Source organism: Micromonospora aurantiaca ATCC 27029 (assembly GCF_000145235.1).
GTDB classification, from domain to species: domain Bacteria; phylum Actinomycetota; class Actinomycetes; order Mycobacteriales; family Micromonosporaceae; genus Micromonospora; species Micromonospora aurantiaca.
In genome coordinates, this window is the sequence record NC_014391.1 from 6,160,018 (window position 1) to 6,214,504 (window position 54,487).

Annotated in this window: 66 protein-coding genes, 4 tRNA genes and 1 pseudogene (2 of these 71 running past the window's edge); 5 read left to right on the forward strand and 66 right to left on the reverse strand. The window is 70.2% G+C overall.

Annotation, left to right across the window (positions count from 1 at the left end):
• The 4 genes in view from MICAU_RS27375 to MICAU_RS27390 are tightly spaced (at most 41 nt apart) and all read right to left on the reverse strand, a layout consistent with a single transcriptional unit that may run on beyond the window.
• Positions 1-641, reverse strand: partial view of an aldo/keto reductase gene (locus MICAU_RS27375; protein ID WP_174361744.1) — the 5' portion only. It extends 322 nt beyond the left edge of the window; the window shows 641 of its 963 coding nt (coding positions 1-641); its start codon is at positions 639-641; its stop codon lies beyond the left edge, outside the window.
• 21 nt (positions 642-662) lie between these two features.
• Positions 663-1,469: a nucleotidyltransferase family protein gene (locus MICAU_RS27380; protein WP_013288606.1), complete on the reverse strand. Its 807-nt coding sequence runs from the start codon at positions 1,467-1,469 to the stop codon at positions 663-665.
• Positions 1,466-3,145: an ABC-F family ATP-binding cassette domain-containing protein gene (locus tag MICAU_RS27385; RefSeq protein WP_013288607.1), complete on the reverse strand. Its 1,680-nt coding sequence runs from the start codon at positions 3,143-3,145 to the stop codon at positions 1,466-1,468. The genes MICAU_RS27380 and MICAU_RS27385 overlap by 4 nt, the downstream gene beginning before the upstream one ends.
• 41 nt (positions 3,146-3,186) lie before the next feature.
• Positions 3,187-3,792 carry a class I SAM-dependent methyltransferase gene (locus MICAU_RS27390; protein WP_041799122.1) on the reverse strand — a complete coding sequence of 202 codons (606 nt, stop codon included), beginning with the start codon at positions 3,790-3,792 and terminating at the stop codon, positions 3,187-3,189.
• Between the two features lie 125 nt (positions 3,793-3,917).
• Here MICAU_RS27390 and MICAU_RS27400 point away from each other — a divergent pair, with 125 nt between their 5' ends.
• Positions 3,918-5,123, forward strand: a complete 1,206-nt coding sequence (locus tag MICAU_RS27400) for a hypothetical protein (RefSeq protein WP_280512921.1) — start codon at positions 3,918-3,920, stop codon at positions 5,121-5,123.
• 7 nt (positions 5,124-5,130) lie between these two features.
• Here the strand turns inward: MICAU_RS27400 and truA are convergent, their stop codons facing one another.
• From truA to MICAU_RS27695, 60 genes are all read right to left on the reverse strand, one after another.
• Complete coding sequence (gene truA / locus MICAU_RS27405) at positions 5,131-5,964, reverse strand: tRNA pseudouridine(38-40) synthase TruA (protein ID WP_013288610.1); 834 nt, start codon at positions 5,962-5,964, stop codon at positions 5,131-5,133.
• A gap of 70 nt (positions 5,965-6,034) precedes the next feature.
• Positions 6,035-6,595, reverse strand: coding sequence for a 50S ribosomal protein L17 (gene rplQ / locus MICAU_RS27410; protein ID WP_013288611.1), 561 nt, complete (start codon positions 6,593-6,595; stop codon positions 6,035-6,037).
• 34 nt (positions 6,596-6,629) lie between these two features.
• Positions 6,630-7,652 carry a DNA-directed RNA polymerase subunit alpha gene (locus MICAU_RS27415; protein WP_007073009.1) on the reverse strand — a complete coding sequence of 341 codons (1,023 nt, stop codon included), beginning with the start codon at positions 7,650-7,652 and terminating at the stop codon, positions 6,630-6,632.
• 95 nt (positions 7,653-7,747) lie between these two features.
• Positions 7,748-8,374, reverse strand: coding sequence for a 30S ribosomal protein S4 (gene rpsD, locus MICAU_RS27420; RefSeq protein ID WP_013288612.1), 627 nt, complete (start codon positions 8,372-8,374; stop codon positions 7,748-7,750).
• Positions 8,375-8,388: 14 nt separating this feature from the next.
• Positions 8,389-8,796 (reverse strand): 30S ribosomal protein S11, encoded by a 408-nt coding sequence (gene rpsK / locus MICAU_RS27425; protein ID WP_013288613.1) that lies wholly within the window; start codon positions 8,794-8,796, stop codon positions 8,389-8,391.
• Between the two features lie 18 nt (positions 8,797-8,814).
• A complete protein-coding gene (gene rpsM, locus MICAU_RS27430) occupies positions 8,815-9,195 on the reverse strand; it encodes a 30S ribosomal protein S13 (protein WP_013288614.1) in 381 nt (126 codons plus the stop codon).
• Between the two features lie 211 nt (positions 9,196-9,406).
• On the reverse strand, positions 9,407-9,520 hold the full coding sequence (rpmJ, locus tag MICAU_RS27435) for a 50S ribosomal protein L36 (RefSeq protein ID WP_012184307.1): 114 nt from the start codon (positions 9,518-9,520) through the stop codon (positions 9,407-9,409).
• Between the two features lie 92 nt (positions 9,521-9,612).
• Positions 9,613-9,834 carry a translation initiation factor IF-1 gene (gene infA, locus MICAU_RS27440; RefSeq protein ID WP_007073013.1) on the reverse strand — a complete coding sequence of 74 codons (222 nt, stop codon included), beginning with the start codon at positions 9,832-9,834 and terminating at the stop codon, positions 9,613-9,615.
• 232 nt (positions 9,835-10,066) lie between these two features.
• Positions 10,067-10,612, reverse strand: a complete 546-nt coding sequence (locus MICAU_RS27445) for a DUF1707 SHOCT-like domain-containing protein (RefSeq protein WP_244879681.1) — start codon at positions 10,610-10,612, stop codon at positions 10,067-10,069.
• A 72-nt stretch (positions 10,613-10,684) separates the two neighbouring features.
• Positions 10,685-11,536, reverse strand: coding sequence for a type I methionyl aminopeptidase (gene map / locus MICAU_RS27450; RefSeq protein WP_013288617.1), 852 nt, complete (start codon positions 11,534-11,536; stop codon positions 10,685-10,687).
• A 97-nt stretch (positions 11,537-11,633) separates the two neighbouring features.
• Entirely contained in the window at positions 11,634-12,287 is a 654-nt protein-coding gene (locus tag MICAU_RS27455; protein ID WP_013288618.1) for an adenylate kinase, read from the reverse strand.
• Positions 12,288-13,616 (reverse strand): preprotein translocase subunit SecY, encoded by a 1,329-nt coding sequence (secY, locus tag MICAU_RS27460; RefSeq protein ID WP_013288619.1) that lies wholly within the window; start codon positions 13,614-13,616, stop codon positions 12,288-12,290.
• Between the two features lie 238 nt (positions 13,617-13,854).
• Entirely contained in the window at positions 13,855-14,298 is a 444-nt protein-coding gene (gene rplO / locus MICAU_RS27465) for a 50S ribosomal protein L15 (RefSeq protein ID WP_013288620.1), read from the reverse strand.
• Positions 14,298-14,480, reverse strand: a complete 183-nt coding sequence (gene rpmD / locus MICAU_RS27470) for a 50S ribosomal protein L30 (protein WP_012184313.1) — start codon at positions 14,478-14,480, stop codon at positions 14,298-14,300. The genes rplO and rpmD overlap by 1 nt, the downstream gene beginning before the upstream one ends.
• Positions 14,480-15,094, reverse strand: coding sequence for a 30S ribosomal protein S5 (gene rpsE / locus MICAU_RS27475; RefSeq protein ID WP_013288621.1), 615 nt, complete (start codon positions 15,092-15,094; stop codon positions 14,480-14,482). Before rpsE ends, rpmD begins: the two co-directional genes overlap by 1 nt.
• 33 nt (positions 15,095-15,127) lie before the next feature.
• Positions 15,128-15,517: a 50S ribosomal protein L18 gene (rplR, locus tag MICAU_RS27480; protein WP_013288622.1), complete on the reverse strand. Its 390-nt coding sequence runs from the start codon at positions 15,515-15,517 to the stop codon at positions 15,128-15,130.
• The gene (gene rplF / locus MICAU_RS27485; protein WP_013288623.1) at positions 15,514-16,056 is read right to left on the reverse strand and encodes a 50S ribosomal protein L6; all 543 of its coding nucleotides are present in this window, start codon (positions 16,054-16,056) and stop codon (positions 15,514-15,516) included. Before rplF ends, rplR begins: the two co-directional genes overlap by 4 nt.
• Positions 16,057-16,072: 16 nt before the next feature.
• On the reverse strand, positions 16,073-16,480 hold the full coding sequence (rpsH, locus tag MICAU_RS27490) for a 30S ribosomal protein S8 (RefSeq protein WP_013288624.1): 408 nt from the start codon (positions 16,478-16,480) through the stop codon (positions 16,073-16,075).
• A 98-nt stretch (positions 16,481-16,578) separates the two neighbouring features.
• Positions 16,579-16,764: a type Z 30S ribosomal protein S14 gene (locus MICAU_RS27495; protein WP_007073023.1), complete on the reverse strand. Its 186-nt coding sequence runs from the start codon at positions 16,762-16,764 to the stop codon at positions 16,579-16,581.
• Position 16,765: 1 nt separating this feature from the next.
• Positions 16,766-17,335: a 50S ribosomal protein L5 gene (rplE, locus tag MICAU_RS27500; RefSeq protein ID WP_013288625.1), complete on the reverse strand. Its 570-nt coding sequence runs from the start codon at positions 17,333-17,335 to the stop codon at positions 16,766-16,768.
• On the reverse strand, positions 17,335-17,655 hold the full coding sequence (gene rplX, locus MICAU_RS27505; protein WP_013288626.1) for a 50S ribosomal protein L24: 321 nt from the start codon (positions 17,653-17,655) through the stop codon (positions 17,335-17,337). The genes rplE and rplX overlap by 1 nt, the downstream gene beginning before the upstream one ends.
• The gene (gene rplN, locus MICAU_RS27510) at positions 17,652-18,020 is read right to left on the reverse strand and encodes a 50S ribosomal protein L14 (protein WP_007465279.1); all 369 of its coding nucleotides are present in this window, start codon (positions 18,018-18,020) and stop codon (positions 17,652-17,654) included. Before rplN ends, rplX begins: the two co-directional genes overlap by 4 nt.
• 98 nt (positions 18,021-18,118) lie before the next feature.
• The gene (rpsQ, locus tag MICAU_RS27515; RefSeq protein ID WP_013288627.1) at positions 18,119-18,394 is read right to left on the reverse strand and encodes a 30S ribosomal protein S17; all 276 of its coding nucleotides are present in this window, start codon (positions 18,392-18,394) and stop codon (positions 18,119-18,121) included.
• Positions 18,391-18,627, reverse strand: a complete 237-nt coding sequence (gene rpmC, locus MICAU_RS27520) for a 50S ribosomal protein L29 (RefSeq protein ID WP_013288628.1) — start codon at positions 18,625-18,627, stop codon at positions 18,391-18,393. Before rpmC ends, rpsQ begins: the two co-directional genes overlap by 4 nt.
• Positions 18,627-19,052, reverse strand: a complete 426-nt coding sequence (gene rplP, locus MICAU_RS27525; RefSeq protein ID WP_007465292.1) for a 50S ribosomal protein L16 — start codon at positions 19,050-19,052, stop codon at positions 18,627-18,629. Before rplP ends, rpmC begins: the two co-directional genes overlap by 1 nt.
• A 3-nt stretch (positions 19,053-19,055) precedes the next feature.
• On the reverse strand, positions 19,056-19,943 hold the full coding sequence (gene rpsC, locus MICAU_RS27530) for a 30S ribosomal protein S3 (RefSeq protein ID WP_013288629.1): 888 nt from the start codon (positions 19,941-19,943) through the stop codon (positions 19,056-19,058).
• Positions 19,943-20,392, reverse strand: coding sequence for a 50S ribosomal protein L22 (rplV, locus tag MICAU_RS27535; protein WP_013288630.1), 450 nt, complete (start codon positions 20,390-20,392; stop codon positions 19,943-19,945). Before rplV ends, rpsC begins: the two co-directional genes overlap by 1 nt.
• Positions 20,393-20,432: 40 nt before the next feature.
• Positions 20,433-20,714, reverse strand: coding sequence for a 30S ribosomal protein S19 (gene rpsS / locus MICAU_RS27540; RefSeq protein ID WP_007073032.1), 282 nt, complete (start codon positions 20,712-20,714; stop codon positions 20,433-20,435).
• A gap of 12 nt (positions 20,715-20,726) precedes the next feature.
• Positions 20,727-21,566, reverse strand: a complete 840-nt coding sequence (gene rplB / locus MICAU_RS27545; protein WP_013288631.1) for a 50S ribosomal protein L2 — start codon at positions 21,564-21,566, stop codon at positions 20,727-20,729.
• Positions 21,567-21,578: 12 nt separating this feature from the next.
• Entirely contained in the window at positions 21,579-21,881 is a 303-nt protein-coding gene (gene rplW, locus MICAU_RS27550; RefSeq protein WP_013288632.1) for a 50S ribosomal protein L23, read from the reverse strand.
• A complete protein-coding gene (rplD, locus tag MICAU_RS27555; RefSeq protein WP_013288633.1) occupies positions 21,878-22,543 on the reverse strand; it encodes a 50S ribosomal protein L4 in 666 nt (221 codons plus the stop codon). The genes rplW and rplD overlap by 4 nt, the downstream gene beginning before the upstream one ends.
• Positions 22,540-23,205, reverse strand: coding sequence for a 50S ribosomal protein L3 (gene rplC / locus MICAU_RS27560; RefSeq protein ID WP_013288634.1), 666 nt, complete (start codon positions 23,203-23,205; stop codon positions 22,540-22,542). Before rplC ends, rplD begins: the two co-directional genes overlap by 4 nt.
• An 11-nt stretch (positions 23,206-23,216) precedes the next feature.
• Entirely contained in the window at positions 23,217-23,525 is a 309-nt protein-coding gene (rpsJ, locus tag MICAU_RS27565; protein ID WP_007073037.1) for a 30S ribosomal protein S10, read from the reverse strand.
• A 355-nt stretch (positions 23,526-23,880) separates the two neighbouring features.
• The gene (gene tuf, locus MICAU_RS27570; protein ID WP_013288635.1) at positions 23,881-25,074 is read right to left on the reverse strand and encodes an elongation factor Tu; all 1,194 of its coding nucleotides are present in this window, start codon (positions 25,072-25,074) and stop codon (positions 23,881-23,883) included.
• A gap of 223 nt (positions 25,075-25,297) precedes the next feature.
• Positions 25,298-27,394, reverse strand: a complete 2,097-nt coding sequence (gene fusA / locus MICAU_RS27575) for an elongation factor G (RefSeq protein ID WP_013288636.1) — start codon at positions 27,392-27,394, stop codon at positions 25,298-25,300.
• 75 nt (positions 27,395-27,469) lie between these two features.
• Positions 27,470-27,940: a 30S ribosomal protein S7 gene (rpsG, locus tag MICAU_RS27580; protein WP_013288637.1), complete on the reverse strand. Its 471-nt coding sequence runs from the start codon at positions 27,938-27,940 to the stop codon at positions 27,470-27,472.
• A gap of 1 nt (position 27,941) precedes the next feature.
• On the reverse strand, positions 27,942-28,316 hold the full coding sequence (gene rpsL, locus MICAU_RS27585; protein WP_007465318.1) for a 30S ribosomal protein S12: 375 nt from the start codon (positions 28,314-28,316) through the stop codon (positions 27,942-27,944).
• 500 nt (positions 28,317-28,816) lie between these two features.
• Positions 28,817-29,188 (reverse strand): hypothetical protein, encoded by a 372-nt coding sequence (locus MICAU_RS32880; protein WP_174361820.1) that lies wholly within the window; start codon positions 29,186-29,188, stop codon positions 28,817-28,819.
• Positions 29,189-29,538: 350 nt separating this feature from the next.
• The gene (locus tag MICAU_RS27595) at positions 29,539-29,907 is read right to left on the reverse strand and encodes a hypothetical protein (protein WP_041784065.1); all 369 of its coding nucleotides are present in this window, start codon (positions 29,905-29,907) and stop codon (positions 29,539-29,541) included.
• Positions 29,908-30,021: 114 nt separating this feature from the next.
• Positions 30,022-33,909, reverse strand: coding sequence for a DNA-directed RNA polymerase subunit beta' (locus tag MICAU_RS27600; RefSeq protein ID WP_013288640.1), 3,888 nt, complete (start codon positions 33,907-33,909; stop codon positions 30,022-30,024).
• A gap of 80 nt (positions 33,910-33,989) precedes the next feature.
• Positions 33,990-37,421 (reverse strand): DNA-directed RNA polymerase subunit beta, encoded by a 3,432-nt coding sequence (gene rpoB / locus MICAU_RS27605; RefSeq protein ID WP_013288641.1) that lies wholly within the window; start codon positions 37,419-37,421, stop codon positions 33,990-33,992.
• Positions 37,422-37,995: 574 nt separating this feature from the next.
• A complete protein-coding gene (gene rplL / locus MICAU_RS27610) occupies positions 37,996-38,382 on the reverse strand; it encodes a 50S ribosomal protein L7/L12 (RefSeq protein WP_013288642.1) in 387 nt (128 codons plus the stop codon).
• A 54-nt stretch (positions 38,383-38,436) separates the two neighbouring features.
• Positions 38,437-38,985, reverse strand: a complete 549-nt coding sequence (rplJ, locus tag MICAU_RS27615; RefSeq protein WP_013288643.1) for a 50S ribosomal protein L10 — start codon at positions 38,983-38,985, stop codon at positions 38,437-38,439.
• A 316-nt stretch (positions 38,986-39,301) separates the two neighbouring features.
• Positions 39,302-39,991 (reverse strand): hypothetical protein, encoded by a 690-nt coding sequence (locus MICAU_RS27620; RefSeq protein ID WP_013288644.1) that lies wholly within the window; start codon positions 39,989-39,991, stop codon positions 39,302-39,304.
• Positions 39,988-40,875, reverse strand: a complete 888-nt coding sequence (locus tag MICAU_RS27625; RefSeq protein WP_013288645.1) for an ATP-binding cassette domain-containing protein — start codon at positions 40,873-40,875, stop codon at positions 39,988-39,990. Before MICAU_RS27625 ends, MICAU_RS27620 begins: the two co-directional genes overlap by 4 nt.
• An 82-nt stretch (positions 40,876-40,957) precedes the next feature.
• Complete coding sequence (rplA, locus tag MICAU_RS27630) at positions 40,958-41,674, reverse strand: 50S ribosomal protein L1 (RefSeq protein WP_013288646.1); 717 nt, start codon at positions 41,672-41,674, stop codon at positions 40,958-40,960.
• Between the two features lie 88 nt (positions 41,675-41,762).
• Positions 41,763-42,194 (reverse strand): 50S ribosomal protein L11, encoded by a 432-nt coding sequence (gene rplK, locus MICAU_RS27635; RefSeq protein WP_013288647.1) that lies wholly within the window; start codon positions 42,192-42,194, stop codon positions 41,763-41,765.
• 188 nt (positions 42,195-42,382) lie between these two features.
• Positions 42,383-43,105 carry a transcription termination/antitermination protein NusG gene (gene nusG, locus MICAU_RS27640; RefSeq protein ID WP_013288648.1) on the reverse strand — a complete coding sequence of 241 codons (723 nt, stop codon included), beginning with the start codon at positions 43,103-43,105 and terminating at the stop codon, positions 42,383-42,385.
• Between the two features lie 35 nt (positions 43,106-43,140).
• Entirely contained in the window at positions 43,141-43,533 is a 393-nt protein-coding gene (gene secE / locus MICAU_RS27645; RefSeq protein WP_013288649.1) for a preprotein translocase subunit SecE, read from the reverse strand.
• Positions 43,534-43,746: 213 nt separating this feature from the next.
• A tRNA-Trp gene (locus tag MICAU_RS27650) sits at positions 43,747-43,819 on the reverse strand.
• Positions 43,820-43,946: 127 nt separating this feature from the next.
• A complete protein-coding gene (locus tag MICAU_RS27655; RefSeq protein ID WP_013288650.1) occupies positions 43,947-44,339 on the reverse strand; it encodes a MaoC family dehydratase in 393 nt (130 codons plus the stop codon).
• 4 nt (positions 44,340-44,343) lie between these two features.
• A complete protein-coding gene (locus MICAU_RS27660; protein ID WP_013288651.1) occupies positions 44,344-44,790 on the reverse strand; it encodes a MaoC family dehydratase N-terminal domain-containing protein in 447 nt (148 codons plus the stop codon).
• Positions 44,791-44,910: 120 nt separating this feature from the next.
• Positions 44,911-45,078 (reverse strand): 50S ribosomal protein L33, encoded by a 168-nt coding sequence (gene rpmG / locus MICAU_RS27665; protein WP_013288652.1) that lies wholly within the window; start codon positions 45,076-45,078, stop codon positions 44,911-44,913.
• A 132-nt stretch (positions 45,079-45,210) separates the two neighbouring features.
• Positions 45,211-45,283 (reverse strand) — tRNA-Met (locus MICAU_RS27670).
• A 25-nt stretch (positions 45,284-45,308) separates the two neighbouring features.
• Positions 45,309-45,381 (reverse strand) — tRNA-Thr (locus MICAU_RS27675).
• A 96-nt stretch (positions 45,382-45,477) separates the two neighbouring features.
• Positions 45,478-48,000, reverse strand: coding sequence for a putative bifunctional diguanylate cyclase/phosphodiesterase (locus MICAU_RS27680; RefSeq protein WP_013288653.1), 2,523 nt, complete (start codon positions 47,998-48,000; stop codon positions 45,478-45,480).
• 50 nt (positions 48,001-48,050) lie between these two features.
• Complete coding sequence (locus MICAU_RS32790; RefSeq protein ID WP_013288654.1) at positions 48,051-48,188, reverse strand: hypothetical protein; 138 nt, start codon at positions 48,186-48,188, stop codon at positions 48,051-48,053.
• A gap of 422 nt (positions 48,189-48,610) precedes the next feature.
• On the reverse strand, positions 48,611-48,847 hold the full coding sequence (locus MICAU_RS27685) for a hypothetical protein (protein ID WP_013288655.1): 237 nt from the start codon (positions 48,845-48,847) through the stop codon (positions 48,611-48,613).
• An 84-nt stretch (positions 48,848-48,931) separates the two neighbouring features.
• On the reverse strand, positions 48,932-49,291 hold the full coding sequence (locus tag MICAU_RS27690; protein ID WP_013288656.1) for a hypothetical protein: 360 nt from the start codon (positions 49,289-49,291) through the stop codon (positions 48,932-48,934).
• A 104-nt stretch (positions 49,292-49,395) separates the two neighbouring features.
• Positions 49,396-49,479: transfer RNA gene (locus MICAU_RS27695), tRNA-Tyr, on the reverse strand.
• Between the two features lie 147 nt (positions 49,480-49,626).
• Between MICAU_RS27695 and MICAU_RS27700 the strand changes: the two genes are divergently transcribed.
• From MICAU_RS27700 to MICAU_RS27715, 4 genes and pseudogenes are all read left to right on the forward strand, one after another.
• Positions 49,627-50,121: a YajQ family cyclic di-GMP-binding protein gene (locus tag MICAU_RS27700; protein ID WP_013288657.1), complete on the forward strand. Its 495-nt coding sequence runs from the start codon at positions 49,627-49,629 to the stop codon at positions 50,119-50,121.
• A gap of 178 nt (positions 50,122-50,299) precedes the next feature.
• A complete protein-coding gene (locus MICAU_RS27705) occupies positions 50,300-51,754 on the forward strand; it encodes an MFS transporter (RefSeq protein WP_013288658.1) in 1,455 nt (484 codons plus the stop codon).
• Positions 51,755-51,819: 65 nt separating this feature from the next.
• Positions 51,820-52,325: pseudogene (locus MICAU_RS27710) on the forward strand (SigE family RNA polymerase sigma factor).
• Positions 52,306-52,821 (forward strand): hypothetical protein, encoded by a 516-nt coding sequence (locus tag MICAU_RS27715; protein ID WP_013288660.1) that lies wholly within the window; start codon positions 52,306-52,308, stop codon positions 52,819-52,821. The pseudogene MICAU_RS27710 and the gene MICAU_RS27715 overlap by 20 nt, the downstream one beginning before the upstream one ends.
• 4 nt (positions 52,822-52,825) lie before the next feature.
• On the opposite strand, the gene MICAU_RS27720 is transcribed toward MICAU_RS27715, so the two are convergent.
• Both MICAU_RS27720 and htpX read right to left on the reverse strand, forming a co-directional pair.
• Complete coding sequence (locus MICAU_RS27720; protein ID WP_013288661.1) at positions 52,826-54,085, reverse strand: MFS transporter; 1,260 nt, start codon at positions 54,083-54,085, stop codon at positions 52,826-52,828.
• Positions 54,086-54,222: 137 nt separating this feature from the next.
• Positions 54,223-54,487: the 3' end of a zinc metalloprotease HtpX gene (htpX, locus tag MICAU_RS27725; protein ID WP_013288662.1), read on the reverse strand. It continues 614 nt past the right edge of the window; 265 of the gene's 879 nt are visible here — the last part of the coding sequence; its start codon lies beyond the right edge, outside the window; it ends in the stop codon at positions 54,223-54,225.

The window sequence follows — 54,487 nt, forward strand, 5'->3', positions numbered from 1 at the left end:
AACGGCAGCATGCCGAGGCCGAACCGCTCGCAGGCGGGGATCACCTCGTCCTCCACCCCGCGCTCCACCAGCGAGTAGTGGTTCTGCGCGGAGATGAACCGGGTACGCCCCTGCGACGACGCGGTCCAGTCGGCGTCGGCGATCTGCCACCCGGCGAAGTTGGAGTTGCCGAGGTAGCGCACCTTGCCGGCGGTCACCAGGTCGTCCAGCGCGGCGAGCGTCTCGTCGATCGGGGTGCCCGGGTCGGGCTCGTGCATCTGGTACAGGTCGATGTGGTCGGTGCCGAGCCGGCACAGCGACGCCTCGACCGCGCGGGCGATGTAGCGGCGGGCGCCCCGGGCGCCGTGGTCCGGCCCGTTCGCGCCGTTCATGTCCATGCCGAACTTGGTGGCCACCACCACGTCGTCGCGGCGGCCCTTGAGCGCCTGGCCGAGCAGTTCCTCGGAGGCACCCTGCGGCTCGCCGTAGATGTCGGCGGTGTCGAAGAAGTTGATCCCGGCATCGAGCGCGGCGTCCACCACCGCCCGGGTGCCGTCGAGGTCGAGTTTGCGGCCGAAGTTGTTGCAGCCGATACCGACAACTGACACCACGAGCCCGGAGTCGCCCAGCCGGCGATAGGTCATCTCACTCACGAGATCCACCCTATGCCCGCTGCCCGGGTGTCATCCGGGCAGCGGCAGCACCTGGTCGGCCAGCGTCCGGGCGGCACCGATCGTCGCCGCCAGTTCCTCAGGGGTACGCCCCACCGCGCCCAGCAGCGCCTGCGCCCGCTCGGCGAAGTCCGGCGGCGCACCGGGCAGGCGCCCGGCGGAGACGATCATGCCCTTCTCGTTGACCAGCCACCGCCCGGCCCGGCCGTGCAGCGCGTGGACCAGCACGCCGACCACCCGGAACAGGCAGCCCGCCACGTAGCCGGCGTCACCCCCTGCGGCGCCCTTCGCGGCGCCGTCGAGCAGCAGCCCGGTCTCCCAGCCACCGGCGACCAGCGCGGCGCCGAGCGCGGGCGGGTAGTCGACGGTCTCGGCCCGCAGCGCGGTCAGCTCACCGGTCGGGTCGCCGAGCACCCGCCCGAGCGCCACCTCCCCGGCGTACGCGTGCGAGTAGAAACCGAGCGGATGCCCGGCCTGCGCCTCGACCGTGTAGCGGCCGGCCCGGCAGTCCGCCCAGACCCGGTGCACCCGGTCCAGGTCGCGGTAGATCCAGTCCACCGCCGCCCCGCCGACGCGCAGCCAGCCGCCCCCGTCGACCCACGGTCCCCAGCCACCCGGGGCGGTGAGGTCCACCGGCCCGTCGGCGATCGAGGCGGCCACCGCGCGCAGCCCGGCCAGGTCCGGCGCGCCCCGGTAGTAGAGGCCCACGTCCCAGTCGGAGTCGGGCCGGTGGTCGCCGCGGGCCCGGCTGCCGCCGAGCGCCACCGCGACCACGCCGTCCACCGCGCACAGCCGGTCGGCCAGGTCCCTGTCGATCACCCCACGTCCCAGACCGGCTCCGGCGTCTCCACCACGTCGCCGTCGCCCCGGAACAGCACGAACCGGTCGAAGGTACGGGTGAACCACCTGTCGTGCGTCACCGCGACCACAGTCCCCTCGAACGCGGTCAGCCCGGCCTCCAGCGCCTCGGCCGAGGCCAGGTCGAGGTTGTCGGTGGGCTCGTCGAGCAGCAGCAGCGTCGCCCCGGACAGCTCCAGCAGCAGCACCAGGAACCGCGCCTGCTGCCCGCCGGAGAGCGTGCCGAACCGCTGGTCGCCCTGGCCGGCCAGCTCGTACCGGGACAGCGCCGCCATCGCGGCGTGCCGGTCCATGCCGGCCCGGTGGTCGTCGCCGCGCCACAGCACCTCGACGAGCGTCTTGCCCATCAGCTCCGGCCGGTCGTGGGTCTGCGAGAAGTGCCCGGGCCGGACCCGTGCGCCGAGGCGGACCACGCCGCCGTGGGCGACAGGTGCGAGCGCGGCGGCGCCGTCCACAGGCGTGTTGCCCGGCTCCGGGTCGGTGCCGCCCCGGGCCAGCAGCCGCAGGAAGTGAGACTTGCCGGTGCCGTTCGCGCCCAGCACCGCGACCCGGTCGCCGTACCAGAGTTCCAGGTCGAACGGGTACGTCAGGCCGTCCAGCTCCAACTGCTCGGCGATCACCGCGCGCTTGCCGGTCCGCCCGCCGGTCAGGCGCATCCGGATGTCCTGGTCCTTCGGGGGTACGGGCGGCGGCCCGGCCTCCTCGAACTTGCGCAACCGGGTCTGCGCGGCCTGGTAGCGGGAGGCCATCCCGTCGTTGTACGCGGCCTTCTGCTTGTACATCAGCATCAGCTCGCGCAGCTTCTGGTGCTCCTCGTCCCAGCGCTTGCGCAGCTCGTCGAGGCGGGCGTGCCGGGCCACCCGTGCCTCGTGCCAGCTCGCGAAGCCGCCCGGGTGCACCCAGGCGCTGCCGCCCTCCACCGCGACGACCCGGTCGGCGGTCTGCGCCAGCAGTTCCCGGTCGTGCGAGACGTAGAGCACGGACTTGCCCGACTCGCGCAGGCGCGCCTCCAGCCAGCGTTTGCCGGGTACGTCGAGGAAGTTGTCCGGCTCGTCGAGCAGCAGCACCTCGTCGGGGCCGCGCAGCAGCAGTTCCAGCGCGAAGCGCTTCTGCTGGCCGCCGGACAGCGTGCGGACCGGCCGTTCCCGGGCGCTGTCCCAGGGCAGGTCGAGCACGATGGTGGCGACGGTGTCGAAGAGGACCTCGGCGTCGTACCCGCCGGTCTCGCCCCAGGCGGCGAGCGCCTCAGCGTACGCGAGCTGGGTCTTGGCGGCGGCGGAGCTGTACTTGCCGCGGACCTCGGCCGCCCGCATGGCCGCCTCGGTCTCGGCGAGCCGCCGCCCGGCGTCGCGCAGCGCCGGCGGCGCCAGCGACAGGGCGAGGTCGGCGAGCGTGGACTCGTCGCCGATCATGCCGATGAACTGCCGCATCACGCCCAGCCCACCGGAGCGGGCGACAGCGCCGGTCTTCACCGGCAGGTCACCGGCGACCATCCGCAGCAGCGTGGTCTTGCCGGCGCCGTTCGGGCCGACCAGCGCCACCTTGGCACCCTCACCGACCCGGAACGACACGTCGCTGAACAGCTCACGCCCGTCCGGGAGGATGTGCCCTACTCCTGCCACGTCCACGTATCCCACGCGGGCATCCTGCCCGAGCCGGGTCGGTGGACGACACCGGATTACCGGGTGACCCGCAGCACCCGGTAGCCCTTCTGGCTGGCGTGCCGCTCGACCGACCAGCCCTGCTCGACCAGCCAGCGGTGCAGCGAGTCGCCGCCGAGGTGCCGGGCGACGACCAGCCAGGCCACGCCGTCCGGGGCGAGGCGGGGCAGCCAGCGCAGCAGCAGGCCGTGCAGTTCCGGCTTGCCGATGTGGATCGGCGGGTTGGACCAGATCTGGCTGAAGGTGACGTCGTCCGGCAGTTCGTCCGGCGCGACGGCGCGTACCCGGTCGGCGGCACCGACCCTTGCCGCGTTGGCGGTGGTGAGGGCGCGGGCGCGCTCGTTGACGTCCACGGCCCAGACGGTGGCCTTCGGCGCGACAGTGGCGAGGACGCAGGTGATCGGGCCGAAGCCACAGCCGATGTCGAGCAGCGCACCGGTGACGTCGGCGGATGGCAGGTCGGCCTTGCGCAGCAGCACGGCGGTGCCCGGGTCGAGCCGGTCGGCGGAGAAGACGCCGCCGGCCGAGGCGAGCGTGTAGTCGCGCCCGGCGACTGTGAACTCGACCTCGCGGGGGCGGGCCGGGGTCGAGGGCTCAGCTGTGAAGTAGTGGTCGCCGGTCACGCCCGCATTCTCGCACCGGGCCGCAGGGGTTCCGGCGACGGTGTCACGGGCGGGGTCGCACGCCACTCCGCCAGAATTTCCCGATATTACCCCTGAAAGGGACAATCAGCCCTACTCTATGCCACATGGTGTACCGGTACGAGTCCGATGAGGACGCCTTCCTGGAGTACCCGAAGCCCGGGTCGGCCCCGAACGGGCCCGCAGCCACGCCTCCGCCCGCGGGTCCGTCACGCTCCCGCTTCCCCACGCCGTCGCTGCCCCCGCCGCCGCGCCCGCAAGCGGCGCTGCCGCCGACCGGCGCGGCCGAGCAGGCCGACCCCGGCGGGCAGGCGGTGGCGGACGACGCCCGCGCACCCGTTCCCGCGCCACCGGCCCCGGCGCCGACACCGGGACGGCCTGCCCCACCACGGGAGCCCTCCCCGGTGCCGCAGCCCGCGCCGCCCATGCCGGCACCCGTACCGGCGGCGGCGAACCGGCCGACGGTGCCGATCCCGGCCAGCCCCACGGCCCGCGCCGCCGACGTCTCCGAACTGCCCCGGACCCGGCGCGCCGAACGCCGCGGCGGCGGCCGGTTCTGGCAGACGCTCGTCGGCGGCGCCGCCGTACTGCTCCTGCTCTCGCTCACCGGGCTCGCCGTCGCGGCCCTGCTCGACGAACGCACCACCACGCCGCCGGCGGGCCAGCCGACCCCGCAGCCGACCGAGTCGAGCACACCGTCCGGCGGCACCGACCTGGACTCCCGGGACACCGACCAGGCGTCGCTCACCGCCAAGGAGGTCTTCCCGACCAAGGACCTGGTGGTCACCGACGGGAAACCGGCCTACCGGGTGCTGAAGACCCAGGCCAGCACGAAGTGCCAGGTCGCGGCCACCGGCGAGATCGCCGACCTGCTGGTCCGGCTCGGCTGCAACCAGGTGGTGCGGGGCACGCTCCGCTCCCCCGACGGCGACCACCTGATCACCGCCGGTCTGTTCAACCTCACCGACGTGGCCACCGCCCAGCGGGTACGCGACCGCATCCGGCCGCTGCTCGACGCGCGCCAGGGACGGTTCCGTGGCATGGCGGCGGGCGACGACACCGACGCGGTGGAGAAGGCCGCGGCCCGGGTCGCCTGGCAGGTACGCGGACACTACGTCGCCTTCTGCCTGGTCACCCGCGCCGACGGGGAACGCATCCCGAGCGACGACGCGACCGCCCGCGAGATCATGTACGACCTGGTCGAACTGCACCTCAACCGGGGTGTGCTGGAGCGTCGCGCGGCGGCCGGCACGGCCGGGCAGCCCGACGCCGACTCGGCCGAGGACAGCGCCGGTCAGCGGGGCACGGACTGAGCCTGGCTCAGCCCTCGGCCACCGGCACCCGCAACCGGCGGGTCTCCTCGGCGCGGCGGGCGTACTCGGCCGGGTCGCCCGGGTAGCCCACAGCGACCAGGGCGAGGCCGTGCGCGGGCGCCACAGTCACCTCGCTGGAGCGCTCGCGGCGCGTCAGCAGGCCGGCCGGCCACTGGACCGGCCGCCGCCCGTCGCCCGCCACCAGCATCGCCCCGACCAGGCTGCGCACCATGTTCTGGCAGAACGCGTCGGCCTGCACTGTGGCGACCAGGATCCCGTCCGGGTCGCGCCGCCAGTCCAGCCGGGTCACCTCGCGCAGCGTGGTGGCGTTCTCCTTGCGCCGGCAGTACGCGGCGAAGTCGTGCTCGCCCACCAGCCCGGCGGCGGCGGCGTTCAGGGCCGCCAGGTCCAGCGGCTTCGGCCAGGCCAGGGTGTCCCCGCGGCGCAGCGGCTCGGCGCCCCACGGGGCGTCGGTGACCCGGTACTCGTAGCGCCGGAACGTGGCCGAGAACCGGGCGTCGAAGTCGGCGGGCACCTCGGTCATCGCGCGTACCCGGACGTCCGGGGGCAGGAGCCGGGCCAGCCGGCGCAGCAACCGGCCCTCGTGCTCCCGCCACACGGGAGTCGGCAGGTCGAGGTGGCAGACCTGCCCGGTGGCGTGCACCCCGGCGTCGGTACGCCCGGCCACTGTCAGGCCGGTCGCCGTGCCCGCGCCGAGCACCAGGTCCAGCGTCTGCATGAGCACGCCGGCCACTGTGCGCCGGGCCGGCTGGGGCGCCCAGCCGGAGAAGTCGGTGCCGTCGTACGAGACGTCCAGCCGCAGCCGGGTCCGCTCGTCCACCTCGTACCTCCTGTCGACGGCGACGGGCCCGGCACCCCCGAGGGGATGCCGGGCCCGGTCGAGCCTGATGTCAGGCCTTGTCGTTCTCGGTGGCCTCGTCGCTGTCCTCACGGGCGGCGGCGGTGTCACCCGACGCGGAGACCGGCGCCTCGGCGTCCTGGTCACCGGCGCTGGAGCGCGGGGTCTCCTCGGCCGGGGCCAGGGCCTCGACCTTGTCCTGCTGGGCGGCCTTGCGGGCGGCGGTCTTCTTGTTCGCCTTCGGCTCGGCGACCTGAAGCTCCTCCACCAGCTCGATGATCGCCATCGGAGCGGCGTCACCCTTGCGCGGACCGGTCTTCACGATCCGGGTGTAGCCACCGTTGCGGTTGGCGTACCGGGGCGCGATCTGGTCGAACAGGGCGTAGACCACGTCCTTGTCCTTGACGACGCCCAGCACGCGGCGGCGCGAGGCGAGGTCGCCACGCTTGGCCTTGGTGATGAGCTGCTCGGCCAGCGGACGCAGCCGCCGGGCCTTCGTCTCGGTGGTCTGGATCTTGCCGTGCTGGAACAGCGCGGTGGCCAGGTTGGCCAGCATCAGCCGCTCGTGCGCGGGGCTGCCGCCGAGGCGGGGGCCCTTGGTGGGCGTGGGCATGCTTGGTGCTCCTCAGGTGTGGCGGCAGCGCGGACTAGAGCTGCTCGGTCTCGCGGTAGTCGTCGGTGTCGTAGTCCGCCTCGCCGAAGGCGTCCACGACGTGCGCCGGGTCGAAGTTCGGAGCCGAGTCCTTCAGCCCCAGGCCCATCCCGGCGAGCTTCATCTTGACCTCGTCGATCGACTTCTGACCGAAGTTGCGGATGTCGAGGAGGTCGGCCTCGGTACGCCCGATGAGCTCACCAACGGAGTTGATGCCCTCGCGCTTGAGGCAGTTGTAGGAGCGGACGGTGAGGTCCAGCTCCTCGATCGGCAGGGCCAGGTCCGCCGCCAGCTGGGCGTCCTGCGGGGACGGCCCGATGTCGATGCCCTCGGCGGTCTCGTCCAGCTCCCGGGCCAGCCCGAACAGCTCCACCAGCGTCGAACCGGCCGAGGCCAGCGCGGTACGCGGGCCCATCGACGGCTTGGTCTCGACGTCGATGATGAGCCGGTCGAAGTCGGTCCGCTGCTCGACACGGGTCGCCTCGACCCGGTACGTCACCTTGAGCACCGGCGAGTAGATCGAGTCGACCGGGATCCGGCCGATCTCGGCGCCCGCCTGCTTGTTCTGCGCCGCGGTGACGTAGCCGCGACCCCGCTCGACGGTCAGCTCCATGTCGAGCCGGCCCTTGCCGTTGAGGGTGGCGAGCTTCAGGTCCGGGTTGTGCACCGAGACACCGGCCGGGGGCTGGATGTCACCGGCGGTCACGTCGCCCGGGCCCTGCTTGCGCAGGTACATGCTGACCGGCTCGTCGTGCTCGGAGCTGACGCACAGCTCCTTGATGTTCATGACGAGCTCGACCACGTCCTCCTTGACGCCGGGGATCGTGGTGAACTCGTGCAGCACACCGTCGATCTTGATCGAGGTGACCGCCGCACCCGGGATCGAGGACAGCAGCGTACGCCGCAGCGAGTTGCCCAGCGTGTAGCCGAAGCCGGGCTCCAGCGGCTCGATGGTGAACCGGGAGCGGGTCTCGTTGATCGACTCTTCGGAGAGAGACGGTCGCTGGCTGATGAGCATCTTTTCTCTTCTCTTCCGGGGCGCCCGCTATTTGACGCCCACGACACAACTGTTCCGGTGGCCCGCCCCGGAGGACGGGCCACCGCAACGAGCCCTTACTTGGAGTAGAGCTCGACGATCAGCTGCTCCTGGACCTGGGTGTCGATCACCTGGCGGGCCGGGAGCGAGTGCACGAGGATCTTCATCTGGCTCGGGATCGCCTCCAGCCACGCCGGAACGGTCCGCGAGCCGGCCTCACCCTGCGCCACGAGGAACGGGGTGAGCTCCTTGCTCTTGGCACGCACCTCGATGATGTCGTGCTCCTTGACGCGGTACGACGGGATGTCGACCTTCTTGCCGTTCACCGTGAAGTGGCCGTGCTTGACCAGCTGACGGGCCATGTCCCGGGACTTGGCGTAGCCGGCCCGGTAGACCACGTTGTCCAGCCGCGACTCGAGGATCTGCAGCAGGACCTCGCCGGTCTTGGCCTCCTTGCTCACGGCCTCTTCGTAGTAGCCGCGGAACTGCTTCTCCAGCACGCCGTAGACACGACGGGCCTTCTGCTTCTCACGGAGCTGGAGCAGGTACTCCGTCTCCTTCGTGCGGCCGCGGCCGTGCTGCCCGGGCGGGAACGGCCGGGACTCGAACGGGCACTTCGGACCATCGCACTTGCTGCCCTTGAGGAACAGCTTCATCTTCTCCCGCCGGCAACGGCGGCAGTCAGCACCGGTGTAACGAGCCATCTCTCTCTAACCTCTCAGACCCGGCGACGCTTCGGCGGACGGCACCCGTTGTGCGGCTGCGGCGTGACGTCGGAGATCTGCCCGACCTCGAGACCGACTGCCTGCAGCGAACGGATGGCGGTCTCCCGGCCGGAGCCGGGGCCCTTGACGAACACGTCGACCTTGCGCATGCCGTGCTCCATCGCGCGGCGCGCGGCGGCCTCGGCGGCGAGCTGCGCGGCGAACGGAGTCGACTTGCGGGAGCCCTTGAAGCCCACCTGGCCGGAGGAGGCCCAGGAGATGACCGCACCGGTCGGGTCCGTGATGGACACGATGGTGTTGTTGAAGGTGCTCTTGATGTGCGCCTGCCCGTGGGCGACGTTCTTGCGTTCCTTGCGCCGGACCTTCTTGACGGCGGCTCCGGCACGAGCCTTCGGTGGCATAAGTCTGTGCGCTCCTAGTTACTTCTTGCCGGGCTTCTTCTTGCCGGCCACGGTCCGCTTCGGGCCCTTCCGGGTCCGCGCGTTGGTCTTGGTGCGCTGGCCACGCACGGGCAGACCGCGGCGGTGCCGGATACCGGCGTAGCAGCCGATCTCGACCTTGCGGCGGATGTCAGCGGCGACCTCGCGGCGCAGGTCGCCTTCAACCTTGTAGTTGCCCTCGATGTGGTTCCGGAGCTCGACGAGCTCCTCGTCCGTGAGGTCCCGAACGCGCTTGTCCGGCGAGATGCCGGTCGCGGCGAGCGTCTCCAGGGCGCGGGTGCGACCGACCCCGAAGATGTAGGTGAGCGCGATCTCCATCCGCTTCTCGCGGGGGAGATCCACGCCGACTAGACGTGCCATGTGCGGGCGTACTCCTCGTGATGTTGTGGCGGAGGTGTGGACCCGTCCCACCCCGCTACCGGCCGTCCCTGTCCTTCCGGCGTCAAGAACGCCGGCGACCGGGATCGGTCGCTGCCCGAGCGGGCCCCGGCCTCCGACCGGGGGTCAACCACGAGGGGGTACGCGCTGCGCATCCGACCGCGGCTGGGACGAGCTGATGATGTGTGGGGCGTCAGCCCTGGCGCTGCTTGTGGCGCGGGTCGGTGCAGATGACCATGACCCGGCCGTGCCGGCGGATCACCCGGCACTTGTTGCAGATCCTCTTGACGCTCGGCTTGACCTTCACGGTTGCCTTACTTCCCATCTGGCCCGGACCCGCGACACAGCGCGACCCGGACGTCGAAGACGGACACGGAAACGTCCCGGCCGCCGTCAGGCTTACTTGTAGCGGTAGACGATGCGCCCGCGGGTCAGGTCGTACGGCGAGAGTTCGACGACGACCCGGTCCTCCGGCAGGATGCGGATGTAGTGCTGCCGCATCTTGCCGCTGATGTGAGCCAGCACCTTGTGACCGTTCGCGAGCTCCACCCGGAACATGGCGTTCGGCAGGGGCTCGATGACCCGACCCTCGATCTCGATGGCTCCGTCTTTTTTCGGCATGTCCTCCGCTGTCCTGACGTCGGTTACTCCGGACGGCCCACAACGTCTTACACGGGTGATCTGACCAAGATCAGGAAACCCGCGCCAGCCGCGGCTCCGACTCCCACCGAAGCGCAGGGTGGGCATGGCGGAGTGGACGCTGTGCGCCGATCAGAAAGTGTACGCCGACCCGTACGTACTCGCCAAACCGACCGGCGCGACAGTCACCCGGACGGCTCGGATATGACGCAGGTCACGTCTCCGGAAGCTCGCGCTTCGCCCGCCGGCGGGCTTCCCGCTCGACCTGCTTGCGCCGCCGGCGTTCGGCGTCCTTCTCCGGCACTCCGGTGGCCAGCCCCTGCGCGGTCTGGTAGAGCAACACGGCGCCCCACGGGCCGAGCACCCAGAGCGGCCAGTAGTCGTCGAACTCGAACTCGCCCTCAGCCAGCTGGGAGACGAACCAGATCGCGGTGAGGATCAGGGCCACCTTGAGCCACGGCCCCCAGAGCCCCAGCAGCCAGGCGCTGCGCGCCCCGCTCACGGCCTCCGTGCCCGGGACCGCGACCCCGCCCTCCCCGGCCGCGCGAGGCGCCGGCAGGGGGCGCCCGGCCGGGCCGGCGCCGGGCAGGTCGGTCAGCAGCTCGTCCAGCTCGCCGTAGGTCTTCGACCCGTACGCCCGGCGCAGCCGGTCGTCGTACTCGTGCAGGTCGAGCCGGCCCTCGTTCAACGCCGCCCGGAGTCGCTCCGCGGTGGCCTCACGGTCCGCGTCGGCCGCCCGCATGCGGTTGCGCTCCTCCATGGGAGCAAGCATGTCACCCGATCGCCAGCCCGGCACGGCGTGGCCGGTCATCCGGCGCGGCCGGGGCCCCGATCAGGCCGGGGAGTCCACCGACGTCTGCCGCTTGGTCACCAGGTCGCCCAGGCGGGCCCGTCCGCCGTCCTCGGCGGTCAGCACCCACACGCCGTCGTCCAGCAGCGCCATCGAGTGCTCGACGTGCACCGCCATCGACCCGTCCCGGGTCACCACGGTCCAGCCGTCGGACAGCTCGACGGTACGCGGCGAGCCCATCGTGATCATCGGCTCGATCGCGAGCGCCAGGCCCGGCACCAGGCGCGGCCCCTTACCGGGACGCCCGTGGTTGAGCACGTGCGGGTCCTGGTGCATCTCGGTGCCGATGCCGTGGCCGCCGTAGCCGTCGACGATGCCGTACCGGCCGCCCTTGCGGACCGCCGTCTCGACCGCGTGGGAGATGTCGGTGAGCCGGCCCTTGCCGGAGGCCGCACCGCGCGCCGCGGCGGCGATCCCGGCCCACATGGCGTCCTCGGCCACCGCCGTCATCCGCAGCAGCGCCGGGTCGACCTCGCCGACCGGCACCGTGACCGCCGCGTCGCCGTGCCAGCCGTCCAGCACCGCGCCACAGTCGATCGAGATCAGGTCGCCCTCGCGCAGCACCTGCTCGGCCGACGGGATGGCGTGCACCACCTGCCGGTTGACCGAGGAGCAGATCGACGCCGGGAAGCCGTGGTAGCCCTTGAACGACGGCACGGCGCCCGCCTCGCGGATGGTCGACTCGGCGATCGCGTCCAGGTCGGCCGTCGACACGCCCGGCGCCACCGCCTCCCGCATCCGGCGCAGGGCACGGGCGACGACCAGACCGGCGGCCCGCATCAGCTCGATCTGCTCGGGGGTCTTCAGCTGGATGTCCAGCTGGGGACGGCGCATGGTGGTGGTTACCTTTCGTCACGCGTACGCGGAGCAGCGGGGCACGTCGCACGTACCCCGCTGTTCGCACTCTATCCGCCGGGTGGCGGGTGGGACCTCAGCCGCCGTACGAGCGCAGCGCGTCGATGGCGCGGACGGTGACGTCCTCCACCGGGCCGGTCGCGTCGATGCCGACCAGCTTGCCCTGGGCGCCGTAGTAGTCCACGAGCGGCGCGGTCTTCTCGGCGTACTCCCGCAGCCGGGCGGCGATGGTCTCCGGCTTGTCGTCGTCGCGCTGGAACAGCTCGGCGCCGCAGCGGTCGCAGACGCCCTCCCGGCTCGGCGAGTCGAACTCGACGTGCCAGATCTTGCCGCAGCCGCGGCAGGTGCGCCGGCCGGACAGCCGCCGGATCACCTCGTCGTCGTCGACGACCAGCTCCAGCACCAGGTCCAGCGCGGTGCCGAGGTCGGCGAGGAGCTTGTCCAGCGCGGCGGCCTGCGGCGTGGTCCGCGGGAAGCCGTCGAGCAGGAAGCCCTCGCTCGCGTCCGGCTCGGCGAGCCGGTCCCGCACCATGTTGATGGTGACCTCGTCCGGAACCAGCTTGCCGGCGTCCATGTACCGCTTGGCCTCGACGCCCAGCGGCGTGCCCTGGGAGACGTTCGCCCGGAAGATGTCACCGGTCGAGATCTTCGGCACCGAGAGGTGCGCGGCGACGAACTCCGCCTGTGTGCCCTTGCCCGCGCCCGGCGGGCCAACCAGAACGAGTCTCATCTACCGCAGGAACCCTTCGTAGTTCCGCTGCATGAGTTGGCTCTCGATCTGCTTCACGGTCTCCAGACCGACGCCGACCATGATGAGCACAGCGGTGCCGCCGAACGGGAAGTTCTGGAACTGCTGGTTGTCGAGCCAGATGAAGAAGAAGTTCGGCAGGATCGCGACGATGCCCAGGTAGAGCGCGCCCGGCAGGGTGATCCGGCTGAGGATGAAGTCGAGGTACTCGGCGGTCGGCTTGCCGGGGCGGATGCCCGGCACGAAGCCGCCGTACTTCTTCATGTTGTCCGCGACCTCGGTCGGGTTGAACGTGATCGACACGTAGAAGTACGTGAAGAAGATGATCAGCAGGAAGTAGATCGCGATGTGCTCCGGCGCGCTCGCCTTCACGATGTGGTTCTGGATCCACGCCTGGACCTTGCCCGGGTCGTTCTGATCGAAGAACTGGAGCGCGAGCTGCGGCAGGTAGAGCAGCGACGAGGCGAAGATGACCGGGATGACGCCCGCCTGGTTCACCTTCAGCGGGATGTAGGTCGACGTGCCGCCGTACATCCGCCGGCCGATCATGCGCTTGGCGTACTGCACCGGGATGCGGCGCTGCGCCTGCTCGATGAACGTGACAGCGGTGATGACCACCAGCACCAGGGCGATGACGAGGAGGAACATCCCCCAGCCCTTGGTGGTCTTGATCTTCCAGCCCTCGCTGGGGAGGCGGGCCGCGATCGAGGTGAAGATCAGCACGGACATGCCGTTGCCGACGCCCCGGTCGGTGATCAGCTCACCGAGCCACATCACCACGCCGGTGCCGGCGGTCATGGTCATGACCAGGATGCTCAGGGTCAGCCAGTTCGGGATGCCAGTGCCCTCGGGCACGATCGGGAACTGGTCGCACTGGTTGTTGAACAGCTGCCCGGAGCGGGCCAGCGCCACGAACGCCGAGGCCTGGAGGACACCCAGGCCCAGCGTCAGGTAGCGGGTGTACTGCGTGATCTTGGCCTGCCCGGCCTGGCCCTCCTTGCGGAGCTGCTCCAGGCGCGGGATCACCACCGTCAGCAGCTGAAGGATGATCGACGCGGTGATGTAGGGCATGATGCCCAGCGCGAAGACCGAGAGCTGGAGCAGCGCGCCACCGGAGAAGAGATCCAGCAGGTTCAGCACACCCGTGCTGCCACCCTGGATCGTGTCGAGGCACTTCTGCACGTTGCCGTACGAGACGCCCGGGCTGGGCAGCGTGGCGCCCAGCCGGTAGACCGCGATGATGCCTACTGTGAACAGCAGCTTCTTGCGCAGGTCAGGCGTACGGAACGCACTGAGAAAGGCGGACAGCAACTTCTTCCTCCTGCGCGACGCGGGCCGCCGGTGACGAGTCCCTGGCGGGGCGGGGTGTGGTGCCGGACGGAGTGTCCGGAATCCATGGCTGGGAACGGACTCTAACAGCCCGGTCCCGGTCCGGGCAGATGCGCCCGGCTACATAAACCGAATCCGATGTTACCCGGCGCACACGTGGCCGGTAGACCATGGCGCCCGCCCAGTCGCGAACAACTGAGCGGGCGCCATGAACATCGTCTTACAGCTCGGTGACCGAGCCACCGGCGGCGGTGATCTTCTCCTTGGCCGACGCGCTGAACGCGTGCGCCGACACCTGGAGGGACACGCCGCCGAGGTCGCCGGTGCCGAGCACCTTGACCGGGTGACCCTTGCGGACCGCGCCGGCCTCGACCAGCTCGACCGGGCCGACCTGGCCGCCGTTCGGGAACAGCTCGGCCAGCCGGTCCAGGTTGACCACCTGGAACACGACCTTGAACTTGTTCTTGAAGCCCTTCATCTTCGGCAGGCGCATGTGGATGGGCATCTGCCCACCCTCGAACGCCGCCGAGATGTTCTTGCGGGCCTTGGAACCCTTGGTACCGCGACCGGCCGTCTTGCCCTTCGAGCCCTCACCGCGACCCACACGGGTCTTGTCGGTCTTGGCGCCGGGAGCCGGACGCAGGTGGTGCACCTTGATCGTCATTACTCGACCTCCTCGACCTTCACGAGGTGGTTGACCGTGAAGATCATGCCGCGGATCTCCGGCCGGTCCTCCTTGACCACCACGTCGTTGATCCGCTTGAGACCGAGGGAACGCAGCGAGTCACGCTGGTTCCTCTTGGTCCCGATCTCGGACCGGACCTGGGTGACCTTCAGGCGTGCCATCAGGACGCCACCCCCGCCCGCGACGCCAGCATGGCGGCCGGCGCGACGTCCTCGACCGGCAGACCACGACGGGCCGCGACCTGCTCCGGGGACTCGAGCCCCTTCAGGGCCGCCACCGTGGCGTGCACGATGTTGATCGGGTTGGACGAGCCGAGGCTCTTGGAGAGCACGTCGTGGATGCCCGCGCACTCCAGCACGGCACGCACCGGGCCACCGGCGATGACGCCCGTACCGGCGGAGGCCGGCTTGAGCAGCACCACACCGGCGGCGTCCTCGCCCGTGACCGGGTGCGGGATCGACTGACCGATCCGCGGCACCTTGAAGAAGTGCTTCTTGGCCTCCTCGACACCCTTGGCGATCGCCGCGGGCACCTCCTTGGCCTTTCCGTAGCCCACACCGACGGTGCCGTCGCCGTCGCCCACGATCACCAGGGCGGTGAAGCTGAAGCGACGACCACCCTTCACGACCTTGGCGACGCGGTTGATCGCGACGACCCGCTCGAGGTGCGGGGTCTTCTCGACGGGCGCGTTTCCGCGGCCGCCCTCACGGCGGTTGTCGCGGCGACCACCCTCGTTGCCACCGGACCCGCCGCCACGGCGCTGTTGACCTGGCATCAGCAGCCTTCCTTCTCTCTCGTGACGGGGTTTCTAGAACTCGAGCCCGGCTTCGCGGGCGGCGTCGGCAAGCGCGGCGACACGCCCCGCGTACCGGTTGCCACCGCGGTCGAAGACGACCTTCGAGACGCCGGCGGCCTTGGCGCGCTCGGCGAGCAGGGCGCCGACCTTGCCGGCCAGGGCGCTCTTGTCGCCCTCGGCGCCGCGCAGCGAGGCGTCCATGGTCGAGGCCGACGCCAGGGTGTGACCCTTGGTGTCGTCCACGACCTGGGCCACCACGTGGCGCAGGGAGCGGGTGACGACCAGGCGGGGACGCTCGGCGGTGCCGCTGACGTTCTTGCGGACCCGGAAGTGCCGACGCGCACGCCCGACGGCACGCTTGGCGGCGACGCCGCGGCGGCGCTTGAGCAGCGTGGCGCTCACTTCTTACCTGCCTTTCCAGCCTTGCGGCGGATGACCTCGCCCTGGTACTTCACGCCCTTGCCCTTGTAGGGCTCCGGCGGACGGATCTTCCGGATGTTGGCGGCGACCTCGCCGACCTGCTGCTTGTCGATGCCGGCCACGTGGAACAGCGTCGGCTTCTCGACCGTGAAGGTGATGCCCTCCGGCGCCGGAACCAGGACCGGGTGCGAGAACCCGAGCGCGAACTCCAGGTCCTTGCCCTTGGCGGTCACGCGGTAACCGGTACCGGCGATCTCCAGGCTCTTGCGGTAGCCCTCGGTGACACCGACGATCATGTTGGCCACCAGCGTACGGCTCAGGCCGTGCAGCTCCTTGGCCTTGCGCTCGTCGTTGGGCCGGTTGACGTGCAGCTCGCCGTCCTCGCCCCGCTCCGCCGTGATCGGCTCGGCCAGCACGTGGCTCAGCTCGCCCTTGGGGCCCTTGACCTTGACGGTCCGGCCGTCGATCGTGATGTCGACGCCGGCAGGCACCGGGATCGACTTACGTCCAATACGCGACATTTCTACCTGTCTCCCGTTACCAGACGAAGGCGAGGACTTCCCCGCCAACGCTCCGCTTGCGGGCCTGCCGGTCGGTGAGCAGCCCCTGGGACGTCGAAATGATCGCCACGCCCAGCCCGCCGAGCACCCGCGGGAGCCCGTCCGACTTGGCGTACACCCGGAGACCGGGCTTGGACACGCGCTTGATGCCGGCCAGGCTCCGCTCGCGGTTCTGGCCGTACTTCAGCTCGACGACCAGTCGCTTGCCGACGGCGCCCTCCTCGGGCTCCTCGACCGACCATGTGGCGATGTAACCCTCGGCCTTGAGGACCTCGGCGATGTTCGCCTTGATCTTCGAGTAGGGCATCGTCACCCGGTCGTGGTACGCCTGGTTGGCGTTACGCAGACGCGTGAGCATGTCTGCGATCGGGTCGGTCATCGTCATGAAAACTCGTCAACCTTTCTCGCCGGGGTTCCCCGGGCCAGGCCCGGGGCCTACGGCGAAGAGACAGTTCAGCTGACGCGCCGGAGCGCGCCGGGCTATTACCAGGAAGCCTTGGACACGCCGGGCAGCTCACCGCGGTGGGCCATCTCCCGGATGCACACCCGGCAGAGACCGAACTTGCGGTAGACCGCCTTCGGACGCCCGCACCGCTGGCAGCGGGTGTACGCGCGAACCGAGAACTTCGGCTTCGCGGCCGCCTTGAGGATCAGCGCCTTCTTGGCCATCTCAGTTCTCCTTGAACGGGAAGCCCAGGAGCTTGAGCAGCGCCCGGCCCTCGTCGTCGGTCGTGGCGGTCGTGACCACCGTGATGTCCATGCCCCGCTGGCGATCGATCTTGTCCTGGTCGATCTCGTGGAACACCGACTGCTCGGTCAGGCCGAACGTGTAGTTGCCGTGCCCGTCGAGCTTGCGCCCGTCCAGGCCGCGGAAGTCACGGATACGCGGCAGCGCGATGGAGAGCAGCCGGTCCAGGAACTCCCACATCCGGTCGCCGCGCAGGGTGACCTTCGCGCCGATCGGCATGCCCTCGCGGAGCTTGAACTGCGCGATGGACTTGGTGGCCCGCCGGACCTGCGGCTTCTGGCCGGTGATGGTGGCCAGGTCGCGGACGGCCCCGTCGATCAGCTTGGCGTCGCGAGCGGCCTCGCCGACACCCATGTTGACGACGATCTTGACCAGCCGCGGAACCTGCATCGGGTTGGCGAACTCGAACTGCTTCTGCAGCTCGCCCACGATCTCGTTGCGGTACCGCTCCTTGAGGCGCGGCAGGGTCTTGGTTTCGGTAGCCGTGGTCATCAGAGGTCCTTACCGGTGCTACGCGCGATGCGGACCTTCTGGCCGTTGTCGTCGATCCGGTAGCCGACGCGGGTCGGCTTGCCGTCGGAGTCCAGGACCATCACGTTCGAGACGTGGATCGGGGCCTCCTGGGTGACGATGCCACCGGTCTTGGCGCCACGCTGGGTGGTGCTGATGCGGGTGTGCTTCTTGACCCGGTTCACGCCCTCGACCAGGACCTTGTCCTGCCGCGGGTAGGCCGCGATGACCTTGCCCTTGGCACCCTTGTCCTTGCCGGCGATGACGACGACCGTGTCGCCCTTCTTGACCTTCACGGTCACAACACCTCCGGCGCGAGAGAGATGATCTTCATGAACCGCTTGTCCCGCAGCTCCCGGCCCACCGGGCCGAAGATGCGGGTACCGCGCGGATCCCCACCGTCCTTGATGATGACGGCGGCGTTCTCGTCGAAGCGGATGTACGACCCGTCCGGCCGCCGCCTCTCCTTGGCGGTCCGAACGACGACGGCCTTGACGACGTCGCCCTTCTTCACACCGGCACCGGGGATCGCGTCCTTGACGGTCGCCACGATGACGTCGCCGATGCTCGCGTAGCGCCGACCGGAGCCGCCGAGCACCCGGATGCACAGGATCTCCCGGGCACCCGTGTTGTCGGCGACGCGCAGTCGCGACTCCTGCTGAATCACGTCTATCTCCTATGTCTGCCGGTTCTCCGGCCGCTCGGGGCGGCCGGAGCCTGGCGGAACCTGCGCCCGACCGAGACCCGGCCGAGCTCGAGCCTTCGCTACTTGGCCTTCTCGAGGATCTCCACGAGCCGCCAGCGCTTGGTGGCGGACAGCGGCCGGGTCTCCATGATCAGGACCCGGTCGCCGATGCCGGCCGAGTTCTGCTCGTCGTGCACCTTCAGCTTGCTCGTACGGCGCATGATCTTGCCGTACAGCGCGTGCTTGACGCGGTCCTCGACCTCGACCACGACGGTCTTGTCCATCTTGTCGCTGACCACGAGGCCCTCGCGGACCTTGCGGCGGGACCGCGCGGGGGCGGTGGTGTTCTCACTCATGATGCAGTCACCTCAGTCGGCGCGGCCGAGAGACCCAGCTCACGCTCACGCATGATCGTGTAGATCCGGGCGATCTCCCGACGGATGACCTGCAGCCGCCGGTTGTTGTCCAGCTGCCCGGTTGCGGCCTGCACGCGGAGGTTGAACAGCTCCGCCTTCGCCTCGCGCAACTTCGTGACCAGCTCCTCCTCGGAGAGCTCACGCAGCTCGGAGGGCTTGACGCCCGCTGCCATCAGGATTCACCCACTTCGCGCGTAACAATGCGGCACTTCATCGGGAGCTTGTGGATCGCGCGACGCATCGCCTCTCGCGCGATCTGCTCGTTGGGGAAGGACATCTCGAAGAGAACCCGCCCCGGCTTCACGTTGGCGACCCACCACTCGGGCGAACCCTTACCGGAACCCATCCGGGTCTCGGCCGGCTTCTTGGTGAGGGCCTGGTCCGGGAAGATCGTGATCCAGACCTTGCCGCCACGCTTGATGTGGCGGGTCATCGCGATACGCGCCGACTCGATCTGGCGGTTGGTCACGTACGCCGGCTCGAGAGCCTGGATCCCGAACTCGCCGAACACCACCCGGTTACCACCCTTGGACGCGCCACTGCGGTCCGGGTGGTGCGGCTTGCGGAAGCCCTTCGGGGGCTTGCGCGGCATCAGCATCTGTCAGCCCTCCTGCTGCTGTTCTGCCGGCTGGTTACCGACCGGAGCCGAGGCGGCTGCGGCGACAGCGCTGCTGTCGACCGGCTCACCGGCCGGCGTCTCCGCCTGCTGCGCGATGGTGGTCGCGGCAGCCCGGCCGGCCTCGGTTCCACCGGCGGTCGTACCGGACGAGCCCGAGCGGCCACGGCGCGGCCGGTCCGGCCGGTCGCCACGGTCACGGCGCGGGCCGCGCGACGGGGCGGCCTCGGCCGGGGCCTCACGGCCCGGGACGGCGTCGCCCTTGTAGATCCAGACCTTCACGCCGATCCGGCCGAAGGTGGTACGGGCCTCGAAGAAGCCGTACTCGATGTTGGCCCGCAGCGTGTGCAGCGGAACCCGGCCCTCGCGGTAGAACTCGGTCCGGCTCATCTCGGCGCCGCCGAGACGGCCCGAGACCTGAACCCGGATGCCCTTGCAGGCGGGGTTCTTCATCGCGGACTGCATCGCCTTGCGCATGGCCCGACGGAAGCTGACCCGGCTGGAGAGCTGCTCGGCGACGCCCTGGGCGACCAGCTGCGCGTCCGACTCAGGGTTCTTGACCTCGATGATGTTCAGCTGGACCTGCTTGCCGGTGAGCTTCTCCAGCTCGCCGCGGATCCGGTCGGCCTCCGCACCCTTACGGCCGATGACGATGCCCGGCCGGGCGGTGTGGATGTCGACGCGGACCCGGTCACGGGTGCGCTCGATGTCGACCTTGGAGATGCCGGCGCGCTCGAGGCCCTTGGACATCATCCGGCGGATCTTGACGTCCTCGCCGATGTAGTCCTTGTAGAGCTTGTCCGCGAACCAGCGGGACTTCCAGTCGGTCGAGATGCCGAGCCGGAACCCGGTCGGGTGAACCTTCTGACCCATTACTCGGCACCCTCCGTCGTGCTCTGCTCCTCAGCGGCCGGCTTGGCCGGAGCGGCCTTCTTCGCCGACTTCTTCGGCGTGGCCGCCGCAACCGCCTCGACCGCCACGGTGATGTGGCAGGTGCGCTTGCGGATCCGGTACGCCCGGCCCTGCGCACGCGGCCGGAACCGCTTCATGGTCGGGCCCTCGTCGACGAACGCCTCGCTGACGAGCAGCGCGTCGGGGTCCAGCCGCTCGTTGTTCTCCGCGTTGGCGATCGCGCTCGCGAGCACCTTGTACACCTGCTCGCTCGCAGCCTGCGGCGCGAACTGCAGCACCGTGAGCGCCTCCTTCGCGGGCAGGCCGCGGACGAGGTTGACCACCCGGCGCGCCTTCATCGGCGAGATGCGCACGTGCCGCGCAACCGCCCGCGCGCCCGGAAGCACCGGAGCGTCGCCCTTTCCTGGCATCGCTGTAACCCCTTGTTCCTCTATCCGTATGCCCGCGGCGTCAGCGCCGGCGGCTCTTCCGGTCGTCCTTCTCGTGACCCTTGAACGTGCGGGTCAGCGCGAACTCGCCGAGCTTGTGCCCGACCATGGCCTCGGTCACGAAGACCGGGACGTGCTTGCGTCCGTCGTGCACGGCGATCGTGTGACCCAGCATCTCCGGGATGATCGTCGAGCGCCGCGACCAGGTCTTGATCACGTTCTTCGAGCCCTTGTCGTTCTGCGTCTCCACCTTCTTGAGCAGGTGGTCGTCGACGAACGGGCCCTTCTTCAGGCTGCGAGGCATGTCTTATCTCCCTCAGCCGCGCTTACGCGTGGCGTAGCGGCGGCGGACGATCAGCCGGTCGCTCGGCTGGCCCTTACGACGGGTGCGGCCCTCGGGCTTACCCTGCGGGTTGACCGGGTGGCGACCACCGGAGGTCTTACCCTCACCACCACCGTGCGGGTGGTCGACCGGGTTCATCGCGACACCACGGACGGTCGGGCGCTTGCCCTTCCACCGCATACGGCCGGCCTTACCCCAGTTGATGTTCGACTGGTCGGCGTTGCCGATCTCGCCGATGCTGGCGCGGCAGCGCACGTCCACGCGCCGGATCTCACCGGACGGCATACGCAGGGTCGCGTACGCGCCCTCACGGCCGAGCAGCTGGATGCCGACGCCGGCCGAGCGGGCCAGCTTGGCGCCGCCACCCGGACGCAGCTCCACGTTGTGGATGGTGGTACCGACCGGGATGTTGCGCAGCGGCAGGTTGTTGCCCGGCTTGATGTCGGCGCCCGGACCGGACTCGACACGGTCGCCCTGCTTGAGGTCCTTCGGCGCGATGATGTAACGCTTCTCGCCGTCGGCGTAGTGCAGCAGCGCGATGCGCGCGGTGCGGTTCGGGTCGTACTCGATGTGGGCGACCTTCGCCGGCACGCCGTCCTTGTCGACCCGCTTGAAGTCGATCAGACGGTACTGGCGCTTGTGGCCGCCACCGTGGTGCCGCGTGGTGATCCGGCCGTGGGCGTTGCGTCCGCCCTTCTTCGGCAGCGGAGCCAGCAGCGACTTCTCGGGCGTCGACCGGGTGATCTCGGCGAAGTCGGCAACGCTCGAGCCACGCCGGCCCGGCGTCGTCGGCTTGTACTTACGGATAGCCATTGTCTACACCCCTCAGCTGACCGGGCCGCCGAAGGCCTCGATACGGTCACCGTCAGCCAGCTTCACCATCGCGCGCTTGGTGTCCTTGCGCTTGCCGAACCCGGTACGGGTCCGCTTGCGCTTGCCCTCGCGGTTGAGCGTGTTGACCGTCAGGACGCGGACGTTGAAGATCTGCTGGATAGCGATCTTGATCTCGGTCTTGTTGGCGTCCGGGTGCACCAGGAAGGTGTACCAGTTGCGGTTCAGCTCGCTGTAGCTCTTCTCCGAGACGACCGGCGCGACGATGACGTCACGCGGATCGGCGATCGTGCTCACTTGCCATCCTCCTCGGTGGTCTCGGCGGGAACGCCCAGGAACTCGTCCAGGGCCTCCTTGGTGAAGACCACGTCGTCGGCCACCAGCACGTCGTAGGTGTTGAGCTGGCCGGCCTCGATCAGGTGCACCCGGCTGTCCCGCGCGTTGCGCAGGTTCCGCAGCGACACCCAGTTCAGCTCGTCGGTGCTGCTCAGCACGACCAGGACCCGACGGGCCTGGGTCAGCTTGGTCAGCGTGGCCAGGGCCGCCTTGGTGGACGGCTTCTCGCCGGAGACGAACGCCTCGACGACGTGCACCTGGCCGGCGCGGGCCCGGTCGGAGAGGGCGCCACGCAGGGCGGCGGCCTTCATCTTCTTCGGGGTGCGCTGGCTGTAGTCGCGCGGCACCGGGCCGTGGACCACGCCACCGCCGGCGAACTGCGGCGCGCGGGTCGAGCCCTGGCGGGCACGACCGGTGCCCTTCTGCTTGTACGGCTTCTTGCCTCCACCGGAGACCTCGCCGCGGGTCTTCGTCTTGTGCGTACCCTGGCGGGCCGCCGCAAGCTGGGCCACCACGACCTGGTGCATCAGGGCGATGTTGGCCTGCGCGTCGAAGATGTCGGCCGGCAGCTCGACGGAGCCGCTCTTGGCGCCTTCGACGTTGATGACGTCAACGGTGGTCACTTGGCCGCACCGCCCTTCTTCACCTTCGCCTTGGCCGCGGTGCGGACCAGGACCAGCGCGCCCTTCGGGCCGGGGATGGCACCGCGGACGAGCAGGAGGTTGTTCTCGGTGTCGACCGCCTGGACGGTCAGGTTCTGGACGGTGTAGCGCACGCCACCCATCCGGCCCGCCATCCGGGTGCCCTTGAAGACGCGACCCGGGGTCGCGCAGGCGCCGATCGAGCCGGGCGAGCGGTGCTTGCGCTCGACACCGTGGCTGGCACGCAGACCGTGGAAGCCGTGCCGCTTCATCGGGCCGGCGTAGCCCTTGCCCTTGGTCTTGCCGGTCACGTCGATCACGACGCCGGCCGGGAACTCCTCGACCGTGACCTCCTGGCCCGGCGCGTAGTCCGCGGCGTCGGAGGTGCGCAGCTCGACGATGTGCCGACGCGGCGCGACGTCCGCCTTGGCGTAGTGCCCGGCGATCGGCTTCTTGACCTTGCGCGGGTCGATGACCCCGTACGCCAGCTGGACCGCGGAGTAGCCGTCCTTGTCGGCGCTACGAACCTGGCTCACGACGCACGGGCCGGCCTGAACCACGGTCACGGGCACAACCTTGTTGTTGTCCCAGACCTGGGTCATGCCGAGCTTGGCGCCCAGGATCCCCTTGACTTGCCTGTCCATTTGTCCGGTCCCTACAGCTTGATCTCGATGTCGACGCCAGCCGGCAGGTCGAGGCGCATGAGCGAGTCGACCGTCTTCGGGGTCGGGTCGATGATGTCGATCAGACGCTTGTGCGTACGCATCTCGAAGTGCTCGCGCGAGTCCTTGTACTTGTGCGGCGAGCGGATGACGCAGAAACGGTTGATCTCCGTGGGCAGCGGCACCGGGCCAGCGACCTGCGCCCCGGTACGCGTCACCGTCTCGACGATCTTCCGAGCCGAGGAGTCGACGACCTCGTGGTCATAGGCCTTGAGCCGGATGCGGATCTTCTGTCCCGCCATGGTGGCTTCTGTTCCTTCTCTCGATGCCGCTGTGTTGCGGGCGCCTGTACCGGCTGGCACAGGCCCACTTCCGCCGACCCCCGCGGTCGGGCGTGTCGCGCCCGTGGGCCAGGCTCCGCCCCGGGACTCCGGAGCGATTCTCTGACCACGCGGTGGGTCATGGCGCCGATCGCGGTGACCGCGACCTGGACGCCGCGCGAGGGTGGTTGACCGCCGATGGCGGCCAACCACCCTACGCGAGACAGTCTGACTCCCGGAGGTCCAGCGTCAACCGGACGCAGGTGACCAACTGTCGTTACGCAACCTGACTAGTATGCCGCACGACCGGCGGCAACGCTAATCGGGGTTACCCAGCTCACTTGATGATCTTGGTGACGCGACCCGCGCCGACCGTACGACCACCCTCGCGGATCGCGAACTTCAGGTTCTCCTCCATGGCGATGGGCTGGATCAGCTTCACCGTCATCGAGGTGTTGTCGCCCGGCATGACCATCTCGGTGCCCTCGGGCAGCGTGACGACGCCGGTGACGTCCGTGGTCCGGAAGTAGAACTGCGGGCGGTAGTTCTGGAAGAACGGGGTGTGCCGGCCGCCCTCCTCCTTGGAGAGGATGTAGACCGTCGCCTCGAACTCCGTGTGCGGGGTCGTGGTGCCCGGCTTGATGACGACCATGCCGCGCTCGACGTCCTCGCGCTTGATGCCGCGCAGCAGCAGACCGACGTTCTCACCCGCACGGGCCTCGTCGAGCAGCTTGCGGAACATCTCGATGCCGGTGCAGGTGGTCTTCATCGACTTCTCACGGATGCCGACGATCTCCACCTCCTCGTTCGGCTTGAGGATGCCGCGCTCGGCGCGACCGGTGACCACGGTGCCGCGACCGGTGATGGTGAAGACGTCCTCGATGGGCATGAGGAACGGCTTCTCGGTCTCGCGCTCCGGCTGCGGGATCGCGGTGTCCACGGCGTTCATCAGGTCCAGGAGCTTCCCGGTCCACTCCGGGTCACCCTCCAGGGCCTTCAGCGCCGAGACCCGGACGACCGGCAGGTCGTCACCCGGGTACTCCTGCGAGGAGAGCAGCTCACGGACCTCGAGCTCGACGAGCTCCAGGAGCTCCTCGTCGTCGACCATGTCGCTCTTGTTGAGCGCCACGACGATGTACGGCACACCGACCTGACGGGCCAGCAGCACGTGCTCGCGGGTCTGCGGCATCGGGCCGTCGGTCGCCGCCACCACCAGGATCGCGCCGTCCATCTGCGCGGCACCGGTGATCATGTTCTTGATGTAGTCGGCGTGACCGGGGCAGTCGACGTGCGCGTAGTGACGCGCCTCGGTCTGGTACTCGACGTGCGCGATGGAGATCGTGATGCCGCGGGCCTTCTCCTCCGGCGCCTTGTCGATCTCGTCGAACGGCGTGTACGGGTTCAGGTCCGGGTACTGGTCGTGCAGGACCTTGGTGATGGCCGCCGTCAGCGTCGTCTTACCGTGGTCGATGTGACCAATGGTGCCGATGTTGACGTGCGGCTTAGTCCGCTCGAACTTCGCCTTCGCCACTGGTGTCCTCCTGTGGACTTTCTTGGTTCGTTCGCCCCGGCGCGCCGTTCGGCGCTTAGGACTCTGTCGACAGCCTTTCCGGCCGGAAGGCCGGAGAGCTTTTGTGGGTTCTGCGGCGATGAAGCCTACAGGCCCGGTCTCACGCAATCCGATCGAGGTGGCCGCGGGCGGGAGAACCCTCCCGCGACCGCCCTCGTGTCATCGGGTCAGCCGAGGGTGAGCGTCACTCACCCGTCGCCTTGGCGATGATCTCCTTGGCCACCGAGTTCGGAACCTCGGCGTAGGAGTCGAACTGCATGCTGTAGCTAGCCCGGCCCTGGGTCTTCGACCGCAGGTCGCCGACGTAGCCGAACATCTCCGACAGCGGCACCAGAGCCCGGACGACGCGAGCGCCGCTGCGCTCCTCCATCGCCTGGATGATGCCACGCCGGGAGTTGAGGTCGCCGATGACGTCACCCATGTTCTCCTCAGGAGTGGTGACCTCAACGGCCATCATCGGCTCGAGGAGAGCGGGGTCGGCCTTGCGGGCCGCCTCCTTCATCGCCATCGAGCCGGCGATCTTGAACGCCATCTCCGACGAGTCGACCTCGTGGTACTGGCCGTCCACCAGGGTGAGCTTGACGCCCACCAGGGGGAAGCCGGCGAGGATGCCGTACTGCATGGCGTCCTGCGCGCCCGCGTCCACCGAGGGGATGAACTCCCGGGGGATGCGGCCACCGGTCACCGCGTTGGCGAACTCGTACGTCGGGGCGTCGTTGCCCAGCGGCAGCGGCTCCACGCTGATGATCACGCGGGCGTACTGGCCGGAACCACCGGTCTGCTTCTTGTGGGTGTACTCGACCTTCTCCACCTTGCGGCGGATGGTCTCGCGGTACGCCACCTGCGGCTTACCGATGTTCGCCTCGACGTTGAACTCGCGGCGCATCCGGTCGACCAGGATGTCCAGGTGCAGCTCGCCCATGCCGGAGATGACCGTCTGACCGGTCTGGTCGTCCAGCTTGACGCGGAAGGTCGGGTCCTCCTCGGCCAGCCGCTGGATGGCGGTGCTGAGCTTCTCCTGGTCGGCCTTGGTCTTCGGCTCGATGGCCACCTCGATGACCGGCTCCGGGAAGGTCATCGACTCCAGGATGACCGGGTTCGCCGGGTCGCACAGGGTGTCACCGGTGGTGGTCTGCTTCAGACCCTGCACCGCGATGATGTCGCCGGCCTGGGCGGAGCTGCGCTCCTCCCGCTTGTTGGCGTGCATCTGGTAGATCTTGCCGATCCGCTCCTTGCGGTCCTTGGTGGAGTTGATCACCTGAGAACCGGACTCGAGCGTGCCGGAGTAGATCCGGACGTACGTCAGCTTGCCGAGGTGCTTGTCGGTCTGGATCTTGAAGGCCAGCCCGGAGAACGGCTCGGAGACCGAGGGCTTCCGCTGCAGCGGGGTCTCGCCGTCGGTGGCCGTACCCTCGATCGCCGGGATGTCCAGCGGCGAGGGCAGGTACGCGACGACCGCGTCCAGCATCGGCTGGATGCCCTTGTTCTTGAAGGCGGTACCGGTGAGGACCGGGTTGGCCTTGCCGGCGATGGTGGACCGGCGGATGGCGGCCTTGATCTCGTCGACCGAGATCTCCTCGCCCTCGAGGTACTTCTCCATCACCGAGTCATCGACGTCGGCGAGGGTCTCCATCAGCTTCTCGCGCCACTCGGCAGCCGAGTCGGCGAGGTCGGCCGGGATCTCCTCGACCGCGTAGTCCTCACCCTTCTGGGTCTCGCCGCGCCAGGTCAGCGCACGCATCTCGACCAGGTCGACCACGCCGATGAAGTCGGACTCGGCGCCGATCGGGATCTGGAGGACCAGCGGGGTGGCGTTGAGCCGGTCGATCATCATCTGCACGCAGCGGAAGAAGTCGGCACCGGTCCGGTCGAGCTTGTTGACGAAGCACATCCGGGGGACGTTGTACTTGTCCGCCTGCCGCCAGACGTTCTCCGTCTGGGGCTCCACGCCGGCCACGCCGTCGTAGACCGCGACCGCACCGTCCAGAACACGCAGCGACCGCTCGACCTCGACCGTGAAGTCGACGTGGCCGGGCGTGTCGATGATCTGGATCGTGTGGCCCTTCCACTCGCACTTGGTGGCGGCGGAAGTGATGGTGATACCGCGCTCCTGCTCCTGCTCCATCCAGTCCATGACGGCGGCGCCCTCGTGGACCTCACCGATCTTGTACGTGATGCCGGTGTAGAACAGGATTCGCTCGGTGGTAGTGGTCTTACCGGCATCGATGTGGGCCATGATGCCGATGTTGCGTACGTTGGCGAGCGCGTCTGCGGCGGCCACTTCAATCCCTACTTATCGTCGTCTCGACACAACTGGTGGCGGTTCCGGCGCCGGTGGGCGCCGGAACCTCAGGTGTTACCAGCGGTAGTGCGCGAAGGCCTTGTTCGACTCGGCCATCTTGTGCGTGTCCTCACGCCGCTTGACGGCGGCGCCGAGGCCGTTGCTCGCGTCCAGCAGCTCGTTCATCAGCCGCTCGACCATGGTCTTCTCGCGCCGCGCCCGGGAGTAGGTCACCAGCCAGCGCAGACCGAGCGTGGTCGCGCGGGACGGCCGGACCTCGACCGGAACCTGGTAGGTGGCGCCACCGACACGGCGGCTGCGCACCTCGAGGGTCGGCTTGACGTTGTCCATCGCGCGCTTGAGCGTGACGACGGGGTCGGTGCCGGACTTCTCGCGGCAGCCCTCCAGGGCGGCGTACACGATGCGCTCGGCGAGCTGACGCTTGCCGCGCAGCAGGATCTTGTTCACCAGCTGGGTGACCAGGGGCGAGTTGTACACCGGGTCAGCGACCAGCGGCTTCCGCGGAGCGGGTCCCTTACGCGGCATGTCAGCTCTTCTCCTTCTTCGCGCCGTAGCGGCTGCGAGCCTGCTTGCGGTTGCGGACACCCTGGGTGTCCAGCGAACCGCGCACGATCTTGTACCGCACGCCCGGGAGGTCCTTCACACGACCGCCGCGCACGAGCACGATCGAGTGCTCCTGGAGGTTGTGGCCGACGCCCGGGATGTAGGCGGTCACCTCGATCTGGCTGCTGAGCTTGACACGAGCGACCTTGCGCAGCGCCGAGTTCGGCTTCTTCGGGGTGGTGGTGTACACACGGGTGCACACGCCGCGCCGCTGGGGAGACCCCTTGAGCGCCGGGGTCTTGGTCTTGGTCGTCTTGGCCTGACGGCCCTTTCGGACCAACTGCTGAATGGTGGGCACCGGGTTTCTCCGCTCCCTTCGGCCGCTGCGAGGCGACCGCGCCGTCTGCTCCAGCCGTCCGGATGGGCGGCTCTCCTACATTTCAACCAGGGCCGCCTGACGGCTCCCCAGCACCCGCGGTCGGGCGTGTCGCCCGAGTCACGGTTCCGGTGCCGGCCGCTCACGCGTCGTACCGGATCTTCTGGTCTTGGTGGTGCGACCGCGCGATCACCGGCTGACCGGTTCCAGCGCACGCACGCATTGCCCGGGCGGGCCCGGGCACAAGGGGAAAGAGTACCTACCACAGCCGCGCCGGTCAAAACGGATGGGTCGGGAAGGACCGCTGTGCGGTCCGCCGCCCGGTCTCCGGGTCGCCGATGCGCCGGTGATGGGCACCTACAGTGACAAGTGTACCGGCTCGTCCGCCGCGCGACCCGGCGGCCCCGACACCGCCCGGCCTTCGGACACCCGGACATACCGCTCAACCCAGGTCACCGGCCGCAGGCGTCGCAGACGCGGCGTCACGTGATCTGCACCACCAGAGCCAGCGCGAGCCCGACCAGGCCGAACAGCACCCCCGCCGCCCCGCAGGAGATCCCCGCCACGGCCAGGCCGGCGCCGGTGAAACGGACCGACGGCGGCGGCGCCGGCCGCCGGATCTGCCGCCGGGCGAGCAGCCCGGCCACCACCGCGCCGACGCCGATCAGCCCGCCGAGCACTGTGAACGCGCCGGCCGCCCAGGCGCCGCCGACGTCGCGGCCGGCCAGACCGAAGCACAACACCAGCAGCGACACCCCGATCGCGGCGATGCCTGCGACGAGCGACCCGATCGCCAGGCCGGAGGTGACAGGCGGCACGTCGAGGTGGACCACGCCGAACGGCGTACCCGGCACCGCGTCGACCCGCTTCGGCGGCCGCGGCGTCTCGGCCGGCGGCGGCGGAAGCGCCGGCCCGCCGTGCGGACCCCAGCCGCCGTGGCCGGGCACGCTCGCCGGCGCCGGCCACCCGCCGCCGTGCGCCGGCGGACTCCCCGGGTACGCCCCGTACGGCCCCGGCTGGTGCGCCGGCGCGGACGCGGAACCCGGCGGGTACGGCCCGGGGCGCGGCTGGTCGCCTCCCGGCGGAGCCGGTTCCGTCACGGGGTCCTCCTGTCCACACGCGCCCGCCGCGCGGCGGACACCGGCCAGGCTACCGCCGCCGATCATTGCGGGGTGGGCGGGCGCGGGCCCGCTCCCCCACCGGGTCAGTCGAAGTTCGGCGCGAAGTCGTGGCCGAACGAGGCGTCCGCGGCCCGGACCACGCCGATCACCACCGCCGCGACCACCGCGGCGGCGGTCAGCACCAGACCGGTCCGCGCCATCTGCTCGCCGCGCCGCAGCCAGTCCGCGCCGGTGAGATAGCCACCCGAGGCGTACGCCTCCCGGCGCGCCTGCCGGGCGAGCACGAGCGCGATCGTGGCCGGCACCGCGCCGCCGAGGAACAGACCGGTGAGCACGCCGATCAGCCCGAGCGCGAAGACGGCGCGGGCCTTGGTGGAGCGGACCGGCTCCGGGTCGTACGGATGGCGGTACGCCTGCGGCACGACGGGCGCCTGCCCGGGCACGGTCGTCATGCCTCCATCATGCCCCGACCCGGCCGTCCGTCCCGGCGGAAGGCAGCCGGTCCCGGCACTCCGGACGCGACGAGGCCCCCGGCGGACGCCGGGGGCCTCGTCGTTTCCTACTGCTTAGCGGTACGACCCGAAGTCGAAGTCGTCCAGCGGAACCGCCTGGCCGCTGGCCGGCCCGAAGCCGTAGTCGGTCTCCGGGTAGCCGGTCATCGAGTAGACCTTGGCCTTCGCCTCCTCGGTCGGCTCGACCCGGACGTTGCGGTACTTGCTGATGCCCGTACCGGCCGGGATGAGCTTACCGATGATCACGTTCTCCTTGAGGCCGATCAGCGAGTCGCTGCGGGCGTGGATCGCCGCGTCCGTCAGCACCCGGGTGGTCTCCTGGAAGGAGGCCGCCGACAGCCAGGAGTCGGTGGCCAGCGAGGCCTTGGTGATACCCATCAGCACCGGGCGACCGGCGGCGGGCTCGCCACCCTCGCCGACGAGCCGGCGGTTCTCCGACTCGAACAGCGCCCGGTCGACCAGCACGCCCGGCAGGAACTCGGTCGAGCCGGAGTCGATCACAGTCACTCGCTTGAGCATCTGGCGGATGATGATCTCGATGTGCTTGTCGTGGATGAGCACACCCTGCGAGCGGTAGACCTCCTGGACCTCCTGGGTCAGGTGGACCTGGACCGCGCGCGGGCCGAGGATGCGCAGCAGCTCGTGCGGGTCGATGGTGCCCTCGGTGAGCTTCTCGCCGACCTCGACGTGGTCGCCGTCGTGCGCCCGGAGCCGGACCCGCTTCGAGATCTTGTCGTACACGATCTCGTCGCTGCCGTCGTCCGGGATGACCACGATCTTGCGGGACCGCTCGCCGTCCTCGATCCGGATGCGACCCGGGGTGTCGGCGATGGGCGCCTTACCCTTCGGCACCCGGGCCTCGAAGATCTCCTGGACACGGGGCAGACCCTGGGTGATGTCCTCACCCGCGACACCACCGGTGTGGAAGGTACGCATCGTCAGCTGCGTGCCCGGCTCACCGATCGACTGGGCGGCGATGATGCCGACCGCCTCGCCGACGTCCACGGTCTTGCCGGTCGGCAGCGAGCGGCCGTAGCACGCACCGCAGACGCCCAGCTTCGACTCGCAGGTGAGCACGCTGCGCACCCGCACCGTCTCGGTCCCGGCGGCGACGATCGCGTCCACCAGGATCGAGTTGATGTCCTGGCCGCGGTGGGCCACCACGGTGCCGTCCGGCCCCTTGATGTCGTCGGCGAGCGTCCGGGCGTGCACGCTGGTCTCGGCGTGCTCGTGCACGACCAGCTTGCCGTCGATGCGCTCACCGACCTGCATCGGGATGGCGCGGTCGGTGCCGCAGTCCTCCTCGCGGATGATGACGTCCTGCGAGACGTCCACCAGACGCCGGGTCAGGTAACCCGAGTCGGCGGTACGCAGGGCGGTGTCCGCGAGACCCTTGCGGGCACCGTGCGTGGAGATGAAGTACTCCAGCACGGACAGACCCTCCCGGTAGCTGGCCTTGATCGGCCGCGGGATGATCTCGCCCTTCGGGTTGGCCACCAGACCACGGATCGCCGCGATCTGCCGGAGCTGGAGCAGGTTACCGCGGGCACCCGAGTTGATCATCTTCCACAGCGGGTTCTCCTGCGGCAGCGCGGTGTCCATCTCCTTGGCGACCTCGTTGGTCGCCTTGGTCCAGATCTCGATGAGCTCGCCGCGGCGCTCCTCGGCGGTCATCAGACCACGCTGGTACTGCTTGTCGATCCGGTCGGCTTCCTTCTCGTACCGCTCCAGGATCTCCCGCTTGCGCGGCGGAGCGATGACGTCCTCCATGCCGATGGTGACGCCGGACCAGGTGGCCCAGTGGAAACCGGCCTCCTTGAGCCCGTCCAGGGTGGCCGCCAGGGCCACCTTCGGGAAGCGCTCGGCGAGGTCGTTGACGATCGCGGAGAGCTGGCCCTTGCGGATCTCGTAGTTCACGAAGCGGTAGCCCGGGGGCAGCGTCTCGTTGAACAGGACCCGGCCCAGCGTGGTCTCCACGGTCACCGGCTCGCCCTCGGTCCAGCCCTCGGGGGCGGTCCACGGCTCGGCGCCGGCGCCGTTGTCCACACCGACCACGTCGCGCAGCCGGATCCGGACCGGCGTCTGCAGGTGCAGCTCGCCGTTGTCGTACGCCATCCGCGCCTCGGCGTCCGAGCTGAACGCCCGGCCCTCGCCCTTGCCACCCGGGGTGAGGTGGGTGAGGTGGTACAGACCGATGACCATGTCCTGGGTCGGCATGGTGACCGGCTTGCCGTCGGCCGGCTTGAGGATGTTGTTCGACGACAGCATCAGGATCCGCGCCTCGGCCTGGGCCTCGGCGGACAGCGGCACGTGGACCGCCATCTGGTCACCGTCGAAGTCGGCGTTGAACGCGGTGCAGACCAGCGGGTGGATCTGGATGGCCTTGCCCTCGACCAGCTGCGGCTCGAAGGCCTGGATGCCCAGACGGTGCAGGGTCGGCGCGCGGTTCAGCAGAACCGGGTGCTCGCCGATGACCTCTTCCAGCACGTCCCACACGACCGGCCGCTGCCGCTCGACCATCCGCTTGGCGGACTTGATGTTCTGCGCGTGGTTGAGGTCGACCAGCCGCTTCATCACGAACGGCTTGAACAGCTCCAGCGCCATCTGCTTGGGCAGGCCGCACTGGTGCAGCTTGAGCTTCGGGCCGACCACGATGACCGAACGGCCGGAGTAGTCGACGCGCTTGCCCAGCAGGTTCTGGCGGAACCGGCCCTGCTTGCCCTTGAGCATGTCGGACAGCGACTTCAGCGGCCGGTTACCCGGGCCGGTGACCGGACGGCCACGGCGGCCGTTGTCGAACAGCGCGTCGACGGCCTCCTGAAGCATCCGCTTCTCGTTGTTGACGATGATCTCGGGCGCGCCGAGGTCGATCAGCCGCTTGAGGCGGTTGTTCCGGTTGATCACACGCCGGTACAGGTCGTTCAGGTCGGAGGTCGCGAAGCGGCCACCGTCGAGCTGCACCATCGGGCGCAGGTCCGGCGGGATGACCGGGACGCAGTCCAGCACCATGCCGAGCGGCGAGTTGCGGGTGTTCTGGAACGCCGCGACGACCTTGAGCCGCTTGAGCGCACGGATCTTCCGCTGGCCCTTGCCGGAGCGGATGGTCTCGCGCAGGTTCTCCGCCTCGGCCTCCAGGTCCATGTTCTGGACCAGGGCCTTGATCGCCTCGGCGCCCATGCTGCCGGTGAAGTACTCACCGAAGCGGTCGCGCAGCTCGCGGTAGAGCAGCTCGTCGGTGACCAGCTGCTTCGGCTCCAGCTTGCGGAAGGTGTCGAGGACCTCGTCGAGGCGGTCGATCTCGCGCTGGGCCCGGTCGCGGATCTGGCGCATCTCGCGCTCTCCGCCCTCCTTGACCTTGCGCCGGACGTCCGCCTTCGCGCCCTCGGCCTCCAGCTCGGCCAGGTCGGCCTCCAGCTTGGCGGCCCGCTTCTCGATCTCCGAGTCGCGGCTGTTCTCGGCCTGCCGCTTCTCGGCCAGGATCTCGTTCTCGATGGTCGAGAGGTCGCGGTGACGCGCTTCGGCGTCCACGCTCGTCACGACGTACGAGGCGAAGTAGATGATCTTCTCGAGATCCTTCGGGGCGAGGTCCAGCAGGTAGCCCAGCCGGCTCGGCACGCCCTTGAAGTACCAGATGTGGGTCACCGGAGCGGCCAGCTCGATGTGACCCATCCGCTCCCGGCGAACCTTGGAGCGGGTCACCTCGACGCCGCAGCGCTCGCAGATGATGCCCTTGAAGCGGACCCGCTTGTACTTACCGCAGTAGCACTCCCAGTCCCGCTGCGGACCGAAGATCTTCTCGCAGAAGAGCCCGTCCTTCTCCGGCTTGAGGGTGCGGTAGTTGATGGTCTCGGGCTTCTTGACCTCGCCGTGGGACCACTGACGGATGTCGTCAGCGGTGGCGAGGCCGATGCGCAGCTCGTCGAAGAAGTTGACGTCGAGCACTATGTCCCCTATGTCGTCGTCTGTACTGCTAGCTAACGAGTGGGATCCGGGGCAGGGTGACCCTGCCCCGGATCACCACCTCAGACCTCTTCGACCGAGCTCGGCTCGCGCCGGGACAGGTCGATGCCCAGCTCCTCCGCCGCCCGGAACACCTCGTCGTCGGTCTCGCGCATCTCCAGGGCCACACCGTCGCTGGAGAGCACCTCGACGTTGAGGCACAGCGACTGCAGCTCCTTGAGCAGCACCTTGAACGACTCCGGGATGCCCGGCTCGGGGATGTTCTCGCCCTTGACGATCGCCTCGTAGACCTTGACCCGGCCCAGGACGTCGTCGGACTTGATGGTCAGCAGCTCCTGCAGGGCGTAGGCGGCGCCGTACGCCTGCATGGCCCAGCACTCCATCTCACCGAAGCGCTGGCCACCGAACTGCGCCTTACCACCCAGCGGCTGCTGCGTGATCATCGAGTACGGGCCGGTCGACCGGGCGTGGATCTTGTCGTCGACCAGGTGGTTGAGCTTCAGGATGTAGACGTAGCCGACCGCGATCGGGTCGGGCAGCGGCTCGCCGGAACGACCGTCGAACAGCTGCGCCTTGCCGCTGCCCCCGATGAGCTGGTTGCCGTCCCGGTTGGGCAGGGTCGACGCCAGCAGACCGGAGATCTCCTCCTCGCGGGCACCGTCGAAGACCGGCGTGGCCACGTTGGTGTCCGGCTCGGACTCGTGCGCGTTGATCGAGCGGAGCTGGCGCTTCCACTCGGCGTCGTCGCCGTCCACGCTCCAGCCGGTCTTGGCAACCCACCCGAGGTGGGTCTCCAGGACCTGGCCGATGTTCATCCGGGACGGCACACCGAGCGGGTTCAGCACGATGTCGACCGGGGTGCCGTCCTCCAGGAACGGCATGTCCTCGATCGGCAGGATCTTGGAGATGACGCCCTTGTTGCCGTGGCGGCCCGCGAGCTTGTCACCGTCCTGGATCTTGCGCTTCTGGGCCACGTAGACCCGGACCAGCTCGTTCACGCCCGGGGGCAGCTCGTCGCCGTCCTCGCGGGAGAAGGTACGCACACCGATGACCGTGCCGGTCTCGCCGTGCGGCACCTTCAGCGAGGTGTCCCGGACCTCGCGCGCCTTCTCGCCGAAGATCGCGCGGAGCAGCCGCTCCTCGGGGGTCAGCTCGGTCTCACCCTTCGGGGTGACCTTGCCGACCAGGATGTCGCCGGGGACGACCTCGGCGCCGATCCGGATGATGCCGCGCTCGTCGAGGTCGGCGAGCATCTCCTCGCTGACGTTCGGGATGTCGCGGGTGATCTCCTCCGGGCCGAGCTTGGTGTCCCGGGCGTCGACCTCGTGCTCCTCGATGTGGATCGAGGTGAGCACGTCCTGCTGCACGAGGCGCTGCGACAGGATGATCGCGTCCTCGTAGTTGTGGCCCTCCCAGCACATGAACGCCACCAGCAGGTTGCGTCCGAGCGCCATCTCGCCCTCGTCGGTGCACGGACCGTCGGCGATGACCTGACCGGCCTCGACGCGGTCGCCCTCGAAGACGACCGGCTTCTGGTTGACGCAGGAGCCGGCGTTGGAGCGGCGGAACTTGTGCAGCAGGTACGTACGGCGGTGGCCGTCGTCCTGGTGGACGGTGATGTAGTCCGCGCACAGGTCCTCGACCACACCGCCGACCTCGGCGACGACGACGTCACCGGCGTCGACCGCGGCGCGGTACTCCATGCCCGTACCGACCAGCGGAGCCTCGGCCTTGACCAGCGGCACCGCCTGACGCTGCATGTTCGCACCCATGAGCGCGCGGTTGGCGTCGTCGTGCTCCAGGAACGGGATCATCGCGGTGGCGACCGAGGTCATCTGCCGCGGCGACACGTCCATGTAGTCCACGGCGCCCGGCGCGACGTCCTCGGTCTCGCCGCCCTTACGGCGGACCAGGACGCGGTCCTCGGCGAAGGTGCCGTCCGACTTCAGCGGGGCGTTTGCCTGCGCCTTGACGAACCGGTCCTCCTCGTCCGCGGTCAGGTAGTCGATCTGGTCGGTGACCCGGCCGTCGATGACCTTCCGGTACGGCGTCTCGATGAAGCCGAACGGGTTGACCCGGGCGAACGTGGACAGGGCGCCGATCAGGCCGATGTTCGGGCCTTCCGGCGTCTCGATCGGGCACATCCGGCCGTAGTGGGACGGGTGCACGTCCCGGACCTCGAAGCCGGCCCGCTCGCGGGACAGACCACCCGGGCCGAGCGCGCTCAGCCGGCGCCGGTGGGTCAGGCCCGCCAGCGGGTTGGTCTGGTCCATGAACTGGGACAGCTGCGACGTACCGAAGAACTCCTTGATCGCCGCCACCACCGGGCGGATGTTGATCAGGGTCTGCGGCGTGATCGCCTCGACGTCCTGGGTGGTCATCCGCTCGCGGACGACCCGCTCCATCCGGGAGAGACCCACCCGGACCTGGTTCTGGATCAGCTCGCCCACGGTACGCAGGCGACGGTTGCCGAAGTGGTCGATGTCGTCGGCCTCGTAGCCCTCCTCACCGGCGTGCAGCCGGCAGAGGTATTCCACGGTGGCGACGATGTCGTCCTCGGTGAGCGTGCCGGTGGTGATCGGCACGTCCAGCTCGAGCTTCTTGTTGAACTTGTAGCGCCCGACCTTGGCGACGTCGTACCGCTTCGGGTTGAAGAAGAGGTTGTCGAGCAGGGTCTGGGCGTTCTCACGGGTCGGCGGCTCGCCAGGGCGGAGCTTCCGGTAGATGTCGAGCAGGGCCTCGTCCTGGCCGGCGATGTGGTCCTTCTCGAGCGTGGTCATCATGAGCTCGGACCAGCCGAACTTCTCACGGATGCGCTCGGCGGACCACCCGATGGCCTTGAGCAGGACGGTGACGGCCTGGCGGCGCTTGCGGTCGATGCGAACGCCGACCGTGTCGCGCTTGTCGATGTCGAACTCCAGCCAGGCACCCCGGCTCGGGATGACCTTGACGCTGGAGAGGTCGCGGTCGGAGGTCTTGTCCGGCTGCTTGTCGAAGTACACGCCCGGCGAGCGGACGAGCTGGCTGACCACGACGCGCTCGGTGCCGTTGATGATGAAGGTGCCCTTCGGCGTCATCATCGGGAAGTCACCCATGAACACCGTCTGGCTCTTGATCTCGCCAGTGGTGTTGTTGGTGAACTCCGCGGTCACGAACAGCGGCGCGCAGTAGGTCAGGTCCTTCTCCTTGCACTCCTCGATCGAGGCCTTGACCTCGTCGAAGCGCGGAGCCGAGAAGGAGAGCGACATGGTGCCGGAGAAGTCCTCAATGGGACTGATCTCGTCGAGGATCTCCGCGAGACCCGAGCGTGCGTGCGGGTCGTCCGCCGACCGGCCCTGCCAAGCCTCGTTGCCGACGAGCCAGTCGAAGGACTCGTTCTGGATGGCGAGGAGGTTGGGGACCTCGAGGTGTTCGGTGATCCGACCGAAAGAAACTCGGCGGGGCGCGAATGCGCTCGACGTACGACTGGTCTTCGCAGGGCGGGAAGCTGCCAAGATGCGTCCTTCCGAGGACCGGTGCTGCAGAACGGCTGGTACGCGTGCACTCCAATGACCCCACCAGAAATATCCACAATCGGACATTTCCGAGCAGGGGTCAAGTCGGAAGGCAGCGCAAACTAGCAGTGTAGCCGAGAGGCTAACCGCTGTCCAGCCCACCCCGCAGGTCGTCGCGGAACAAGCCCTGGGACCTCGGAAAACCGGGTCGACCGGGCCGCTCGGAACGCGACGCTCCTGCCGGTCCGCTCGGGAGCCGCGGCGGCGGTGCTGCCGTTGCCTTACCCGAGAGGCGGCCGTTGCAAGCGCGGAAGGTCTTGCTGATGTTCAGCGTGCCTGGCAGGCCCGTGCCGCGTCAAGGGCCGGTTACTGCTCGGGGTGTCTTTCCCACCGACGGGCTACCGACAGACGTCGCTGACCGGCCGATGAGAGGACGCTGTACGCCCTGCTCACGCCGTTCGCCGGCGGGCGGCACCAACACGGCGGGCGGTGACCCGGTCTCCCGGATCACCGCCCGCCGCGACGCGATGTGCCCCGGCTCACGTGAGCCGGACGCGCGTCAGGTGGAGCAAGGTCACTTGAGGGTGACCTTGGCGCCCTCGCCCTCGAGCTTGGCCTTGGCCTTCTCGGCGGTCTCCTTGTTGGCCTTCTCCAGGACGGCCTTCGGAGCGGCCTCGACCAGGTCCTTGGCCTCCTTGAGGCCCAGGCCGGTCAGCTCGCGCACGACCTTGATGACCTGGATCTTCTTGCCACCGTCGGCGTCGAGGATGACGTCGAACTCGTCCTTCTCCGGCTCGGCCTCGGCGGCCGGGGCACCCGGACCGGCCGGGCCGGCGACGGCGACCGGAGCGGCGGCGGTGACCTCGAAGGTCTCCTCGAACTGCTTCACGAACTCGGAGAGCTCGATCAGCGTCATCTCCTTGAACGCGTCGAGCAGCTCGTCGGTGCTGAGCTTCGCCATGTCTGGCGTCCTTTCTCGCAATGAAAACTAAGAACGTGGTGCGCCGGGAGGGCCTCAGGCCGCCTCGGCGCCCTCCTGCTCGCGCTTCTTGTCCGCCAGGGCGGCCGCCGCGCGGGCGGCCTTGGAGAGCGGAGCCTGGAACAGGGCCGCGGCCTTGCTCAGGTTGCCCTTCATGGCGCCGGCCAGCTTGGCCAGCAGCACCTCGCGGGACTCCAGGTCGGCGAGCTTCGTGACCTCGGCCGCGGAAATGGCCTTGCCCTCGAAGACACCGCCCTTGATGACGAGCTTCGGGTTGGCCTTCGCGAAGTCGCGAAGCCCCTTCGCCGCCTCGACGACGTCGCCCGAAACGAAAGTCAGCGCGGTAGGACCGGAGAACAGCTCGTCGAGCCCGGAGATGCCCGCATCGGCCGCGGCACGCTTGGCAAGCGTGTTCTTCGCGACCGTGTAGCTGGTCTCCTTGCCGAGCGAGCGCCGCAGCTGGGTGAGCTGCGAAACCGTGAGCCCGCGGTACTCGGTCAGCACGGTCGCTCCCGCGTTGCGGAAGCTCTCGGTCAGCTCGGCGACGGCCGTGGCCTTGTCGGCCCGGATCGGCTTGTCCGCCATGTCCCTCCTCTCTCGTTGCTCGGAGCTGGTACGCCGGCGGCGAGCCGAGGCTCGACGACGGCGGCGGAGGCATCACGACAACGAAAAAGCCCCGGCGCAGGGCGCACGGGGCGAGGGCCGGGGACACGGGCACAGTCGGCGGACCGTGCGTGAAACCGAGTTTCGCTTACCGCCCTGCGCGGGTCGCCCGTCGTCGCGGGACCTTCGACCGTGCCGGAGCACGGTGACCAGCGGTCTTTGGGTGGAACTACCGCACCAGGTTACGCGACGTGCGCCGCAGCACCAAATCGCCGGAGGTGCTCCCGGTCACCAGGGCTCAGGCCCGGGTGCGCCGCGCCCAGGCGTAGCCGGTCAGCGCCACCGCCGTCCAGGCCAGGGCCCAGCCGGTGAGCAGCAGACCGGCCCCGGCCGCGACCGGCCCGGTGACCGCCCGCGCGGTCGCCATGACCGGCGGGACCATCCAGGGCGCGACCGAGCCGGAGAGCCCGAGCACCACGACCCCGACCGCGCCCGTGACCAGCACGGCGACCCCGTAGCCGGCGCTGCGGGTCACGGCCCGGCTCGCCAGCGCGCCGAGCGCCACCGCAGCCGGCAGCGAGAGCAGGTGGGCCCAGAGCCCGAGCGCCACCCCGAGGAGCACCGGCCGCTCCCCCGGCCCGACGGTCGCGGTGACCCCGCCGAGCGGCCACGGCAGCGCCAGCGCGACGAGCACCACGGCGAGCCCGGCCACCAGCGCCGCGAGCAGCCCGGCCGCCCGCTCCCGGGCCGGGCCGGCCACCACCCGGGCCATCCGGCGCTGCACGTCGGGTTCCACGTCCAGCAGGATCTTGGTCTGCCAGGCCAGCACCGGGAACAGCACCACGGCGGAGACGCCGTAGGCCTCCGCCGGCCGGGCCCGGCCACCGCCGTAGAGGACGCCGAGGACGAGCAGGCCGGCCAGCACCGGCGCCAGCGCCCGTCCGGTACGCACGAAGCCGGCCAGCCGCAGCCGGACCAGCGCGATCACCGGGCCACCTCCGGCGCCGGCCCGGGCCGGGCGGAGTCCCCGGCCTCGGCACCGGCCTGGTCCGGGGAACCAGCGGCGGACGCGCCGACCGACCCGCCGGTGCCCGACGGCCCGGCGGAGGCCGGCACCGGGTGCGTGGCCGGGGGCGGGACGGCGTGTTCGCGTACCCGAAGGATCTGATGGCCGTCGGCGCGCAGGCGGGCGACGGCGGTGGCCAGCCCGGCGGCCGGGACCGCCAGCTCGACCACGGCGACGGCCGCGCCGCCCGACGACGCCTCCTCGGTCACCGTGCCGTCGGTGACCGACAGGTGCCGGGCTCCGGGGAGCCGGACCGTCTCGCCGCGGTGGTCGCTGACCAGCACCGTGCCGCCGTCGGCCAGCACCTCGCCGATGATCTCGGGGACCGACTCCCGGGCGGTGGCGTCCAGCCCCTCCCAGGGCTCGTCGAGCACCAGCAGGCCGGGCGGGCGCAGCAGTGCCTGCGCCAGGCCGACCTTCTGCGCGGTGCCCTTGGACAGCCGCGGCAGGCGCACGTCGTGGAAGCGGGTCAGGCCCAGTCGCTCCACCCAGTGGCGCACCGCCCGGTCGGTGGCGGGACCGGGCAGGCCGGCGACGCGGCCCATGGCGGACAGGTACGCCCCGACTGTGAACGGCTGGTCGGCGGGGAAGCGCTCCGGCACCCAGCCGACGACCGGCGGCCGGTCGGCGACCCGGCCCCGGCTCGGGCGCAGCACCCCGGCGGCCAGCTGGAGCAGAGTGGACTTGCCGGCGCCGTTGCGGCCGAGCACGACCGCTGCCTCACCCGGGCCGATCGCGACGTCGACCTGCCGCAGCACCCACGGGCCGTGCCTGTGGTAGCGGAGCCAGACGCCGTCGAGCCGCATGCGCCCGAGAGTGCCACACCGGACAGACGAACGGGGCCCCGCCACGACGTGGTGGCGGAGCCCCGTTCGGGAGTACGCGTGCTCAGCCCTCGGCCGAGCCCTCCTGGAAGTTCTTCACGACCTTCGGGTCGACCGGTACGCCCGGGCCCATGGTGGTGGTGAGGGTGACCTTCTTGAGGTACGTGCCCTTGGCCGCGGACGGCTTGGCCCGCAGCACCTCGTCCAGCACCGCGGCGTAGTTGTCCACCAGCTGGTTCTCGGAGAAGGAGGCCTTGCCGATGATCAGGTGCAGGTTGGAGTGCTTGTCCACCCGGAAGGTGATCTTACCGCCCTTGATGTCCGAGACGGCCTTGGTGACGTCCATGGTCACGGTGCCGGTCTTCGGGTTCGGCATCAGACCGCGCGGGCCCAGGATCCGCGCGATCCGGCCGATCTTGGCCATCTGGTCGGGCGTGGCGATCGCCGCGTCGAAGTCCAGCCAACCGCCCTGGATACGGGCGACCAGCTCGTCGGTGCCCACCTCGTCCGCACCCGCGGCGACGGCCTCCTCGGCCTTCGCGCCGGCGGCGAAGACGATCACGCGGGCGGTCTTACCGGTGCCGTGCGGCAGGTTGACCGTGCCGCGGACCATCTGGTCCGCCTTGCGGGGGTCGACGCCGAGGCGCATCGCGACCTCGACCGTGGCGTCGAACTTGACGTTGGTGGTCTCCTTGGCCAGCTTGACGGCCTCGACCGGGGTGTAGAGCTTCGACCGGTCGATGACATCGGCGGCCTTGCGGTAGCTCTTGCTGCGCTGCATTTCTGGTGACTCCTGTGGTCTCTGGCGGGCGCGCGGCGTACGCGGCCCTCCCACGAACAGAAAGATCGGGTGGAGCGGTGGAGCGAGATCAGTCGGCGACGGTCAGGCCCATCGACCGGGCGGTGCCGGCGATGATCTTCTCGGCCTGGTCGATGTCGTTGGCGTTGAGGTCCGCCATCTTCTTCTCGGCGATCTCGCGCAGCTGGGCGCGGGTGACCGAGCCGACCTTCTCCTTGTGCGGGACGCCCGAGCCCTTCTGCACGCCGGCGGCCTTGATCAGCAGCCGGGCGGCGGGCGGGGTCTTCAGCACGAAGGTGAACGTGCGGTCCTCGTAGACGCTGATCTCGGCGGGGACGATGTCGCCCCGCTGGGACTCGGTCTGCGCGTTGTAGGACTTGCAGAACTCCATGATGTTCACGCCGTGCTGGCCGAGCGCGGGGCCGACCGGCGGCGCCGGCGTGGCCTGGCCCGCCGGCAGCTGAAGCGTGAACGTCTTGACGAGCTTCTTCTTCGGAGGCATGTCTCTTCCTGGGGCTTGGAACTGGGATTCTCGCCGGTCCGCGGGCGCGCACGGTCAGCACGGTGCGGACAGCCGACGTTCTAGGGTAGCGCAGCCGTCGGCCACCCCCCGCGCCGAGGTCGGCGGATGGCGAAACGGCGCACCGGCGGCCACCCCGGGAAGGGGCGGGCCGCCGGTGCCGACGTACGTCAGATCTTGGCGACCTGGTTGAAGTTCAGCTCGACCGGCGTCTCCCGGCCGAAGATCGACACCAGCACCTTGAGCTTCTGCTGGTCGGCGTTGATCTCGCTGATCGTCGCCGGCAGCGACGCGAACGCGCCGTCGGTGACGGTGACCGAGTCGCCGACCTCGAAGTCGAGGACCTTGATCTCGGGCTTGGCCTTCTTCTGCTCGGTCTCGACCGCCGGGGCCAGCCACTTGAGCACCTCGTCGAGGCTCAGCGGCGCCGGCCGGTCGGCCCGGTCGGTCGCGCCGACGAAGCCGGTGACCCCCGGGGTGTTCCGGACGCAGGAGTAGGACTCGGCGGTCAGCTCCATCCGGACCAGGATGTAGCCCGGGAAGACCTTCGCCTGGACCTGCGACCGCTTGCCGTTCTTGACCTCGACCTCTTCCCGGGTCGGCACCTCGACCTGGTAGATGAAGTCCTCCATGTCGAGGGAGGTGATCCGGGTCTCGAGGTTGGTCTTGACCTTGTTCTCGTAGCCGGCGTACGAGTGCACCACGTACCAGTCGCCGGGCGCGTAACGCAGCTTCTGGCGCAGCTCGGCGACCGGGTCGAAGTCCTCGTCCGGGGCCGGCTCGGTGGTCGGGAACTCCGGCTCGCTGGCGGCCTCGACCGACTCGTTGTTGGCCGCCGTCGCCACCGTGGACTGCTCGTCCGGGGTTCCGGCGGTCTCGTCGTACTCAGGCACGCTCGCTCACTTCCGTCAGTATCGCTGTCCGCAGGTCAGCTGGACTCGCCGAAGACCCACAGCACCGCCTTGGCGAAGCCGTAGTCCAGGCCGGCCACGATCGCCAGCATCACCGCGACGAAGGTGACCACCACGGCCGTGTAGGTCAGCAGCTCCTTGCGGGTCGGCCAGATGACCTTACGCAGCTCTGCCACGACCTCGCGGAAGAACCGCGCGATGCGGGCGAACAGCCCGATCCGCTCGGTGTCCTTGCGGGTCTTCCGGCCCTCGGCCGGCTCGGCCTGCGCCCGCTTGCGGGTCGCGGTGCCACCCCGGGCGACCGGCTCGTCCGCGTCGGTGGCGTCGTCGTCGGCCACGTCGTCGACGGTCGCGTCGTCGTTCAGACGCTCGTCGCCGTCGTCCTCGCCGCGGCGCTTGCTCTCGGCCACTTCGCCCTCCGTGCGGGTATGGGGTCGCACGCCGGGCGGCGTGCGCGGCGTGTTGGTCACGCCGGCCGGACCAACCGTCCCGCGACGGGCCGCGGCCGGCGGACCGGCCGGGAGGGCCCGAACGCCTCGGAACCACCCCACCGATGCCACCACCACGGGCCGGACGCCGCCGGTGAGGGCGGCGCGACCCACGGAACGGTCAGGCCTGAGGCGCAGGGGTGACAGGACTTGAACCTGCAGCCTGCGGTTTTGGAGACCGCTGCTCTGCCAATTGAGCTACACCCCTGTGCGGCAACTCACCTCCACCCGGACACGCTGTGCCGAGCGGGGGTCACTTGCCCCACGGCGGACCAGTGTACGGGTAGTCGTGCGACTTTCCCAACCGGTCTGCCCCTCGCGCGTCGGGCGAACCCTCAGCGCGTCGTGCGGATCAGTGCCCGAGCCTGCGACAGCACCTTCTCACCCTGGCAGGTGGCGGTGATGTCGAGCCTGGTCAGGCCCTCTTCGGTGACCTCCTTGACCACCGCTGACACCTCGATCTCGGTGCCCTCTTCGGTGTCCGGGACGACCACCGGGCGGGTGAACCGGACGCCGAAGTCCACCACCGCGTCCGGCGCGCCGGCCCAGCCGGCCACCGCCCGGCCGACCAGCGCCATGGTGAACATGCCGTGGGCGATGACGCCCGGCAGCCCGACGCCGGTGGCGGTGCGGTCGCTCCAGTGGATCGGGTTGAAGTCGCCCGAGGCGCCCGCGTAGCGGACCAGGTCCGCGCGGGTCACCCGGTACGTCTGGGTGGGCAGCTCCATGTCCTCAGGCCTCCCCGCGTACGACGATCTTGGACCACACGGCGACCACCGGCTCACCGTCCACCGTGCTCACGTCCGTGCGGGTGGTCAGGAAGCCGTGCCCGCCCCGGGTGGTGACCTCCTCGATGGTGTTCACGCACACCAGCTCGTCCCCGGCCACCACCGGCCGGGTGTACGCGAACCGCTGGTCGCCGTGCACCACACGGCTGTAGTCGACGCCGAGCGCCGGGTCCTCGACGATCTGCCGGCTGGCCGACATGGTGACGACCACGGGGAACGTCGGCGGCGCCACCACGTCGGGGTGGCCGAGCGCCCGGGCCGCCTCCGGGTCGTGGTGGACCGGGTCGGTGGCGCCGACGGCGGTGGCGAACTCGCGGATCTTTTCTCGGCCCACCTGGTAGGGGGCGGTCGGCGGGTACGTCCGGCCGACGAAGGACGGGTCCAGGGACATGCCGCCGAACCTACACGGAAAACACGAACGCCGATCCGCCCGGTCGGGCGGCCCGGAGGCCACCCGTCAGGTGGATCGGCGTTCGAGAAGCTGTTGCGGTGCCGGCTGCGCCGGCCGCGGTCAGCGGGTCTCGCGGTGGACGGTGTGCTTGCCGTCCCGGGGGCAGAACTTCTTCAGCTCGATGCGGTCCGGGTCGTTACGGCGGTTCTTACGCGTGATGTAGTTGCGCTCCTTGCACTCCACACACGCCAAAGTGATCTTCGGCCGGACATCGGTCGCCTTCGCCACGGCGGAGTGCCTTCCTCGCTCACGGATATCAACTACGGCGTGTCAGCGTACGCGCTGACGACGCGGACATGCAAAGTGGGCGCCTGTGGCGCCCATCCCACCGGCCACCGGGCTGGGCCCGGAGGACGAGAGTAGCGGTGGCCGGACTTGAACCGGCGACACAGCGATTATGAGCCGCTTGCTCTGCCATCTGAGCTACACCGCCGTGGCGGGTCCAGCCGGACCCTCTGAGCCCCCTTACGGAATCGAACCGTAGACCTTCTCCTTACCATGGAGACGCTCTGCCGACTGAGCTAAGGGGGCCTGCCCGATCACCCCGGGGGGTGTCGCGCAGGGGAAACAGTACACGACCGCGTCGCGCAGGTGAAATCGGATCCCCCGGGTGCGTGTCCGCCCTGGTCAGGGCACCACTCGCAGGCGCGGCAGCTCCCCCGCGACCACCGTCTCCGGGTCGACCTGGGCGCCGAACCAGGCCTCCAGCCGCTCGTACGGCAGAGGGCGGCTGAACAGGAATCCCTGGCCGATCTCACAGCCGATGTCCTGGAGCAGCTCCAGCGTCAGCTCGCTCTCCACGCCCTCGGCCACCACCGCCAGGCCGAACTGCTGCGACAGCGTCACCACCGCGTTGACGATCGCCAGGTCGCCCGGATCGGTCGCCATGCCCTGCACGAACGACCGGTCCACCTTCACCTCGTGCACAGGCAGCCGGCGCAGTTGCGCCAGCGACGAGTTACCCGTGCCGAAGTCGTCCACCGAGAGGCGGACACCGAGGTCACGCAGGCTGCGCAGGGTGGGTATGGGACGTTCGGTGCCGTCCAGGACACCCGCCTCGGTGACCTCCAGCGTCAGCCGCTGCGGCGGTACGCCGTACTCGGCCAGCAGGTCGCGTACCAGCGCCGGGAAGTGCTGGTCGGTGAGCGTACGCGCGGCGAGGTTGACCGCGACGGACAGCGGCTGTTCGCCGTGGCTCCAGTCGCGGCTGCGCCGCAGGCTCTCCCGGAGCACGAACTCGGTGAGCCGGCCGAGCTGGCCGGTGTGCTCGGCCACCGCCACGAAGTCGTCCGGGGCGACACTGCCGTGCGCCGGGTGCTCCCACCGGGCCAGGCACTCCACGCCCACCAGGCGGCGGTCCCGCAACGTGACCTTGGGCTGGAAGTAGACCTCCAGCTCGCCCTCGTCCAGCGCGCGTTGCAGGTCGCCGGCGAGGCCGAGCCGGCGCAGCGACCGCGACTCCAGCGCCGGGCTGTAGAGCTGCACGCTGCCCGGTACCGACTTGGCCGCGGTGGCGGCCAAGTCGACGCGTTGCAGCAGCGCCACCGCGTCGCTGCCGTGGTCCGGGTGCACGGCCACCCCGACGACCGTGTCCACGTCCAGGGTGAGCGCGTCGAAGACCATCTCGTCGCGGATCTGCTCCCGCAGCTGGGCCGCCAGTTCCAGGGCCGCCTCGGTGCTCTCCAGCCGGAGCGTCACCAGGAACTCGTCACCGCCGGCCCGGCCGACGAGCGCCGAGGAGGGCGCGCAGGAGCGCAGCCGCTCGGCCACCTCCATGAGCACCTTGTCGCCGGCGGCGTGACCCAGCGACTCGTTCACCTGGCGGAGCCGGTCCACGTCGAAGAGCAGCAGCGCCACCACCTCACCCGGGGCGCGGATCTTGACCGCCTCCGCCACCGACGAGGTGAGGCGCCGCCGGTTGGGCAGGCCGGTGAGCGCGTCGTGGTCGGCGTCGTGCCGCAGCCGGTCGACCAGGCGGGAGTTCTCCAGCGCCACAGCGGCGTGCGCGGCGACCGTCTCGAAGACGGGGATGTCGCCGGGGGCGAAGTGGCCGATGTCGCTGAGCCGGTTGGTCACCTCCAGCGTGCCGATCACGGCCTGGCCGGAGCGCAGCGGCACCACGATGGCGTCCTTGACCCGCTCCTCCCCCGCGGCCTGCCGCAACGCCGGATCGCCGCCGAGCCAGCGGCCGATCGAGAGGGTACGACCCTTCTTGTGCACCTGCTGGCGCAGGCTCGCCGGGGTGGGCGCCAGGTCAAGCAGGCCGGGGGTGTCCACCCGGGCGGTGAGCAGCACCTCGGGATGCCGGCCCTGGGCGGGCAGCCAGAGCGTCGCGTACTCGGCCTGCATCAGCGCGCGTACCCGGTCGAGGAGGATGTCGGCGAGTGACCGCTCGGTGCCGGAGGCGAGAAGGCGGGTGAGCTCGTACATCCCGGCCAGCGTGCGGTGCTGGCGGAAGAACTGGGAGTAGGAGCGGTAGACCAGGACCAGGCCGCTGAAGAGGGCGGCGAGCAGCAGCGCCGACCACCACGTCGTCTTCAGGGCGATCAGGACGAGCAGGCCGATCGCCACGTTGATGGCGGCGGTGAGCAGAGCGGTCGGCATGCTGCGCAGCGCGTCCCGCCCGGCCTGCCAGCCCTGGAGCAGCACGTGCACACCGACCACGCTCACGAGGCTGACCAGCGTGACCACGCAGACGGCGAGGAACAGCGAGCCCCAGGTCCCCGGCCCGACACCGCGCAGCGGCGGCAGCGCCAGGAGTACGAGGCTGGCCAGCGAGGTGGCGGCGGCGGCCTTGGCGACGTTGAACCAGAGCTTCGCCGCGCCGAAGCGGTGCGAGGCACTCCAGATCAGCACCGAGAGCGTGTAGATCAGTACGACACTCAAGGGCGGCAGGAAGTAGAGCGCCACGATCAGTGGCACCTCGGTGAGCGTCACGCCCACCGACTGGCGCCGGACGTAGACGTTCAGCACCGCGAAGCTGATCCCCGCCATGACGACGAAGAACACGAAGGCGAGCGGCCACTTGCCGAACGGGTGGTCCGCCACCAGGGCGATGCAGGTGCTGAAGACCACCGCCAGCAGCGCCAGAGGGGCGGTGACGAGCCAGGCACGTTCCGTTGACCTACGAGGTCGGCCCTGGCTTGCCATGCCCCTCCTACCCGAGACGTCGTCCGCCGGCCGGCGGGCGACTCGATGATTCAGCGCGGGGCGTCCATCGTCCAGACGATGTCGGCGAGTTGCGCGCTACTGGTGCCGGGGAGGATGCCGAAGGCGCCTGCGATGGCGGCGAGCACGAGGAGCGAGCCAAGCAGCCGGCCCAGCGTTCGACCAGACATGATTGCTCCTGTCGGGAGATTGCCACAGGGATGGTGAAGGTTTCCCGATCGTGCCACAAGCCTGAGGGGCAGAAAAGCGGAGAGGACCCGCCCAGCCCGAGTAGCTGTCAGGTTCCGCCGTTCGGCCCGGCCACCCACGACACGCAGCCAGGTCATGGGGGTGAAGGGACGTCAGCCGCTTCGTCCATTGCGGATTCCCACCTTCACCCACGAAGGGGATCAAGTCACGCGAAACCCCACACCACCAACCCTGGGTCGCCCGGCCGGCTCGACCTGGCCGATCCGCCCGGTGGACCACCACCGGACCCGCGGGCATTGACCACCATACCTGCCCCTGTCATGAACGCCAGAGGATGATTCGCTCATTCACGCCGGAACCGCTCAGTGGGCTCACCAGGGGCGTCCAGCGCCTTCGGCGTACGTCATCTGAGCATGTCCGTCACGCCGGTGTCCGGATCGACCGCCACGCTGAGCTTGCAGTGCCCCCGGGCTCGGGTCTCGCCACGGGGGACGAAGTCGACGACCAGCAGGCGCTCGGTTCCGCGGAGTCCTCGCACCTGCGCTTCGTACGGCTCGGAGATCTGCCAGTCGTCGATCTGGAACCCGCCTCGGGGCTTGCCGGCGCGCATCCGTCTGGTGAACTCGGCGGTCGCCAGCACCCGAACCTCATCCTGATCCACGACCCAGTATCGATCTACCGGCCCGTCCGCCGGAGGACGCGGCCCGGCGGACCGGTCGCACGGCTACTGGCCGAAGGTGTACCGCAGATTCGCGTTGATCAGCTCGTTCAGTCGCCTACGCAGATGCCCGAGCAGCGAGGGGTCGGGAAGAGGCTCGGCGAGCAGCAGCGTCCACCGAAGCAGAGTGCCTTGATGCCCGTCGGACGCGAGATCGAAGCGCACCTGCGCGTCGGGTCGCTTCGACCACAGCGATGACCAGACGACCAGGTTCGGGCGTTCGCGGCGCAGGATCTGCGGTCGCTGTTCGTCGTCGAGCAACCGCAGCCACGGGCGTGCCGGGTCGCGGTCGGGCTCGGTCAGCGCCTCGAAGACGACGGCCGGCGGAGGCGCTTGACCGCGCATGCGGCTGCCCGCTTCGATCATGGCTCAGCTTAACGGCGCAAGCCGACAGGGCTGACGAGTGTCGCGGCCTGAACGAGAATGGCCCCGGAGCGCGTTTTCGCAACTCACGGGGCCGTTCTTGCACCTGGTGGCGGGTAGAGGATTCGAACCTCTGAAGCTTTCGCGACGGATTTACAGTCCGCTCCCATTGGCCGCTCGGGCAACCCGCCAGGGCACACCACCACGTCGCAACGCGGCGGCGGAAGCAAGGATAGCGGTTGCCCCCGGCACTGCCGCAACCGGGTACCGTCAGGAGGTCCCACGCTGGTCAGCGCGGGACGGACCAGGACAGACCGCCGGACAGCAGGAGCATGAGCATGGCAGCGAACCCGTCGTTCGACATCGTGAGCAAGGTCGACCGGCAGGAGGTCGACAACGCCGTCCGCCAGTCGGAGAAGGAGCTCTCGACGCGGTTCGACTTCCGCGGCACCGGCGCGGAGATCTCCTGGTCGGGCGAGGAGGCGATCAGCCTCCAGGCGGAGACCGAGGAGCGGGTCCGGGCCGCGCTGGACGTCTTCAAGGAGAAGCTGGTCAAGCGGAACATCTCGCTGAAGTCGCTCGACGCCGGCGAGCCCCGTCAGTCGGGCAAGATTTTCAAGATCGACGCCAAGGTGGTGCAGGGCATCGACTCGGACAAGGCCAAGGCGATCAGCAAGAAGATCCGCGACGAGGGCCCGAAGGGCGTGCAGGCGCAGATCCAGGGCGACCAGCTCCGCGTCACCGGCAAGAAGAAGGACGACCTCCAGACCGTCATCGCCCTGCTCAAGGGCGAGGACTTCGGTCTGGCGCTCCAGTTCACCAACTACCGGTAGGCACGACGATCGAGTCGCGTGGCAGGTGACCGGCATGGTCACCTGCCACGGTGCGGGATCAGGCATCCGCAGTGGCCGGAACGCGCGGCCTGCATCTCGGCCGCGAACAGCTGCGGTTCCTTCTGCCGTCAGGCGACTTCCTTGGGGTACGGGCCGGTCGTGCGGTCGGCTGGGAGCCATGACCCCCGCGATGCTTCTCCCCTATCGCCCGGTGCTCGGTCAACCGGTACTGCGCCGGCTGCTGCCCGGTCTCGCGACATCCGCTCTCGGTGACGGGCTCGCCCTGGTCGCGGTGACGTGGCTGGCTCTGCAACTCGCCCCCGCCGGGCAACGCGGCACGTGGACCGCATTCGCGGTGGCCGCGTACACGCTGCCGGGGGCGGCCGGCACGCTGCTGCTCGGGCGGTGGCTGGGTGGACGGAGCGGGGCGCAGCTCGCCGGCTGGGACGCGACGGTGCGGGCCGCCGCGTTGGGGGCGATCCCCGTCGCCCACCTCGCCGGGGTGCTGGACGTCGGTCTCTACGTCGCCCTGCTCGCGGTGTCCTCGCTGCTGCACCCGTGGGGGTCGGCCGGCCGGTTCACGCTCGTGGCCGAGCTGCTGCCGCAGCGGCACCACCTGGCCGCGAACGCGCTTCTCGGCGTGTTCGGCCAGGCCGCGACGATCGTCGGCCCGCCGCTGGCCGGCCTGCTCATCGCCTGGGGCGGCGCGGTGTGGGTGATCGCCGTCGACGCCGCCAGCTTCGCCGTGCTGGCCGTCAGCTACCGCCTCGTCGTCCCGGCCGTCCGCCGTGAAGGTGCCGTCCGGCGTGAAGGCGCCCACCATGAGCCCGCCGTCCGCCACCAGGCCGGAGACCAGCACGAGGACGGAGACCGCCACGAGAACCCGACGGCCGGACCGTCGCGTACGTCGGGATTCCGGATCATCGGGCGGGACCGGTCGCTGCTCGGACTGCTGGCGCTGACCTTCGCGTTCTTCTTCCTCTTCGGGCCGTTCTACGTCGCCATGCCGGTGCACGTCACCGACGACCTGCACGCCTCCGCCGGGACGCTCGCGGCCTACTACACCGCGTTCGGCGTCGGCTCCCTGCTCGGCGGGCTGCTCACGGGTCACCTGCGCGGACGGCCGCTGCGGACCACGCTCGCCGGCATCGTGGTGCTGTTCGGCGCCGCGCTGATGCCGCTCGGCCTGGGCGCGCCGGTCGTCCTGTCGCTGCCCGCGTTCGCGCTCGCCGGCCTGGTCTGGGCGCCCTACCAGCCGACCGCGACGGCGTTGTTCCAGCGCCGCACCGGCACCGTGGACCTCCCCCGTGTGCTGGCGGCCAACGGGGCGGTCACCGTGCTGGCGGTGCCGCTGGGCACGATGCTCGGCGGTCCGGCGACCGCCGCGTTCGGGGCACGTCCCACGCTCCTGACGTGCGCGGTGACGATCCTCGCGCTGGGTCTGGTCGCCGCGGTGTCCGCCGCGCGCCCCGGAGCGCAGAACACAGAGCGGACCGGGCCGGCGGGCCCGCACGACCGGCCCGGCCCACAGACGACAGGCCCGCACGACCGGCCCGGACCGCAGACGACGGGCCCGCGCGACCGGCCCGGCCGGGTGAAGGCGCCGGATCGGGTACGACCCGGAGCGTCCTGATCCGGGTGCAACCGCCGGAGCCGCATCGGGGTGTCGAGTGGTGAGAGCGGACACGGGAGGTGGGCATGGACGGCCCCGAGGACTTCGACGCCTTCTACACGGCGACCGCGCGGCGGGTCGTGCACCACGTCTACGCCCTCTGCGGCGACCTGGCCGAGGCGCAGGACGTGACGCAGGAGGCGTACGCGCGGGCCTGGCAGCGCTGGTCGACAGTCGGGGCGTACGAGGATCCGGAGGGCTGGGTCCGGACGGTGGCCTGGCGCCTGACGGCCAACCGGTGGCGCGGCCTGCGGCGCTGGTTCGCCGCGCGGGCCCGGCTGGGCCGGGAGACTCCGACGCCCGGGCCCAACCGGACCGGGTGGCGTTGCTGGCGGCGTTACGGCGACTGCCCGACGCGCAACGGCTGGTCGTCGTCCTGCACCACCTCCACGACCTGCCGGTGGCGGAGATCGCCCGGACCACAGGCATGCGGGAGGGGACTGTCAAGTCGTACCTGTCCCGGGGCCGTGCCGCGCTCGCCGTTCTACTGACCGACGACAAGGAGGAAGTCGATGTCGGCACGCATTGGTGAGGCTCTGCGGGAGTTGGAGCAGGACATGACCGGGCTGCGGCTCAGCCCGGCGGCCGAGGTGCGCGCACGGGGGCGTGCCAGGAGCCGGCGCCGGGCCGCGGTTCTGGCGGGGGTGGCCGCTGTGACAGTCACCGGCGGTGCCGCGACCATGGCGACGCTGTCCGGACCGGCGACGCCGATGCCGGCCGGCGGCGGCGCGGCCACCCCGTCCGCCGCGGCGTCGGCCGCGTGTCAGGCCGACCCTCCGGTACGGCTGGACGTCGTCTTCCGGCCGGGCGCCGGCACTCCGCAGATCGGGGAGGTCGACTACCGGATCGGGCAGGCGCGCGGGGACACCGGGCTGCGCTGCGGTGGCAGGACGGTCGCGGCCCGGCCGGACGGCGACGGCCGGGTCGTCCTGTCGGTGCTGCTCGCGCAGGGTGAGGATCCGGCGCCGATCCGGGCCGCCGTGGAGAAGCTGCCCGGGGTGGAGCGGGTGGTGACCGCCGGCGGGTGAGCGGTCAGGCGGCGAGCGTCTGCTCGGCGCGTACCGCTGTGGCCTCGGCCCGGGCGATCGGGCCGCCGGGCAGCGCGGCGACCGCGGCTCCGACGGCGACCGCCACCCCGGCGAAGACGAACGCCCACGAGACGCCGCCGGCGTGGTCGATGATCAGGCCCGCGATCGAGCCGCCGGCGGCGCTCGCCGCCACCGACATGGTCACCACCCAGGTGTACGCCTCGTTCAGCATGCCGGCCGGGGTGATCCGCCCGACGAGCGTGTTCTCCAGGGTGAGCGCGGGGGCGATGGCCGCGCCGCCGAGCACCAGCGCGACGCCGAGCGCGGCCGGGCCGGGCATCACCGCGAAGACGGCGAAACTGGCCGCGACGGTGCCGAGCAGCCAGGCGAACTGGCGGGTCATGTTGGCGGCGGGCTTGCGTACGCCGAACCAGAAACCACCGATGGCGCTGCCGATGCCCCAGACGGCGAGCAGCACACCGGCAAGGCTCTCCGGGTCGTCGGCGCCGGAGTTCCCGGCGAAGGCCGGGACGATGACGCCGGAGGCGCCGAACGCGATGCCGAGGCTCGCCACGCAGAGCAGCAGCGCGGGGAAGCCGCCGAGCCGCAGCGGGCCGAGGCCCCTTGCGTGGTGCTCGCGCGGGTGCGGGCGCCAGCCGCGCATGACCCGTCCGAGCGCGACGGTGCCGGTGCCGATCAGGGTGACCACCGCGGCGCCGACGAGCGCGGCGGAGGCGTCGGCGAGCAGCACGAAGCCGGCTACCAGCAGCGGCCCGATCACGAACACGACCTCGAAGAGGGTGGTCTCGGCGGCGAGCGCGGTGTTGCGCAGGTGCGCCCGGCCGGTGGCGGGGGCGGTGAGGTCGTTCCAGGCGCCCCGGATCGCGGCGGTGAGCGGCGGGTACGTGGCTCCGGCGACGCCCGAGGCCAGGTAGATCAGCCCGAGGTTGCCGCTGTCGGAGCGGGTGGCGACGAGCAGCCCGATCAGGGCGAGCGGGTGGGTGACCGCGGTGAGCAGCAGGACGGGGGTGGGTCCGACCCGGTCGGCGATCCGGCCGGCGACCGGGCTGAGCGCGGCGCCGGAGAGCGCGTAGATGCCGCCGGCGACTGCGGCCAGGGAGTACCGGCCCGTGACCTGCTCGACGACGAGCAGCAGCGCCAGCGGGGTCATGCCGATCCCGAGCCGGCCGATGATGCCGAGGATCAGCAGCATCGGCGCGCCGGGGATCCGCCAGACGCCCTGGTACTGGCGCAGTGCGGCCACAGTCGACCTCCAGGAGGGTAATGAGCGGGAGACGTTTCGACCCTAACGGCGTGACCTGACCGGGGGAAACGCATTGTGCCCGGACACACCACCGCGCCCGCGTCGTGGGACGCGGGCGCGGTGGGGAGTACGGCGGGTCAGCGCTGGAACTGCACCGGCCCGGAGTTGCGGGCCATCTGCTCCAGGCGGGCCACCCGCTGCTCCATCGGCGGGTGGGTGGCGAACATCGCGGCGATGCCGCCGCCCCGCTTGAACGGGTTGTCGATCATCAGGTGGGCGGTGCTGGCGAGCTGGCCCTGGGGCGCCAGCGGACGCGCCTGCGTACCCATGTGGATCTTTCGGAGGGCGCTGGCCAGGGCCAGCGGGTCGCGGCTCAGCTCGGCGCCGGACTGGTCGGCCTGG

Coding starts and splice junctions, on each gene's coding strand:
- rpsH (WP_013288624.1), bottom strand. CDS start 16,480: ATGACGATGACCGACCCGATCGCAGACATGCTCACGCGTCTGCGTAAC.
- rpsC (WP_013288629.1), bottom strand. CDS start 19,943: ATGGGTCAGAAGGTTCACCCGACCGGGTTCCGGCTCGGCATCTCGACC.
- rplE (WP_013288625.1), bottom strand. CDS start 17,335: ATGACCACGGCTACCGAAACCAAGACCCTGCCGCGCCTCAAGGAGCGG.
- rpsQ (WP_013288627.1), bottom strand. CDS start 18,394: ATGAGTGAGAACACCACCGCCCCCGCGCGGTCCCGCCGCAAGGTCCGC.
- rpsM (WP_013288614.1), bottom strand. CDS start 9,195: ATGGCACGTCTAGTCGGCGTGGATCTCCCCCGCGAGAAGCGGATGGAG.
- MICAU_RS27660 (WP_013288651.1), bottom strand. CDS start 44,790: ATGTCCCTGGACCCGTCCTTCGTCGGCCGGACGTACCCGCCGACCGCC.
- rpmD (WP_012184313.1), bottom strand. CDS start 14,480: ATGGCACGCCTGAAGGTCACCCAGGTCCGGTCCGAGATCGGGACCAAG.
- rpsJ (WP_007073037.1), bottom strand. CDS start 23,525: ATGGCGGGACAGAAGATCCGCATCCGGCTCAAGGCCTATGACCACGAG.
- rpsD (WP_013288612.1), bottom strand. CDS start 8,374: ATGGCTCGTTACACCGGTGCTGACTGCCGCCGTTGCCGGCGGGAGAAG.
- rplO (WP_013288620.1), bottom strand. CDS start 14,298: ATGACGATCAAGGTGCACCACCTGCGTCCGGCTCCCGGCGCCAAGACC.
- rplV (WP_013288630.1), bottom strand. CDS start 20,392: ATGCCAGGAAAGGGCGACGCTCCGGTGCTTCCGGGCGCGCGGGCGGTT.
- MICAU_RS27700 (WP_013288657.1), top strand. CDS start 49,627: ATGGCAGCGAACCCGTCGTTCGACATCGTGAGCAAGGTCGACCGGCAG.
- MICAU_RS32790 (WP_013288654.1), bottom strand. CDS start 48,188: ATGTCTGGTCGAACGCTGGGCCGGCTGCTTGGCTCGCTCCTCGTGCTC.
- MICAU_RS27705 (WP_013288658.1), top strand. CDS start 50,300: ATGACCCCCGCGATGCTTCTCCCCTATCGCCCGGTGCTCGGTCAACCG.
- MICAU_RS27680 (WP_013288653.1), bottom strand. CDS start 48,000: ATGGCAAGCCAGGGCCGACCTCGTAGGTCAACGGAACGTGCCTGGCTC.
- MICAU_RS27690 (WP_013288656.1), bottom strand. CDS start 49,291: ATGATCGAAGCGGGCAGCCGCATGCGCGGTCAAGCGCCTCCGCCGGCC.
- rplL (WP_013288642.1), bottom strand. CDS start 38,382: ATGGCGAAGCTCAGCACCGACGAGCTGCTCGACGCGTTCAAGGAGATG.
- rpsE (WP_013288621.1), bottom strand. CDS start 15,094: ATGCCAGGTCAACAGCGCCGTGGCGGCGGGTCCGGTGGCAACGAGGGT.
- rplA (WP_013288646.1), bottom strand. CDS start 41,674: ATGCAGCGCAGCAAGAGCTACCGCAAGGCCGCCGATGTCATCGACCGG.
- MICAU_RS27495 (WP_007073023.1), bottom strand. CDS start 16,764: ATGGCCAAGAAGGCGCTGATCCTCAAGGCGGCCGCGAAGCCGAAGTTC.
- MICAU_RS27415 (WP_007073009.1), bottom strand. CDS start 7,652: ATGCTCATCAGCCAGCGACCGTCTCTCTCCGAAGAGTCGATCAACGAG.
- MICAU_RS27625 (WP_013288645.1), bottom strand. CDS start 40,875: ATGCGGCTCGACGGCGTCTGGCTCCGCTACCACAGGCACGGCCCGTGG.
- rpsS (WP_007073032.1), bottom strand. CDS start 20,714: ATGCCTCGCAGCCTGAAGAAGGGCCCGTTCGTCGACGACCACCTGCTC.
- MICAU_RS27445 (WP_244879681.1), bottom strand. CDS start 10,612: ATGGAGGAGCGCAACCGCATGCGGGCGGCCGACGCGGACCGTGAGGCC.
- rpmC (WP_013288628.1), bottom strand. CDS start 18,627: ATGGCAGCGGGCGTCAAGCCCTCCGAGCTGCGTGAGCTCTCCGAGGAG.
- rpsK (WP_013288613.1), bottom strand. CDS start 8,796: ATGCCACCGAAGGCTCGTGCCGGAGCCGCCGTCAAGAAGGTCCGGCGC.
- rplK (WP_013288647.1), bottom strand. CDS start 42,194: ATGCCTCCGAAGAAGAAGCTCGTCAAGACGTTCACGCTTCAGCTGCCG.
- rplJ (WP_013288643.1), bottom strand. CDS start 38,985: ATGGCGGACAAGCCGATCCGGGCCGACAAGGCCACGGCCGTCGCCGAG.
- rplQ (WP_013288611.1), bottom strand. CDS start 6,595: ATGCCCACGCCCACCAAGGGCCCCCGCCTCGGCGGCAGCCCCGCGCAC.
- MICAU_RS27455 (WP_013288618.1), bottom strand. CDS start 12,287: ATGAGACTCGTTCTGGTTGGCCCGCCGGGCGCGGGCAAGGGCACACAG.
- map (WP_013288617.1), bottom strand. CDS start 11,536: ATGCGCCGTCCCCAGCTGGACATCCAGCTGAAGACCCCCGAGCAGATC.
- rpsG (WP_013288637.1), bottom strand. CDS start 27,940: ATGCCGCGTAAGGGACCCGCTCCGCGGAAGCCGCTGGTCGCTGACCCG.
- rplB (WP_013288631.1), bottom strand. CDS start 21,566: ATGGCTATCCGTAAGTACAAGCCGACGACGCCGGGCCGGCGTGGCTCG.
- MICAU_RS27715 (WP_013288660.1), top strand. CDS start 52,306: ATGTCGGCACGCATTGGTGAGGCTCTGCGGGAGTTGGAGCAGGACATG.
- rplP (WP_007465292.1), bottom strand. CDS start 19,052: ATGCTGATGCCGCGCAAGCCCCCGAAGGGCTTCCGCAAGCCGCACCAC.
- rplF (WP_013288623.1), bottom strand. CDS start 16,056: ATGTCGCGTATTGGACGTAAGTCGATCCCGGTGCCTGCCGGCGTCGAC.
- rplC (WP_013288634.1), bottom strand. CDS start 23,205: ATGGACAGGCAAGTCAAGGGGATCCTGGGCGCCAAGCTCGGCATGACC.
- MICAU_RS27595 (WP_041784065.1), bottom strand. CDS start 29,907: ATGACGACCGTGCCCGGGCAGGCGCCCGTCGTGCCGCAGGCGTACCGC.
- infA (WP_007073013.1), bottom strand. CDS start 9,834: ATGCCGAAAAAAGACGGAGCCATCGAGATCGAGGGTCGGGTCATCGAG.
- MICAU_RS27400 (WP_280512921.1), top strand. CDS start 3,918: ATGGTGTACCGGTACGAGTCCGATGAGGACGCCTTCCTGGAGTACCCG.
- MICAU_RS27655 (WP_013288650.1), bottom strand. CDS start 44,339: ATGGAGCTGCCCACCCAGACGTACCGGGTGACCCGCGCGGACCTGGTC.